The 53,918-nt window shown below is 65.0% G+C and carries 61 protein-coding genes, 1 riboswitch and 1 other annotated feature (1 of these 63 only partly in view); of the genes, 49 read left to right on the forward strand and 12 right to left on the reverse strand.

Annotation, left to right across the window (positions count from 1 at the left end; genetic code table 11):
• The first annotated feature begins 166 nt into the window (after positions 1-166).
• Genes L8F97_RS11785 through L8F97_RS11815 form a run of 7 tightly spaced genes read left to right on the forward strand, consistent with a single transcriptional unit; the run spans position 167 to position 8,003 of the window.
• Positions 167-1,693 carry an acyl-CoA carboxylase subunit beta gene (locus tag L8F97_RS11785; protein WP_242149920.1) on the forward strand — a complete coding sequence of 509 codons (1,527 nt, stop codon included), beginning with the start codon at positions 167-169 and terminating at the stop codon, positions 1,691-1,693.
• Positions 1,690-1,932 (forward strand): hypothetical protein, encoded by a 243-nt coding sequence (locus tag L8F97_RS11790; protein WP_242149923.1) that lies wholly within the window; start codon positions 1,690-1,692, stop codon positions 1,930-1,932. Before L8F97_RS11785 ends, L8F97_RS11790 begins: the two co-directional genes overlap by 4 nt.
• On the forward strand, positions 1,933-4,071 hold the full coding sequence (gene scpA / locus L8F97_RS11795; RefSeq protein WP_242149926.1) for a methylmalonyl-CoA mutase: 2,139 nt from the start codon (positions 1,933-1,935) through the stop codon (positions 4,069-4,071).
• The gene (bioB, locus tag L8F97_RS11800; RefSeq protein WP_277924909.1) at positions 4,071-5,177 is read left to right on the forward strand and encodes a biotin synthase BioB; all 1,107 of its coding nucleotides are present in this window, start codon (positions 4,071-4,073) and stop codon (positions 5,175-5,177) included. Before scpA ends, bioB begins: the two co-directional genes overlap by 1 nt.
• The gene (locus tag L8F97_RS11805; RefSeq protein WP_242149929.1) at positions 5,177-5,509 is read left to right on the forward strand and encodes a lysozyme inhibitor LprI family protein; all 333 of its coding nucleotides are present in this window, start codon (positions 5,177-5,179) and stop codon (positions 5,507-5,509) included. The genes bioB and L8F97_RS11805 overlap by 1 nt, the downstream gene beginning before the upstream one ends.
• Positions 5,510-5,537: 28 nt before the next feature.
• Positions 5,538-5,948 (forward strand): lysozyme inhibitor LprI family protein, encoded by a 411-nt coding sequence (locus L8F97_RS11810; protein ID WP_242149932.1) that lies wholly within the window; start codon positions 5,538-5,540, stop codon positions 5,946-5,948.
• A gap of 39 nt (positions 5,949-5,987) precedes the next feature.
• The gene (locus L8F97_RS11815) at positions 5,988-8,003 is read left to right on the forward strand and encodes an acetyl/propionyl/methylcrotonyl-CoA carboxylase subunit alpha (protein ID WP_242149934.1); all 2,016 of its coding nucleotides are present in this window, start codon (positions 5,988-5,990) and stop codon (positions 8,001-8,003) included.
• 79 nt (positions 8,004-8,082) lie between these two features.
• Here L8F97_RS11815 and L8F97_RS11820 read toward each other — a convergent pair whose 3' ends face one another.
• Positions 8,083-8,340 (reverse strand): hypothetical protein, encoded by a 258-nt coding sequence (locus L8F97_RS11820; protein ID WP_242149937.1) that lies wholly within the window; start codon positions 8,338-8,340, stop codon positions 8,083-8,085.
• Positions 8,337-8,513, reverse strand: coding sequence for a DUF4169 family protein (locus L8F97_RS11825; RefSeq protein ID WP_242149940.1), 177 nt, complete (start codon positions 8,511-8,513; stop codon positions 8,337-8,339). The genes L8F97_RS11820 and L8F97_RS11825 overlap by 4 nt, the downstream gene beginning before the upstream one ends.
• Before the next feature lie 76 nt (positions 8,514-8,589).
• On the opposite strand from L8F97_RS11825, the gene L8F97_RS11830 reads away from it, so the two are divergent.
• Positions 8,590-9,873, forward strand: coding sequence for an Hsp70 family protein (locus L8F97_RS11830; protein WP_242149943.1), 1,284 nt, complete (start codon positions 8,590-8,592; stop codon positions 9,871-9,873).
• Between the two features lie 3 nt (positions 9,874-9,876).
• Here the strand turns inward: L8F97_RS11830 and L8F97_RS11835 are convergent, their stop codons facing one another.
• Positions 9,877-11,346 carry an ATP-binding protein gene (locus L8F97_RS11835; protein ID WP_242149946.1) on the reverse strand — a complete coding sequence of 490 codons (1,470 nt, stop codon included), beginning with the start codon at positions 11,344-11,346 and terminating at the stop codon, positions 9,877-9,879.
• Positions 11,347-11,385: 39 nt separating this feature from the next.
• Positions 11,386-12,876 (reverse strand): SulP family inorganic anion transporter, encoded by a 1,491-nt coding sequence (locus L8F97_RS11840; RefSeq protein WP_242149949.1) that lies wholly within the window; start codon positions 12,874-12,876, stop codon positions 11,386-11,388.
• A 63-nt stretch (positions 12,877-12,939) separates the two neighbouring features.
• Positions 12,940-12,995: a sequence feature (sul1 is cis-regulatory element that is thought to sense ions involved in sulfur or methionine metabolism; They are found in Alphaproteobacteria), on the reverse strand.
• Between the two features lie 107 nt (positions 12,996-13,102).
• On the opposite strand from L8F97_RS11840, the gene L8F97_RS11845 reads away from it, so the two are divergent.
• Positions 13,103-13,888, forward strand: coding sequence for an SDR family NAD(P)-dependent oxidoreductase (locus tag L8F97_RS11845; protein ID WP_242149952.1), 786 nt, complete (start codon positions 13,103-13,105; stop codon positions 13,886-13,888).
• Positions 13,889-13,990: 102 nt separating this feature from the next.
• Positions 13,991-14,467 (forward strand): pyridoxamine 5'-phosphate oxidase family protein, encoded by a 477-nt coding sequence (locus L8F97_RS11850; protein WP_242149954.1) that lies wholly within the window; start codon positions 13,991-13,993, stop codon positions 14,465-14,467.
• 193 nt (positions 14,468-14,660) lie between these two features.
• On the opposite strand, the gene L8F97_RS11855 is transcribed toward L8F97_RS11850, so the two are convergent.
• Positions 14,661-15,875 carry a polyhydroxyalkanoate depolymerase gene (locus L8F97_RS11855; RefSeq protein WP_242149957.1) on the reverse strand — a complete coding sequence of 405 codons (1,215 nt, stop codon included), beginning with the start codon at positions 15,873-15,875 and terminating at the stop codon, positions 14,661-14,663.
• A 139-nt stretch (positions 15,876-16,014) separates the two neighbouring features.
• On the opposite strand from L8F97_RS11855, the gene L8F97_RS11860 reads away from it, so the two are divergent.
• From L8F97_RS11860 to L8F97_RS11875, 4 genes are all read left to right on the forward strand, one after another.
• Complete coding sequence (locus tag L8F97_RS11860) at positions 16,015-17,796, forward strand: ABC transporter transmembrane domain-containing protein (protein WP_242149959.1); 1,782 nt, start codon at positions 16,015-16,017, stop codon at positions 17,794-17,796.
• Positions 17,797-17,920: 124 nt separating this feature from the next.
• Positions 17,921-18,838, forward strand: coding sequence for a 4-hydroxybenzoate octaprenyltransferase (gene ubiA / locus L8F97_RS11865; RefSeq protein WP_242149962.1), 918 nt, complete (start codon positions 17,921-17,923; stop codon positions 18,836-18,838).
• Between the two features lie 31 nt (positions 18,839-18,869).
• Complete coding sequence (locus L8F97_RS11870; protein WP_242149966.1) at positions 18,870-20,216, forward strand: TldD/PmbA family protein; 1,347 nt, start codon at positions 18,870-18,872, stop codon at positions 20,214-20,216.
• Positions 20,209-20,988, forward strand: a complete 780-nt coding sequence (locus L8F97_RS11875) for an inositol monophosphatase family protein (protein ID WP_313931965.1) — start codon at positions 20,209-20,211, stop codon at positions 20,986-20,988. The genes L8F97_RS11870 and L8F97_RS11875 overlap by 8 nt, the downstream gene beginning before the upstream one ends.
• A gap of 111 nt (positions 20,989-21,099) precedes the next feature.
• Here L8F97_RS11875 and L8F97_RS11880 read toward each other — a convergent pair whose 3' ends face one another.
• From L8F97_RS11880 to ispH, 5 genes are all read right to left on the reverse strand, one after another.
• Positions 21,100-21,579: a hypothetical protein gene (locus L8F97_RS11880; RefSeq protein ID WP_242149969.1), complete on the reverse strand. Its 480-nt coding sequence runs from the start codon at positions 21,577-21,579 to the stop codon at positions 21,100-21,102.
• A gap of 173 nt (positions 21,580-21,752) precedes the next feature.
• Positions 21,753-23,984 (reverse strand): phosphoribosylformylglycinamidine synthase subunit PurL, encoded by a 2,232-nt coding sequence (purL, locus tag L8F97_RS11885; protein WP_242149972.1) that lies wholly within the window; start codon positions 23,982-23,984, stop codon positions 21,753-21,755.
• 66 nt (positions 23,985-24,050) lie between these two features.
• Entirely contained in the window at positions 24,051-24,503 is a 453-nt protein-coding gene (rnhA, locus tag L8F97_RS11890) for a ribonuclease HI (protein WP_242149975.1), read from the reverse strand.
• The gene (thrB, locus tag L8F97_RS11895) at positions 24,500-25,459 is read right to left on the reverse strand and encodes a homoserine kinase (RefSeq protein WP_242149979.1); all 960 of its coding nucleotides are present in this window, start codon (positions 25,457-25,459) and stop codon (positions 24,500-24,502) included. The genes rnhA and thrB overlap by 4 nt, the downstream gene beginning before the upstream one ends.
• Before the next feature lie 86 nt (positions 25,460-25,545).
• Entirely contained in the window at positions 25,546-26,502 is a 957-nt protein-coding gene (gene ispH / locus L8F97_RS11900; RefSeq protein WP_409929039.1) for a 4-hydroxy-3-methylbut-2-enyl diphosphate reductase, read from the reverse strand.
• Positions 26,503-26,617: 115 nt separating this feature from the next.
• On the opposite strand from ispH, the gene L8F97_RS11905 reads away from it, so the two are divergent.
• From L8F97_RS11905 to L8F97_RS11935, 7 genes are all read left to right on the forward strand, one after another.
• On the forward strand, positions 26,618-27,274 hold the full coding sequence (locus L8F97_RS11905) for a hypothetical protein (RefSeq protein ID WP_242149985.1): 657 nt from the start codon (positions 26,618-26,620) through the stop codon (positions 27,272-27,274).
• Between the two features lie 109 nt (positions 27,275-27,383).
• A riboswitch (glycine riboswitch) is annotated at positions 27,384-27,472 on the forward strand.
• A 173-nt stretch (positions 27,473-27,645) separates the two neighbouring features.
• A complete protein-coding gene (gene gcvT, locus L8F97_RS11910) occupies positions 27,646-28,806 on the forward strand; it encodes a glycine cleavage system aminomethyltransferase GcvT (protein WP_242149988.1) in 1,161 nt (386 codons plus the stop codon).
• Positions 28,807-28,821: 15 nt separating this feature from the next.
• Positions 28,822-29,193, forward strand: a complete 372-nt coding sequence (gcvH, locus tag L8F97_RS11915) for a glycine cleavage system protein GcvH (protein ID WP_242149992.1) — start codon at positions 28,822-28,824, stop codon at positions 29,191-29,193.
• 47 nt (positions 29,194-29,240) lie between these two features.
• Complete coding sequence (gcvPA, locus tag L8F97_RS11920; RefSeq protein WP_242149994.1) at positions 29,241-30,599, forward strand: aminomethyl-transferring glycine dehydrogenase subunit GcvPA; 1,359 nt, start codon at positions 29,241-29,243, stop codon at positions 30,597-30,599.
• Entirely contained in the window at positions 30,596-32,170 is a 1,575-nt protein-coding gene (gcvPB, locus tag L8F97_RS11925; protein ID WP_242149997.1) for an aminomethyl-transferring glycine dehydrogenase subunit GcvPB, read from the forward strand. Before gcvPA ends, gcvPB begins: the two co-directional genes overlap by 4 nt.
• A 229-nt stretch (positions 32,171-32,399) precedes the next feature.
• Positions 32,400-32,900: a CcdC protein domain-containing protein gene (locus tag L8F97_RS11930; RefSeq protein WP_242150000.1), complete on the forward strand. Its 501-nt coding sequence runs from the start codon at positions 32,400-32,402 to the stop codon at positions 32,898-32,900.
• 37 nt (positions 32,901-32,937) lie between these two features.
• The gene (locus L8F97_RS11935; protein WP_242150003.1) at positions 32,938-34,473 is read left to right on the forward strand and encodes an aminoacyl--tRNA ligase-related protein; all 1,536 of its coding nucleotides are present in this window, start codon (positions 32,938-32,940) and stop codon (positions 34,471-34,473) included.
• 100 nt (positions 34,474-34,573) lie between these two features.
• Here the strand turns inward: L8F97_RS11935 and L8F97_RS11940 are convergent, their stop codons facing one another.
• Positions 34,574-35,521 (reverse strand): rhodanese-related sulfurtransferase, encoded by a 948-nt coding sequence (locus L8F97_RS11940; RefSeq protein WP_242150006.1) that lies wholly within the window; start codon positions 35,519-35,521, stop codon positions 34,574-34,576.
• Positions 35,522-35,832: 311 nt separating this feature from the next.
• On the opposite strand from L8F97_RS11940, the gene rpsL reads away from it, so the two are divergent.
• From rpsL to L8F97_RS12080, 28 genes are all read left to right on the forward strand, one after another.
• A complete protein-coding gene (gene rpsL, locus L8F97_RS11945) occupies positions 35,833-36,204 on the forward strand; it encodes a 30S ribosomal protein S12 (RefSeq protein ID WP_093226361.1) in 372 nt (123 codons plus the stop codon).
• Between the two features lie 60 nt (positions 36,205-36,264).
• On the forward strand, positions 36,265-36,735 hold the full coding sequence (gene rpsG / locus L8F97_RS11950; RefSeq protein WP_242150009.1) for a 30S ribosomal protein S7: 471 nt from the start codon (positions 36,265-36,267) through the stop codon (positions 36,733-36,735).
• Between the two features lie 190 nt (positions 36,736-36,925).
• Positions 36,926-39,022, forward strand: coding sequence for an elongation factor G (gene fusA, locus L8F97_RS11955; RefSeq protein WP_242150012.1), 2,097 nt, complete (start codon positions 36,926-36,928; stop codon positions 39,020-39,022).
• 134 nt (positions 39,023-39,156) lie between these two features.
• A complete protein-coding gene (gene tuf / locus L8F97_RS11960; RefSeq protein WP_242150015.1) occupies positions 39,157-40,350 on the forward strand; it encodes an elongation factor Tu in 1,194 nt (397 codons plus the stop codon).
• Positions 40,351-40,552: 202 nt separating this feature from the next.
• Complete coding sequence (gene rpsJ, locus L8F97_RS11965; protein ID WP_007406109.1) at positions 40,553-40,861, forward strand: 30S ribosomal protein S10; 309 nt, start codon at positions 40,553-40,555, stop codon at positions 40,859-40,861.
• 211 nt (positions 40,862-41,072) lie between these two features.
• Positions 41,073-41,828 carry a 50S ribosomal protein L3 gene (gene rplC, locus L8F97_RS11970; protein ID WP_242150018.1) on the forward strand — a complete coding sequence of 252 codons (756 nt, stop codon included), beginning with the start codon at positions 41,073-41,075 and terminating at the stop codon, positions 41,826-41,828.
• A 2-nt stretch (positions 41,829-41,830) separates the two neighbouring features.
• Positions 41,831-42,457 (forward strand): 50S ribosomal protein L4, encoded by a 627-nt coding sequence (rplD, locus tag L8F97_RS11975; protein WP_242150021.1) that lies wholly within the window; start codon positions 41,831-41,833, stop codon positions 42,455-42,457.
• Positions 42,450-42,764, forward strand: a complete 315-nt coding sequence (locus tag L8F97_RS11980; protein WP_242150025.1) for a 50S ribosomal protein L23 — start codon at positions 42,450-42,452, stop codon at positions 42,762-42,764. Before rplD ends, L8F97_RS11980 begins: the two co-directional genes overlap by 8 nt.
• Positions 42,765-42,768: 4 nt before the next feature.
• On the forward strand, positions 42,769-43,623 hold the full coding sequence (gene rplB / locus L8F97_RS11985) for a 50S ribosomal protein L2 (RefSeq protein WP_242150028.1): 855 nt from the start codon (positions 42,769-42,771) through the stop codon (positions 43,621-43,623).
• A gap of 1 nt (position 43,624) precedes the next feature.
• Positions 43,625-43,900: a 30S ribosomal protein S19 gene (rpsS, locus tag L8F97_RS11990; protein WP_130156697.1), complete on the forward strand. Its 276-nt coding sequence runs from the start codon at positions 43,625-43,627 to the stop codon at positions 43,898-43,900.
• Positions 43,900-44,277: a 50S ribosomal protein L22 gene (gene rplV / locus L8F97_RS11995; RefSeq protein ID WP_242150032.1), complete on the forward strand. Its 378-nt coding sequence runs from the start codon at positions 43,900-43,902 to the stop codon at positions 44,275-44,277. The genes rpsS and rplV overlap by 1 nt, the downstream gene beginning before the upstream one ends.
• Entirely contained in the window at positions 44,277-44,984 is a 708-nt protein-coding gene (rpsC, locus tag L8F97_RS12000; RefSeq protein WP_242150035.1) for a 30S ribosomal protein S3, read from the forward strand. Before rplV ends, rpsC begins: the two co-directional genes overlap by 1 nt.
• Before the next feature lie 10 nt (positions 44,985-44,994).
• Positions 44,995-45,429 (forward strand): 50S ribosomal protein L16, encoded by a 435-nt coding sequence (gene rplP / locus L8F97_RS12005; protein ID WP_069206805.1) that lies wholly within the window; start codon positions 44,995-44,997, stop codon positions 45,427-45,429.
• A gap of 1 nt (position 45,430) precedes the next feature.
• A complete protein-coding gene (gene rpmC / locus L8F97_RS12010; RefSeq protein WP_069206804.1) occupies positions 45,431-45,637 on the forward strand; it encodes a 50S ribosomal protein L29 in 207 nt (68 codons plus the stop codon).
• Between the two features lie 10 nt (positions 45,638-45,647).
• Complete coding sequence (gene rpsQ, locus L8F97_RS12015) at positions 45,648-45,920, forward strand: 30S ribosomal protein S17 (RefSeq protein ID WP_242150038.1); 273 nt, start codon at positions 45,648-45,650, stop codon at positions 45,918-45,920.
• Positions 45,921-45,980: 60 nt separating this feature from the next.
• On the forward strand, positions 45,981-46,349 hold the full coding sequence (rplN, locus tag L8F97_RS12020) for a 50S ribosomal protein L14 (protein WP_093226344.1): 369 nt from the start codon (positions 45,981-45,983) through the stop codon (positions 46,347-46,349).
• Positions 46,349-46,666, forward strand: a complete 318-nt coding sequence (rplX, locus tag L8F97_RS12025; RefSeq protein WP_242150041.1) for a 50S ribosomal protein L24 — start codon at positions 46,349-46,351, stop codon at positions 46,664-46,666. The genes rplN and rplX overlap by 1 nt, the downstream gene beginning before the upstream one ends.
• A complete protein-coding gene (gene rplE, locus L8F97_RS12030; RefSeq protein ID WP_242150045.1) occupies positions 46,659-47,237 on the forward strand; it encodes a 50S ribosomal protein L5 in 579 nt (192 codons plus the stop codon). The genes rplX and rplE overlap by 8 nt, the downstream gene beginning before the upstream one ends.
• Before the next feature lies 1 nt (position 47,238).
• On the forward strand, positions 47,239-47,544 hold the full coding sequence (gene rpsN / locus L8F97_RS12035; RefSeq protein ID WP_242150048.1) for a 30S ribosomal protein S14: 306 nt from the start codon (positions 47,239-47,241) through the stop codon (positions 47,542-47,544).
• A gap of 10 nt (positions 47,545-47,554) precedes the next feature.
• Complete coding sequence (gene rpsH, locus L8F97_RS12040) at positions 47,555-47,950, forward strand: 30S ribosomal protein S8 (protein ID WP_069206798.1); 396 nt, start codon at positions 47,555-47,557, stop codon at positions 47,948-47,950.
• Complete coding sequence (gene rplF, locus L8F97_RS12045) at positions 47,950-48,483, forward strand: 50S ribosomal protein L6 (protein ID WP_242150051.1); 534 nt, start codon at positions 47,950-47,952, stop codon at positions 48,481-48,483. The genes rpsH and rplF overlap by 1 nt, the downstream gene beginning before the upstream one ends.
• Positions 48,483-48,842, forward strand: a complete 360-nt coding sequence (rplR, locus tag L8F97_RS12050; protein ID WP_276592997.1) for a 50S ribosomal protein L18 — start codon at positions 48,483-48,485, stop codon at positions 48,840-48,842. The genes rplF and rplR overlap by 1 nt, the downstream gene beginning before the upstream one ends.
• A 2-nt stretch (positions 48,843-48,844) precedes the next feature.
• Positions 48,845-49,582 carry a 30S ribosomal protein S5 gene (rpsE, locus tag L8F97_RS12055; RefSeq protein ID WP_242150054.1) on the forward strand — a complete coding sequence of 246 codons (738 nt, stop codon included), beginning with the start codon at positions 48,845-48,847 and terminating at the stop codon, positions 49,580-49,582.
• A 5-nt stretch (positions 49,583-49,587) separates the two neighbouring features.
• Positions 49,588-49,764: a 50S ribosomal protein L30 gene (gene rpmD / locus L8F97_RS12060; protein ID WP_069206795.1), complete on the forward strand. Its 177-nt coding sequence runs from the start codon at positions 49,588-49,590 to the stop codon at positions 49,762-49,764.
• A gap of 613 nt (positions 49,765-50,377) precedes the next feature.
• Positions 50,378-50,593 (forward strand): hypothetical protein, encoded by a 216-nt coding sequence (locus L8F97_RS12065; RefSeq protein ID WP_242150057.1) that lies wholly within the window; start codon positions 50,378-50,380, stop codon positions 50,591-50,593.
• A 52-nt stretch (positions 50,594-50,645) separates the two neighbouring features.
• Entirely contained in the window at positions 50,646-51,197 is a 552-nt protein-coding gene (rplO, locus tag L8F97_RS12070) for a 50S ribosomal protein L15 (protein WP_242150060.1), read from the forward strand.
• Between the two features lie 171 nt (positions 51,198-51,368).
• On the forward strand, positions 51,369-52,733 hold the full coding sequence (gene secY / locus L8F97_RS12075; protein ID WP_242150063.1) for a preprotein translocase subunit SecY: 1,365 nt from the start codon (positions 51,369-51,371) through the stop codon (positions 52,731-52,733).
• Positions 52,734-52,766: 33 nt separating this feature from the next.
• Positions 52,767-53,414, forward strand: coding sequence for an adenylate kinase (locus L8F97_RS12080; RefSeq protein ID WP_242150065.1), 648 nt, complete (start codon positions 52,767-52,769; stop codon positions 53,412-53,414).
• A 115-nt stretch (positions 53,415-53,529) separates the two neighbouring features.
• On the opposite strand, the gene L8F97_RS12085 is transcribed toward L8F97_RS12080, so the two are convergent.
• Positions 53,530-53,918, reverse strand: the end of a protein-coding gene (locus L8F97_RS12085) for a CAP domain-containing protein (RefSeq protein WP_242150068.1). Its footprint extends 658 nt past the window's final position; the window shows 389 of its 1,047 coding nt (coding positions 659-1,047); its start codon lies beyond the right edge, outside the window — the gene reads right to left on this strand; its stop codon occupies positions 53,530-53,532.

The raw sequence follows: 53,918 nt of genomic DNA on the forward strand, positions 1-53,918 counted from the left end.
GTCAAGGATTGCTGCGCATCATCTTGCCCGTTGCGCGCCAATACCAGTTTGGTCGCAAGGGTTGTACAGACGATCGCTGCAAGAGTATCCCCCCGCGCAATAGGTTGCGCGACCGCACGAGCAGCTTCATTGCGGGTGCGGAGCGGTGCGCCCGCAGGAGAGCACGATGTCGTCGACGATTACCGAACTCGAACGCAAGCGCGCCGCCGCCCGGGTCGGCGGTGGCGAGAAGCGCATTGCCGCGCAGCACGCCAAGGGCAAGCTGACCGCGCGCGAGCGGCTCGACGTGCTGCTCGACGAGGGGTCGTTCGAGGAATACGACATGTTCGTCGAACATAACTGCACCGATTTCGGAATGCAGGGCCAGATCGTGCCGGGCGACGGCGTGGTCACCGGATCGGGGACGATCAACGGGCGGCTGGTGTTCGTCTTCTCACAGGATTTCACCGTGTTCGGCGGTTCCCTGTCGGAACGGCACGCCACCAAGATCTGCAAGATCATGGACATGGCGATGAAGGTCGGTGCGCCCGTGATCGGCATCAACGATTCGGGCGGCGCGCGCATCCAGGAGGGCGTCGCCAGCCTCGCCGGTTACGCCGAGGTATTCCAGCGCAACGTGTTGGCATCGGGCGTGGTGCCGCAGCTTTCGCTCATCATGGGGCCATGCGCGGGCGGGGCGGTGTATTCGCCGGCGATGACCGACTTCATCTTTATGGTGAAGGATTCGAGCTATATGTTCGTCACCGGGCCGGACGTAGTGAAGACCGTCACCAACGAAGTCGTCACGCAGGAGGCGCTTGGCGGTGCGATTACACACACCACGAAGTCCTCGGTTGCCGATCTAGCGCTGGAGGATGACATCGAGACGCTGCTGGCCGCGCGCGACTTCATCGACTTCCTGCCCGCCTCCAACCAGTCGCCGCTGCCCGAGCGACCGACCTCGGACCCGTGGGACCGCATCGAGGACAGCCTCGACACGCTGATCCCCGCGTCGGCCAACCAGCCCTACGACATGCATGAGCTGATCCGCAAAACCGTGGATGAAGGCGATTTCTTCGAGGTGCAGCCGGCGCATGCGGGCAACATCATCACCGGCTTCGGGCGGATCGAGGGGCGCACGGTCGGCATCGTTGCCAACCAGCCGATGGTGCTGGCCGGCTGCCTCGACATCAACTCGTCCAAGAAGGCGGCGCGTTTCGTGCGGTTCTGCGACGCGTTCGAGATTCCGATTGTCACGTTCGTCGACGTGCCGGGCTTCCTGCCAGGGGTGGGGCAGGAGCATTCCGGCATCATCAAGCACGGCGCCAAGCTGCTGTTCGCCTATGCCGAGGCGACCGTGCCGAAGATCACCGTCATCACGCGCAAAGCCTATGGCGGCGCCTACGACGTGATGAGTTCCAAGCACTTGCGCGGTGACCTCAACTACGCCTGGCCGACCGCCGAGATCGCGGTGATGGGCGCGAAGGGTGCGGTCGAGATCATCTTCCGCGGCCTGAACGCGGAAGGCATCGCCGAAAAGACCGCGGAATACGAGGCACGCTTCGCCAACCCGTTCGTCGCGGCAAGCAAGGGCTTCATCGACGAGGTGATCCAGCCGCACTCGACGCGCCGTCGGATTGCGTTGGGGTTACGCAAGCTGAAGAACAAGGCGCTCGAGAACCCGTGGAAGAAGCACGATAATATTCCGCTGTGAGCCGGTTCGATGCCTTTGGGGTTTTCTGGTGCATCGGCGTCGCTCTCATCGGCTGCGTGAACGTTGCATGGGGTATCAATGACTTGAAGCGTGGCTCCGCGCGGATGTCCTGGTATGGAAATCGTGTCGATCGACACGAGGAACCGTTCGAGTTCTGGCTGGCCGTTGGGTCGAAACTTGCGGCGCTCCCGTTCTGCGGTTTCATGCTGTGGTTCGGTTCTGGAATCTTTGGAAAATAGATGACCGACAAACCGACACTCGACCAATGGTCCGCCGCCGCCGCCAAGGAGGTGAAGGGCAAGGACCTCACTTGGCAGACGCCCGAGGGGATCGCCGTCAAGCCGCTCTACACGGCGGAAGATGTGGCCGATCTCGACCCCGGCTTGCCCGGTTTCGCGCCGTTCACGCGCGGCGTGCGCGCGTCGATGTACGCCGGTCGCCCGTGGACGATCCGGCAGTACGCGGGCTTCTCGACCGCCGAGGCATCGAACGCCTTCTATCACCGTAACCTCAAGGCCGGGCAGAAAGGCCTGTCGGTGGCGTTCGATCTTGCCACGCATCGTGGGTACGACAGCGACCATCCGCGCGTCACCGGCGATGTCGGCAAGGCCGGCGTGGCGATCGACACGATCGACGACATGAAGATCCTGTTCGACGGCATCCCGCTCGATCAGATGTCGGTCTCGATGACGATGAACGGCGCGGTGATCCCGATCCTCGCCTTCTTCATCGTCGCGGGTGAGGAGCAGGGCGTGCCGCGCGCGCTGCTCGACGGGACCATCCAGAACGACATCCTCAAGGAGTTCATGGTCCGCAACACCTATATCTACCCGCCCGAACCGAGCATGCGGATCATCTCGGACATCTTCGGCTACACGTCGCGCGAGATGCCCAAGTTCAACAGCATCTCGATCAGCGGCTACCACATGCAGGAAGCCGGTGCGACGCAGGTGCAGGAGCTTGCCTTCACCATCGCCGACGGCATGGAATATGTGAAATACGGCGTCGCCTCCGGTCTCGACATCGACAAGTTCGCCGGCCGCCTGTCGTTCTTCTTCGCGATCGGCATGAACTTCTTCATGGAGATCGCCAAGCTGCGCGCCGCGCGCGTGCTGTGGCACCGCGCGATGACGCAACTGGGCGCGCAGGACGAACGCTCCAAGATGCTGCGCACGCATTGCCAGACCTCGGGCGTGTCGCTTACCGAGCAGGACCCGTACAACAACGTCATGCGCACCACCATCGAGGCGATGGCGGCGATGCTGGGCGGTACGCAGAGCCTCCACACCAACGCGCTCGACGAGGCGATCGCGCTGCCGACCGACTTCTCCGCGCGCATCGCCCGCAACACGCAGATCGTGCTGCAAGAGGAAACGGGGATGACCAAGGTGGTCGATCCGCTTGGCGGCAGTTATTACGTCGAGAGCCTGACGCAGCAACTGGTCGATGCCGCGTGGGAGATCATCGAGCGCGTGCAGGCCGAAGGCGGCATGGCCAAGGCGGTCGCCGCCGGCTGGCCGAAGAGCATGATCGAGGAGGCCAGCGCCGGCCGCGCCGCGCGGGTCGATCGCGGTGAGGACGTGATCGTTGGCGTCAACAAATACCGGCTCGCCGAGGAAGCGCCGATTGACATTCTCGACGTCGACAACGTCGCGGTGCGCGAGGCGCAGATCGCCCGCATCAACACGGTCAAGGCAGGGCGCGACGCGGCAGCCTGTCAGGCCGCGCTCAATGCTTTGCGAGAGGGCGCGCGGGGAAGTGCCAATTTGCTCGAACTCGCGGTCGAGTGCGCCCGCGCCCGCGCGACGTTGGGCGAGATCAGCACGGCGATGGAGGATGTGTTCGGCCGTTATGACACTAAGCCGACGCCGGTCTCCGGCATTTACGGCGGCGCGTACGGTGCGGACGCGCAGTGGCAGGGGCTGAAAGACGGCGTCGGCTCGATCACCCGCGCCAAGGGCCGTGCGCCGCGCATGCTCGTCGCCAAGATGGGGCAGGACGGGCATGATCGTGGCGCCAACCTCGTCTCCTCCGCATTCGGCGATCTGGGGTTCGAGGTGGTACCGGGGCCGCTGTTCCAGACGCCGAAGGAGGCGGCCGATCTCGCCATCGCCTCAGACGTCGACGTGGTCGGCGCGTCCAGCCTCGCCGCCGGCCACAAGACGCTGATCCCCGAGCTGATCGGCCACCTGCGCGAGGCGGGTCGCACCGACATAAAGGTGATCGCCGGCGGCGTGATCCCCGCGCAGGATTATCAGGTGTTGCGCGATGCCGGCGTGCAGGGGATTTTCGGCCCCGGCACGAATCTGGTGGACGCGGCCGGCGAGGTGTTGAAATTGCTGGGTCATAACATGCCCCCTGTCGAGGAAGTCGCGTAATGAGTTTGGACCTCATCCCCGGTGCCGCTGCCGACGCAGCCGCCCACAGCCATGACGATGGCGTGCATGCCGCCCCGTCGCCCGCTGGACGGCCTGGCGACGTGCGTACCGACTGGACGCGGGCGGAGATCGCCGAGCTGTTCGCGCTGCCGTTCGACGAACTAATGTTCCGCGCGCAGACCGTCCACCGCGCGCACCATACGCCCTCGCAAGTGCAGCTCTGCACGCTCCTGTCGATCAAGACCGGTGGCTGCCCGGAGGATTGCGGCTATTGCAACCAGTCCGCCAGTGCCGAGACCGAGCTAAAGGCGTCCAAGCTGATGGACGTGCGCGCCGTCCTGCAATCGGCAGCGCAGGCGAAGGACGCCGGTTCGCAGCGGTTCTGCATGGGGGCGGCGTGGCGCAATCCCAAGGACAAGGACATGCCCGCCATTATCGAGATGGTGCGCGGCGTGCGCCAGATGGGGATGGAGACGTGCATGACGCTCGGCATGCTGACCCCCACGCAGGCCGATCAGCTCGCGGAAGCCGGCCTCGATTACTACAACCACAATATCGACACCTCGCCGGAAAAGTATGGCGAGGTCATCACCACGCGCACCTTCCAGGACCGGCTCGATACGCTGGAGAACGTGCGCGAGGCGGGGATCAACGTGTGCTGCGGCGGTATCGTCGGCATGGGTGAGACGCGCGCCGACCGCGTCGGCTTCGTCCACGCGCTCGCCACGCTGCCGCGTCACCCGGAGAGCGTGCCGGTCAACGCGCTGGTGCCGGTGAAGGGCACCGTGCTCGGCGACATGCTCGCCGACACGCCGCTCGCCAAGATCGACGATATCGAGTTCGTCCGCACCGTCGCGGTCGCGCGCATCACCATGCCGCTGAGCATGGTGCGCCTGTCGGCCGGGCGCGAAAGCATGTCGGAAGCGACGCAGGCGTTGTGCTTCATGGCGGGCGCGAACTCGGTCTTCACGGGCGACCGGCTGCTCACCACCGGCAATCGCGGCGATAGCGCGGATGCGGCGTTGTTCGACAAGCTCGGCGTGACTGCGATGCAGGGCGAGGAGCCGGCCCGCGCCGGCAAATCGGAGGCTGCACGATGCTGCTGATGATGCTGGCCCTCGCCGCCGATCCGTGCGCCAGCGCGATGACGCAGACCGCGATGAACCAGTGCGCCGGCGCGAGCCACGCCCGCGCGGATGCGGCGATGAACCGGCAGTGGCAGGTCGCCTATGCCCGTGCCAAGCGTGGCGGGGCAGCCTATGCCGCGACCGTTCTCGCCGCGCAGCGTGCCTGGCTCAAGTTCCGTGATGCCGAATGCAAGGCGGAAGGTGACAAATACCAGGGCGGCTCGATGCAGCCGCTGGCGGTGCAGAACTGCCTCGCCAGCGTGACCGAGGCACGCACCAGGCAGCTCCAGATCGTGGCGTCGGAACAATGAGCGTGCGGATCGGATCGCGACGTCTGCCATGCTGATCGCGCTGCTGCTCGCCGCCGCGACGCCAGCGCCGCACGCCACGGCCACGCCGCATCCCAAAGCCTCGCCTGCGCCTAAGGCGACGCCGACACCCGGCCCGCTCACCAAGGCGGCGCTGGAGCAACTCGAGCACGCCGAGTCGGCGCTAGCCGGGCAGTGGAAGATCACCAACGCCTTCATGGCCGGCAAAGACGCGCAGGATCACGCGCGCAGCCACTTCGCCTACGCGGCGGCGCTGCTCGACAGTCAGAAGGCGTGGCGGACGTATCGTGCGGCCGCCTGCCGGGTCGAGGGCGGGGTGCACGCTGGTGATGTTCGGCAGCCGCTCATCGTCGCGCAGTGCAAGACCGCGCTGACCAACGCGCGGCGCCTGCAGCTCAAAGGGCTGATGGCGAGCGAATGAGACGCGGCGCTCACGAAACACAAGAATAGGCGAGGAACGATGTTCAAGAAAATTCTGGTCGCCAATCGTGGCGAGATCGCCTGCCGCGTCATGCGCACCGCCAAGGCGATGCGCATCGCCACCGTCGCGGTCTATTCCGATGCGGACGCCCGCGCGCCGCATGTGCTGATGGCGGACGAGGCGGTGCGCCTCGGGCCGGCGCCGGCGGCGGAGAGCTATCTCAAGGCCGAACTGATCCTGCTTGCCGCGCGCGAGACCGGCGCGGATTGCATCCACCCCGGCTACGGCTTCCTGTCCGAACGCGAGAGCTTCGCGCGCGCCTGTGCCGAGGCCGGCATCGCCTTCGTCGGGCCACCCCCGCAGGCGATCGCCGCGATGGGCGACAAGATCGAATCGAAGAAACTTGCCAAGGCCGCCGGCGTCAATGTCGTCCCCGGTTTCCTAGGGGAAATCGCCGATACCGACGATGCAGTGAAGATCGCCGGGGAGATCGGCTATCCGGTGATGATGAAGGCGAGCGCAGGCGGCGGCGGCAAGGGCATGCGCCTCGCTTATAGCGAGCAGGACGTCCGCGAGGGCTTCGAGGCGACCAAGCGCGAAGGGCTCGCCTCGTTCGGCGACGACCGTGTGTTCATCGAGAAGTTCATCGAATCGCCCCGCCACATCGAAATCCAGGTGATGGGCGATCAACACGGCAACATCGTCTATCTCGGCGAGCGGGAGTGCTCGATCCAGCGCCGCCACCAGAAGGTGGTAGAGGAAGCGCCATCGCCGTTCGTCACCCCGGCGATGCGCAAGGCGATGGGCGAGCAGGCGGTCGCACTCGCCCGCGCGGTCGGCTATTATTCGGCGGGTACGGTCGAGCTGATCGTGTCGGGCGCGGATACGACGGGGCAGGGCTTCTACTTCCTCGAAATGAACACCCGGCTCCAGGTTGAGCATCCCGTTACCGAGGCGGTGACCGGGCTCGATCTGGTCGAACTGATGATCCGCGTCGCCGCCGGTGAGGCGTTGCCGCTTACGCAGGACGAGGTGACGCTGACCGGATGGGCGATCGAGAACCGCGTCTATGCAGAGGACCCGTATCGCGGCTTCCTCCCCTCGATCGGGCGGCTGGTGCATTATGATCCGCCCGAGGATGCACGGCCCGAATACGGTTGGGTCGCAACCGGCGCGCCCTATGTCCGCGTCGACGACGGCGTATGCGAAGGTGGCGAGGTCAGCATGTTCTACGATCCGATGATCGCCAAGCTCATCACCCACGCCGACACCCGGATCGAGGCAATCGACCTGCAGATCGCCGCGCTCGACCGGTTCGAAATTGCCGGGCCGGGCAACAACCTCGATTTCCTGTCCGCGCTGATGCAGCACGATCGCTTCCGCAGCGGCAACATCACGACGGGCTTCATCGCCGAGGAATATCCGGACGGCTTTGCCGGCGCACCCGCCGCGCCCGAACTGCTCACCCAACTGGCGGCGGTGGCGGCGTTCGCAGCGACCGCCGAGGCGGACCGCGCGCGCCGTACCGACGGCCAGCTCGGCCGCCGGCTCGATCCGCCTGCCGATTGGGTGGTGCGGATCGCGGGCGAAGACCATGCCGTGTCGTTGTCGGAGGACAGCATCACCGTCGACGGCGCCGAAGTCGACATCGCGATGGAATATACCCCGGGTGACCGCGTGATCGATGCGGAGATCGACGGCACGCCGCTGTTCGTGAAGATCGCCCGCACGCGCACCGGCTTCCGCCTCAACGCGCGTGGCGCCATCCACATCGCGCGCGTGCTGCCCGCGCATGTCGCGCCTTATGCCGAGCACCTGCTGGTGAAGGTGCCGCCCGATCTCTCGAAGTTCCTGCTCTGCCCGATGCCGGGGCTGCTCCAGAAGCTCTATGTGGGTGAGGGCGATAAGGTCGAGGCCGGCCAGCCGCTCGCCGTGGTCGAGGCGATGAAGATGGAGAACATCCTGCGCGCCGAGAAGGCCGGGGTGGTAAAGTCGGTCAACGCCGCACCCGGCGAGAGCCTCGCGGTCGACGCGGTGATCCTGGAGATGGCGTAAACCAGACCGTTCGTACGAGCTAAGTCGAAACACCTCGCGCAACGTGCAAGGCCTTTCGCTCGGCACGAATGGATCTGTGTTATTCCTCCGCTCGCTCCTGCATCTCCATCAGCGTGCGCGCCGCGTCACGATCGGCGGGATCCTTGAACGCCACGTCGAGATCGGGCGCGACGCCGAGCATCTGCATCAGCGCCCACATGCCGAAGCGCCGTCCGCGATCCGTCTCCAACCCGAACTCGACACGCAACCGCTCCGCGCCGGCCTGCAACACAGCCGGCGATACCGCGCCGAGATCATCGGTGCCGAAATAGCGTACGAACAGATCGTCGAGCTTCATTCCTCGCGCCGCGCGCCGTCGAGGGTGCGTTGGCGCCGCTCCGCCTCGGCCTGATCCGCCGCCTTCTGGGCAAGGGTGCGGCCGTGCAGCGCGCGATTCTGATCGGCGGTGGCGGCGGCGCCCGCGCGCGCTTTCGCCTTGCGGACGGTGCGAAGGTTGATGATCTCGGCCATGTCCGTCTGTAACACCCTTGCGTTTCGCGCGCCAACCGGCTTAGCCCGCGCGCCGGCCCCGACGACGAGGAACCCCATGCACGACGCGATCGGCCTCGATTTCGGCACCACCAACAGCGTCGTCGCGCGCGTCGGCTCGGATGGGCAGCCGCACCTGATCGACTTCGCCGCGCCGGGCGAGACCAGCGCGGTGTTCCGCTCGGCGCTGTGTTTCTACGAGGACGACAGCGGGCGCGGCCTTGCCTGCGAGGCGGGGCCGTGGGCGATCGCGGAATATCTCGAATTTCCGCAAGGCAGCCGGTTTCTGCAATCGTTCAAATCGGTCGCAGCATCGGCGACGTTCGAACACGCCTCGATCTTCGACAAGCGCATGCGGTTCGAGGAACTCGGCCGGCTGTTCCTCGCCAAGCTGGCCAGCCACACCGGCGGCGCGCTTGCCAAACCGCCGCAGCGCGTGGTGGTCGGCCGCCCGGTGCACTACGCGGGTGGCCGCCCGGACGAGACGCTGGCGCGGCAACGCTATGACGCGATGTTCACCGGGTTCGGCGCGGAGATCCACTACGTCTACGAACCACTCGGCGCGGCGTTCAGCTATGCCGCCCGCGTTGAGGATGCCGCGACGATTCTCGTCGCGGATTTCGGCGGCGGCACCAGCGATTTCTCGGTGGTGCGGGTGGCGCCGCCGGGTGCGGCGAAACGCTGCACGCCGCTCGGGCACGCAGGTATCGGCATCGCCGGCGACCAGTTCGATTCGCGCATCGTCGACAAGCTGGTGCTGCCGATCCTCGGCTACGGCGGGCTGTACCGATCGTTCGACAAGCAGCTCGAAATCCCGCGCGGCTATTTCTCCGATTTCAACGACTGGTCGCGGCTCGCGTTGATGCGAAACCGCCGCACGCTGGAGGAACTGCACAAGCTGCAAAGGAACGCGCTCGACCCGGAAGCGATCGGCCGAATGATCGCGATCATCGATCAGGAGCAGGGTTACCGGTTGTACGATGCGGTTGGCCAGTTGAAGCGCGCGTTGTCGCAAGCCGATGCCGCCGAGTTCCACTTCGATGGCGAGGGGGTCAAGATCGACGCCACCGTCACGCGCGCGCAGTTCGAGCGCTGGATCGCCGACGATCTCGCGCGGATGGCGGCGACGGTGGACCGGGCGCTCGCGCAGGCCGGTGTGGACGAGGCCGGCATCGACCGCGTGTTCCTGACCGGCGGCACCTCGCTGATCCCGGCGGTACGCGCGCTGTTCACGCAGCGGTTCGGGGAGGACCGCATCGCATCGGGCGGCGAGCTTACCTCGATCGCCAACGGCCTCGCGCTGATCGGGCAGGAGGACGACGTCGCCGCCTGGGCGGTGTGATACTCAGGCCTCGGTCGATTCGGTCGTCCAGCCGAGGCCAGGGATCGTGATCGAACGCCGCCCGGACAGATCGACCCGCGTCACGAAGATGTTGCGCCCCTCGATGTAGCTCATCACTCGCCGCGCGCGGCCGAGCGAACTGGTGCCGTAGATCCGCGCGATATCCTCGTCGGTCGGGCAGGGGATGCCGTCGCGGGCGGCGCGTGCCACCAGCAGGAACGCGCCGAGCATATCGTCGGGCAACGTCGCCGCCATCGCCAGCGCAGGTGCCCATTCGGTATCGAGCCCCTCGAAGATGCCCGCCCGCGCCGCCGCCAGCCGCCGCGCGAACGCGGACGGATCGAGCGGCGCACGCCGAACCCCGACCATCCGGCAGCGCACCTGAAAATCCTGATACAGCACCGCCGAGGTACGCCCCGCCGACTCCGGGTCTTCGGCGATTGCCCGCAGCACATCGACGATGATCGCCTCCAGCGCCTCCGGCTCGATCTCCGGTTCCGGTTCGGCGCGCACCGGCTCCGGCCGCGCGATCACGCTGTCCATCAGATCGGCGGAGCCCGGCACGCGCGGCGGCGGCGGGTTGGCAGCGGCGTGCATGAACAGGGTCGGCTCGTCGACCTCGACCTCGGTCATCAGCAGCTCGCGCATGTCGGTGGTCTGAGATTGCGGCAGCGGGGTCAGCACCGGGCTGCCGCTGCGCGCGGAGGTGACGACCTGCCCGATCTTGACCATGATCGGCCGCCGCGCGATCGCCGGGCCCAGCCCCAGAAACGTGCCGCGCGTGAGATCGCGGATTTGTTCCGCTTGCCGCCGTTCCATGCCGAGCAGATCGGCGGCGCGCGCCATGTCGATATCAAGGAAGGTCCGCCCCATCAGGAAGTTCGACGCCTCCGCCGCAACGTTCTTCGACAATTTGGCGAGTCGCTGCGTGGCGATGATCCCGGCGAGGCCACGCTTGCGCCCGCGCGACATCAGGTTCGCCATCGCCGACAACGAGGCGCGGCGCACTTCCTCGACCACTTCGGCGCCGGCGGCGGGCGCGAAGATCTGCGCCTCGTCGATCACCACCAGCGCCGGATACCAGTGTTCGCGCGGCGCATCGAACAGCCCCATCAGGAAGGCGGCGGCGCAGCGCATCTGCCCCTCCATCTCCAGCCCTTCGAGGCTTAGCACCACCGAGGAACGATGCTCGCGCGCGCGCGCCGCGAAGCGGGTGATCTCGGGAAGCGAGTAATCCACCGCCTCGATCGCGACATGGCCGTACGGCCCGGCGAGCGTGACGAAATCGCCTTCGGGATCGATGATGATCTGCTGCACCTCGCGCGCGCTGCCTTCGAGCAGGCGGCGCAACAGGTACGATTTGCCCGACCCGGAATTGCCCTGCACCAGCAGCCGGGTGGCTAGCAGTTCCTCAAGGTCGATCGTCACCGTGCCGCCGTTTGCGTCGGTCCCCATGTCCACACGGAAAGTCATGGGCAGCGAATGGCGGAAAGGGGGCGGGGGGAGCAAGCGTTAATGCGGCACCACGCCCAGTTCGACGCCGGTCTTGTCGTGCAGCGCAAAGCGATCGACCAGATCGGCGCTGGCGGTATTGTAACCGATCACCGCTACGACACGTCCGCCCTGCCGCAGCCGCGCCACCACCTTGTCGAGCGCGCCGACCGCAGAAATGTCCCAGAAGTGCGCGGCCGTCACGTCGATCGTCACTGCCCGCGCCGGTTCGTTGCCTGCAAACGCGCGCGTGAAGCGATCGACCGAGGCGAAGAAGATTTGCCCCGTCACCCGGTAGGTCGCGCCTCCATCGTCGCCGGTGCGCTCGACCGCGAACATCCGCCGCACCTTGCTGGCGAAGAAGATGCCCGACAGCAGCACGCCGACCAGCACGCCGCGTGCGAGATCATGCGTCGCCACCACCGTCACCACCGTCGCCAGCATCACCACCGAGGAGGTCGGCGGATGCCGGCGCAGGTTGCCAATCGAGTTCCACGAGAAGGTGCCGATCGACACCATCACCATCACCGCGACCAGCGCGGGCATCGGGATGCGCCCGACCCACGGCCCCAGCACCGCGAGCAGGAACAGCAGGAACGCGCCCGCGATGAAGGTCGACAGCCGCTTGCGCCCGCCCGAGGTGACGTTGATGACCGACTGGCCGATCATCGCGCACCCGCCCATGCCGCCGACCAGCGCGGCGGCGATGTTGGCAGTGCCTTGCCCCACGCACTCGCGGCGCTTGTCGCTGTCGGTGTCGGTCATGTCGTCGACGATCTGCGCGGTCATCATCGATTCGAGCAGGCCGACCGCCGCCATCGTCAGCGCATAGGGCAGGATGACGCGCAGCGTCTCCAGCGTCAGCGGCACCTGCGGCCAGACGAGGCTCGGCAACCCTTCGGGCAGGCGGCCCATGTCGGACACAGTGCGCACCGGCAGGCCGAGCCAGATGCTCACCCCCGCCAGCACGAGGATCGCGACGAGCGGGGAGGGCACCGCCGTGGTGATGCGCGGGAACAGATAGATGATCGCTAGGCCACCTGCGACCATCGCATAGGTGTGCCAGCTGACCCCCATGAACTGCGGCAGTTGCGCCATGAAGATCAGGATGGCGAGCGCGTTGACGAAGCCGGTGATGACCGAGCGCGACACGAACTGCATCAGTAGATCGAGCCTGAGCGCGCCGGCGATCATCTGGAACACCCCCATCAAGATCGTCGCGGCGAGCAGATATTGCAGGCCGTACTGGTGGACGAGCGGCGTCACGACCACCGCGACGGCGGCGGTCGCGGCGGAGATCATCGCTGGCCGCCCGCCGACCACCGCCGTCACCATCGCGATCGCCACCGAGGCGTAGAGGCCGACACGCGGATCGACGCCGGAGATGATCGAGAAGCCGATCGCCTCCGGGATCAGCGCCAGCGCGACGACGATGCCGGCCAGCACGTCGCGTCGCGCTTCGGTGGCGTCGGCGAACCATTCGCGACGCAGGCGAGAGAAAGAATATGTCATCGGAAAAACCAATACGGGCACAGACCGGCCGGCGGAAAAGGGCGGGGCGCTGTCATCTGTGTGCGTGGTCCGGCGGATCGGCGGCCGGAATAGCCACCCGGGTTCGCACCGGGTCCATGTGAGTACCGCCCTAATAGCGGGAAAGGGCGCAGGTGCAAGGCCGCGCGCCTCCCAAGCGGCGTGCGGCGCCCCATATGCAGTGTTCGGACTATCAAGGAGCACGCGCATGGACCTGCAACTCAAAGGCAAGACCGCCCTCGTCACCGGCTCGACCGCCGGCATCGGCCTCGCCATCGCCGAGCGGCTCGCCGCCGAGGGTGCCGACGTGACGATCACCGGCCGCACGCAGGATAAGCTCGATGCAGCTGCCGCGAAGGTCGGCGCGGTCGGCCGGGTGCGCGCGGTACTCGCCGATCCCGGCACCGCCGAGGGGTGCGAGACGTTGATCGCGGCGGTCCCGCAGATCGACATCCTCGTCAACAATCTCGGCATCTACGAAGCCAAGCCTTTCAGCGACATCACCGATGCCGACTGGTTCCGCTTCTTCGAGATCAACGTGATGAGCGGCATCCGCCTGTCGCGCCATTATTTCCCCGGCATGCTGGAGCGGGACTGGGGCCGAGTCATCTTCATCGCCAGTGAAAGCGCGCAGTTGATCCCGGCGGAGATGGTCCACTACGGCATGACCAAGACCGCGCAACTCGCCATCTCGCGCGGCCTCGCCGAGCAGACGCGCGGCACGAACGTGACCGTCAACACCGTGCAACCCGGGCCGACGCGGTCTGAGGGGATCGTCGAGTTCATCCGCTCGACCGTCTCCAACAAGGACGCGCCCGAGGCCGAGCGTGAGGCGGAGTTCTTCGAGAAGATGCGGCCGCTCTCACTGATCCGCCGCCTGATCGAGGCAGAGGAGGTCGCGGCGATGACCGCGTTCCTCGCCAGCCCGCTAGCCGCCGTCACCAACGGTGCTGCGATCCGTGTCGAAGGCGGCATGGTGCCGACCATCGCCTGATCAAATGGGACCGCAGGCGGTGTGTCGCCTGCGGCTTTGGCACGCTTGCGCAACCAAGCGGGCTTTGTGTCGTTGGTCAGCCGAAATCCGAGGAGAATGACAATGGCCGACACGCACGAAATCAAGCAGGACATGTGGGACAAGATGGCGGCCAGCCCGTACCTGATGGTTGGGTTGGTCGATGGCGGGCATAGCGAGCCGATGACCGCGCAGCTCGACAAGGATCAGGTCGACACCCTGTTCTTCTTCGCAGGCAAGGACAACCGCCTCGCCGCCGGTGGCAAGGCGATGGCGCAGTTCGTTTCGAAGGGGCATGATTTCTTCGCCTGCCTCGCCGGCGACGTCCGCGTCGATAATGATCGCGCGATGATCGACAAGCTGTGGAATGAGCAGGTCTCGGCCTGGTTTCCGGGCGGCAAGGAAGACCCCAACCTGACGCTGCTGCGCCTCGATATCGCCAGCGCCGAACTGTGGGAGACCGACATGTCGATCTCCGGCCGGCTCAAGATGCTGTTCGGCGGCAAGATCAAGAGCGACGAGGACGGCAGCCACGCCTTCGTCGAAACGACCGCCGCCTGAGCGGATTTCCGAGTGGTTCCCCGGTGTAGGCCGGGGTTCCAGTTGGGAGGCCGCAGTTACGGCGCGCAACGCCAGCTTACGTATCGTTCGTAGCTAAAGCCCCGGCCTGCGCCGGAACGGCAGAATAGAAAAAGGCCGGATCGTCCCGCGACGATCCGGCCTTTTTCTCGTCCCGCCAAACGGCCACCCAAGATCAGGCGTTCGCCGCCATCCACTGCTCCAGCACCGGTGCAACCTGGTTGCGCCACTTGCTGCCGTTGAAGATGCCGTAATGTCCGGCATCCACCCGGAAGTAGCGCTTCTTGTCGTCCGACAATGCGGTCGCGATGTCGAGCGCCGCCTTGGTCTGGCCAAGCCCGGAGATATCGTCGCGCACGCCTTCGATCGCGAGGATGCCGATATCGGTGATCGCCGCCGGATCGACCTTGCGGCCCCGGTGCAGCATCTCGCCTTTGGGCAGCGCGTGCTTCTGGAAGACGAGGTCGATCGTCTCGAGGTAGAACTCCGCCGTCATGTCGCAGACCGAGCGATATTCCTCGTAGAACGCCTTGGTGGTATCCGCACTCTCGTCGTCGCCCTGCACGAGATGCTTGAACATCTCCCAATGCGACATGAGGTGGTTGCCGAGGTTCATCGACATGAAACCGGCAAGTTGCAGGAAACCCGGATAGACCTTCCGCCCGGCGCCGGGATAGGTGATCGGCACCTTGACGATGACGTTCTGCTCGAACCAGCTATGCGGGCGTTCGGTGGCGAGCGTGTTGACCGCGGTCGGCGCCTCGCGCGTGTCGATCGGGCCGCCCATCAGCGCAATGGTCTTCGGACGGCACGGATTGTTGTCCGCGCTCATCACGCAGGCGGCGGCATAGACCGGCACCGATGGCTGGCACACCGCCAGCACGTTGGTGCCCGGACCCGTAGCCTCCAGGAACGCGATCACGTAGTCGACGTAATCCTCGAACCCGAACGCACCGTCGGACATCGGCGCGAGCTTGGCGTCACGCCAGTCGGTGATGTAGACGTCCGCGCTCGGCAGCATCCGCTCCACCGTGCCGCGCAGCAGCGTGGCGAAATGGCCGGACATCGGCGCGACGATCAGCAGCTTCGGCCCGCCCTCGATTCCCTCGCGGCGGAACCGCTTGAGCTGGCCGAACGGCATGCGCAGCACGATTTCTTCGGTGACGGCGACGGGCTTGCCGTCGATTACCGTGTGGGTCAGCCCGAAATGCGGCTTGCCGCGCGGGGCGGCGGCATGCGCGAACACCTCGAGCGCGGAGGCGATCACCGGCCCGCCACCGAAATAGGCGAACGGGTTGGCCGGGTTCTGGAGCAGTTCCGCACTGAAGTCGGCCATTGCGCTTGCGCCGGCCAGAAACGAGCGTTGCAGTTCATAGGCGTTATACAGCATGCGAGCCCCTTATATGATTCCGCACTGCAATAACATCCGTGAGGACGCGGAGGGTGCAAACTCATTTTTGATCGCGCTGATCGAGCCAATCGATCCATCTGCGGTGGCGTGCGCGCGGGTCCCCTGCTAATCGGCCGCGATGGCAGACATGGATCCGGTGGAGCCGCGCGGTTCCCGCAAATTGCGCAACCTCGGCATGGTCTGGCACCATGCCACGCGCTACCCCTTACAAATTGCGCTCGCGCTGATCGCCTTGGTGGTGGCGGCGGGGGCGACGCTGTTCTTCCCGGCGACGTTCAAGCAGATCGTTGACAATGGTTTCGCACAGCACGCCTCGACCACGGCGGTCGCGCCGTATTTCCACCACCTCATCATCGTCGTGCTGGTGCTCGCGCTGGCGACTGCGACGCGGTTCTACTGCGTGTCGTGGCTGGGCGAGCGCACCGTCGCCGACATTCGCGTGGCGGTGCACCGCAACCTGCTCACACTGTCGCCGGCATGGTTTGAGGAAAACCGCCCGTCCGAAATCGCCTCGCGGCTGACCTCGGACACCGCGCAGATCGAGAATGCGGTGGGCAGCACGATCTCGGTCGCGCTGCGCAGTCTGGTGATAGGGGTGGGGGGTATCCTCTATCTGTTCGCGCTCGCGCCCAAACTCGCGCTGTCGCTCATCATTGGTATTCCGATCATCATCACGCCGATTTTTCTGCTCGGGCGGCGGGTGCGGCAATATTCGCGATCGAGCCAGGATCGGGTGGCGGAAATCGGCGCGGTCGCGGTCGAGACGCTGGGCGCGATGAAGATTGTCCAGGCGTTCGGCCAGCAGGCGCGCGAGGGCGACCGTTTCCGTCAGACGGTGGACGAGAGCTTCGCTTCCGCCGAGCGCCGCTTCCGCCTGCGCGCGATCATGACCGCGCTGGTAATGGGGCTGCTGTTCGGCGCGGTGACGCTGCTGATGTGGGATACCGTCAACGACGTCGCGTCGGGCCGCTTGTCGAGCGGGTCGCTCGCCGCGTTCGTGCTGACCGCGGGGATCGTCACCGGCTCGTTCGGGTCGCTCACCGAAGTCTATGGCGACCTGTTGCGCGCATCGGGCGCAGCCGGGCGCTTATCCGAACTGCTCGCCGAACGGCCGACCATCGCCGCGCCGCCCGCGCCGGCCGCATTGCCCGAGCCGGCGCGCGGTACGGTCGAGTTTTCGCATGTCGAGTTCCGTTACCCCACCCGGCGCGACGTGGCGGCGCTGCACGACTTCACGCTGAGCGTTGCGCCGGGCGAGACGGTGGCGATCGTCGGGCCGTCCGGCGCGGGCAAGTCGACCCTGTTCCAGTTGCTCCAGCGCTTCTACGATCCCGACGCGGGCGAAGTGCGCATCGACGGCGTGGCATTGCCGGACGCCGACCCCGAGGAAATCCGCCGCCGCATCGCGATGGTGCCGCAGGATACGGTGATCTTCGGCGCGTCGGCGCGCGATAATTTGCGCTACGGCCGCTGGGACGCGAGCGACGATCAGGTGTGGGCGGCGTGCGAAGCCGCCAACGCTGCCGAGTTCCTCCGCAAGCTGCCGGACGGGCTGGACACCTTCCTTGGCGAGGGCGGCGCGCGGCTGTCCGGCGGTCAGCGCCAGCGCGTCGCAATCGCGCGCGCGCTGCTCCGCGATGCGCCGATCCTGCTGCTCGACGAGGCGACCAGCGCGCTGGATGCGGAGAGCGAGCAGCTCGTGCAGCAGGCGCTCGAACGGCTGATGGCGAACCGCACCACATTGGTGATCGCGCACCGCCTCGCCACGGTCCGCGCGGCGCAGCGCATAATTGTAATGAACGAAGGCCGCATCGTCGAGAGCGGCAGCCACGCCGAACTGATCGCCACCGGTGGCCTCTATGCGCGGCTCGCCAGCCTCCAGTTCAGCGAGGCGGCGTGAGCGCGTCCGACCTGCGTCGTTTTCCGGCGAAGGCCGGGACCCGGTCATGGGGAGGAGACAAATTGGCGCTGTGTGCCGTTATCCGTAGCCTCTTCGCACCGGGGGAGGGCCAATGGAAAAGGGCATGACTGAGGCGCAACTCACCCCCGACACCGAACATCGCGGCTTTGTCGGCATCCTCCCCGCCGCCGCCCGTCCGTTCGCGCTGCTCGCCCGCTTCGACCGTCCGATCGGCTGGTGGCTGTTGTTCTGGCCAGGTGCCTGGGGCGTCGCGCTCGCCGGTGGTGCGGTGCGGCGCTGGGACCTGATCCTGTGGCTGCTGCTCGGCAGCATCGTCATGCGTGGCGCCGGGTGTGTCTATAACGACATCGTCGATCGCGATCTCGATCGGCAGGTCGCGCGCACCCGCAGCCGCCCGCTGGCGAGCGGCGCGGTCACAGTGCGCGGGGCGTGGCTGTGGCTGGTCGCACTTTGCCTGATCGGGCTGATGGTTTGGCTGCGACTTGGCCTCTACGCGAAGATCGTAGCCTTGCTTAGCCTTGCGCTGGTGGCCGGATATCCGTTCATGAAACGCATTACCTGGTGGCCGCAGGCGTGGCTCGGCATGGTGTTCTCCTGGGCCTGCCTGGTTGGTTGGAGCGAGATCGCCGGCCGCCTCACGGCGCCTGGATTGCTGCTTTATGCGGGCTCTATCGCATGGGTGATAGGCTACGACACGATCTACGCGTTGCAGGATCGCGAGGATGATGCGTTGATCGGCGTGCGCTCGTCGGCGCTCCGCATGGGCAAGCGGGTGCGGCTTGGCGTCGGCCTGTTCTACGCTGCGGCGCTGCTGCTGTGGGCGGCGGCGCTATGGCTAATCCGCCCCGATCCACTTGCGATTGCGACCCTTTTGCCTGTGGCCATGCACTTTGCCTGGCAGGTCGGCACGCTCTCGCCCGACGACGGGGCGGGCGCGCTCGCCCGGTTCCGCTCCAACCGGTTCGCGGGATTGCTGGTGTTCTGCGCGTGTTTTGTCGTCGGAACCGTCGCGACGCTTTGACCTTCGGCACCACCGCACCTAAATCGGCCCCATGTTGACCACCGATCAGGCGCGAGACCGCGCCGCCGCCATCGTAGACCGTGCGAAAGCCGCCGGCGCCGACGCCGCCGACGCCGTGTTCGCTTCCGACACCGCGCTTGACGTATCGGTTCGGCTCGGCGCCCTTGAGGACGTTGGCCGCAGCGAAAGCGCGGAACTCGGCCTTCGGGTTTTTGCTGGCAAGCGCTCGGCCAGCGTCTCCACGTCCAATTTTACCGATGCTTCGATCGCCGCGCTGGTCGAGCGTGCCGTCGCGATGGCACGTGAGGCGCCTGAGGACGCTTGGGCCGGCCTCGCTCCGGAGGAGCGTCTGATGCACGGCGCGCCGCCGCAGCTCGATCTCGACGATGGCGGCGAGGCGTCGCCGGAGTCGCTCCGCGAAGCCGCACTCGTGGCGGAAGATGCCGCGCGCGCCGTTGCGGGCGTCACCAATAGCGAAGGCGGCTCGGCCAGTGCGTCGCGCTCCATCTGGGCGCTCGCCACCAGCCACGGTTTCGCGGCGTCCTATGCCACGACCAGCTACGGCCTGTCGGCAAGCGTGCTGGCGGGAGCGGGCGGGGAAATGGTGCGCGACTACGCGTATCACTCGACGCGCCGGCGCCGCGATCTCGAAAGCGCCGAAGCGATCGGCGTCCGCGCCGGTGAGCGCGCGGTCGCGCGTGCCAATCCGGGTAGGATCGAGAGCGGCGCGATGCCGGTCCTGTTCGACCCGCGGGTCGGTTCGAGTCTGCTCGGTCATTTCCTGGGCGCGATCAGCGGGCAGGCGATCACGCGGCGAACCAGTTTCCTGCTCGACGCGCTCGGTAGCGCGGTGTTCGCGCCGGGCGTAGAGATCGCGGACGATCCGCACCGCCCGCGCGGGCTCCGCTCGCGGCCGTTCGACGGTGAGGGGCTGCCGGTATCACCGATGGCGATCGTGCAGGACGGCATTCTCGAAACCTGGCTGCTCGACAGCGCCTCGGCACGCCAACTCGGGTTGGAGCCGACCGGTCATGCCGCGCGCGGTATCGGCGGTGCGCCGGGCGTCTCGACCAGCAATCTGCACATGGCGGCGGGGCATCAGTCGGTGCAGGCGCTGCTCGGCGGCATCACGCGCGGCATCTACGTAACTGAGCTGATCGGCATGGGGGTGAACGGCGTAACGGGTGATTACAGCCGTGGCGCCGCCGGTTTCCTGATCGAGAATGGCGAGATTACCACGCCCGTCGCGGAATTGACGATCGCGGGCAATCTCAAGGACATGTACCGGGAACTTACCCCTGCCAACGATCTTGAATTCCGATATGCCACCAACGTGCCGACGATCCGCATCGACGGGATGACGGTCGCGAGTGGTTGAATCGCTTGCCGACGCCATCGCCGCGATCGCGGCTGAGGCTGGCGCGCTGGCGATGGCGCGCTGGAAGACGGATTTTGGGCGGTGGGAGAAATCACCCGGCGATCCGGTAAGCGACGTTGATCTTGAAGTGGACGCGTTGCTCCATGCCCGCCTCTCCGAACTCGATCCGGTAGCGGGCTGGTTGTCCGAAGAGACTGCAGACAGTGGCGCGCGATTGTCATGCCAGCGCTTATGGGTGGTCGATCCGATCGATGGCACCCGTGATTATCTGCGCGGTCGGGTCGGCTGGGCCGTCTCGGTAGCGTTGGTTGACGGCAATATACCGGTGGTGGGCGTGCTCGACGCCCCTGCCCGTAGCGAAGTGTGGCGTGCTGTGCGCGGCGAAGGGGCAACGCGCAACGGTGTACCGTTACGCGCGAGCGCCCGCCTGGATATCGCCGGTGCGCGTGTGCCGACCGACGCACTGCCTAAGGCGGACCGCGATCTTGTTATCGTTGAGAAGCCGAATTCGATTGCGCTCCGGATTGCGATGGTTGCAGCGGACGAAGCCGATCTTGTCGCCACCGCCCGCTGGGGCCACGAGTGGGACATTGCTGCCGCCGCGCTGATCGCGACTGAGGCAGGCGCCGTCGTTACCGACGCGCTGGGCGGTCTGCTTGCCTTCAACACCGCGCGGGCCGAGGCGTTTGGCATCCTTGCTGCCGCACCCGGCATCCACGCCGCCGCAACAACCCGCCTTCGCGAGAGGGCGCTAGCAGCAAGCGCCACCTGACAGGGTTCGGTACCTCGTGCCCGGCGCGCTTACGCGGCTAGGATTGCGTCGGCCGGCTAACTCCTACATGTCGCCAGTAAGTTCGGCCAAGTGCGACGATTTCGCGCTCGATCAGCGTTTCCAGCGTGACGCCCAACGCGTGAGCAGTGCAACCGGCAGGCCGAGTAGCGCGACATGCAGGGGGATCTGCACCGCCATTTCACGTGCCGTCAGATCGAGAAATGCCGGAGGCCAATCGCGTGGTGCGGCAAGCGTGCTGCGTACCATCCACGCAAGCGTGCCGAACGCGGCTCCGCTGATACGCCAGTGGCGATTGAGCCCGGTCATACGAATGGACGCGACGACATACAGATCAACCAACACCGCGATCACACTGAAATGCACCAGCAGGCCAAGCACCGGCCCCATCACCGGCCCCTGCCAGGCGGCATCTCCGATCACGCCGCTAGCGATGCCGGTCAGCATCGCTGCCGGGCTTCCGCCCGACCAGATCGCGCCGGCGAAGCCAGCGAGCAGCAGCAGTGTGCCGGTCAGCGCCGTCGCCAGTACAAGGCCCCGCAGCGTGCCCGATCGGGTATAAGGTGTCGTCATGCCAGACCTCACTCGGTGCCTGGCGCGAACGATACGATCCGCCGCGATGGGCGTAAATGGCGCAGCGTACGGTGTGAGCGCCTGAAGAGTATCAAAGCGGAGCAGTCCACGAACAGACGGCTGATCCTTAGGCCGCTCCCGCATCTGCCGCGGCAGCTTCAGGTGCCACCGGATCAGGCGATCACGTCTCCCATAAACGCGGGGAAGAAGCCTTCGTGCGCTGCACGCAGATCGGCGAGCGTCACCACGTGATCATCATCGGGTAGTTCGAAGATGATGCGGTCGGCGATGGTGCGGCCGATCCGCTCGATCTCGACGCCCGCCGCATAACCCCGCTTCAACGTCTCCATCAGCAGGTGGTCGGCAACCGTTGCTACATACAGCCCCTGATCCTCGCCGAACAACGCGCACGCGACTCCGCACGGCAGGGGCGCGTTGAGCATGGCGCCGACACCGCCGGCCAGCGCCATCTCCGCAATCGTGACCGCAACGCCGCCATCCGACACATCGTGCACCGCCGTCAGTGCGCCGGCACGGATGCCCGCCCGTACGAAGTCGCCGGCGGCACGCTCGGCATCGAGATCGACCGGGGGCGGTGCGCCATCCTCGCGCCCGTGAATTTCACGCAGCCACAGCGACTGGCCAAGGTGGCCGGTGCGGCTGCCGATCAGCACGATCACATCGCCAGTGCTCTTGAACGCAACGGTCGCGGACTTGGACCAGTCGGCCAGCAGGCCGATGCCGCCGATCGCCGGGGTCGGCAGAATCGCCGAGCCGCCGCCGGTCGCCTTCGATTCGTTGTAGAGCGAAACGTTGCCGCTCACGATCGGGAAGTCTAGCGCACGGCAGGCATCGCCCATGCCGTCAAGGCAACCGGTAAGCTGCGCCATGATTTCGGGACGCTGCGGGTTGGCGAAGTTGAGGCAATTGGTCACCGCGAGCGGCTTCGCGCCGACCGCCGACAGGTTACGGTAGCATTCGGCGATCGCCTGCTTGCCGCCCTCATAGGGGTCGGCATAACAATAGCGCGGGGTGCAATCGGTGCTGATCGCAATGCCTTTTTGCGTGCCATGGACGCGCACCACCGCCGCATCGCCGCCGGGGCGCTGCACGGTATCGCCGCCGACCTGCGTGTCGTACTGCTCCCAAATCCACCGCCGCGACGCGATGTCGGGGGAGCCCATCAGCTTGAGCAGGTCGCCGCAGATGTCCGTGGTGGTCGGCAGATCGTCGAGCGGCTTGACGCCGGCCCAAGCCTTGTACTCATCCCGGCTGACCGAGGGGCGGTCATACAGCGGGGCCTCGTCGGCAAGCGGTGCGAGCGGGATGTCGCACACCGTGTCGCCGTTCCATGTAAGCACCATGCGGCCGGTGTCGGTCACGGTGCCGATCACCGCGAAATCCAGCTCCCACTTGCGGAAGATCGCTTCGGCGAAGTCCTCACGGCCGGGCTTGAGCACCATGAGCATTCGCTCCTGGCTTTCGCTCAGCATCATCTCGTATGGGGTCATGCCGGTTTCTCGCTGCGGCACCGCGTTCATGTCGAGTTCGATGCCCACGCCGCCCTTCGACGCCATTTCCACCGAGGAGGAGGTGAGGCCGGCCGCGCCCATGTCCTGAATGGCGACAATCGCGTCGCTCGCCATCAGTTCAAGGCACGCCTCGATCAGCAGCTTTTCGGTGAAGGGATCGCCGACTTGCACGGTCGGTCGCTTGGCATCAGAATCCTCGCCGAAATCGGCCGATGCCATCGTCGCACCATGAATGCCGTCGCGGCCGGTCTTGGAGCCGACATAGACGATCGGATTGCCGATGCCCGAGGCGGCCGAATAGAAGATCTTGTCGGTATCGGCGATGCCGACCGTCATCGCGTTGACGAGGATGTTGCCGTCATACGCCTTGTGGAAGTTCACTTCGCCGCCGACGGTCGGTACGCCGACGCAGTTGCCGTAGCCGCCGATGCCGTGGACGACGCCCGCAATCAGGTGGCGCATCTTGGGATGATCGGGCGAGCCGAAGCGCAAAGCGTTCATGTTGGCGATCGGCCGCGCGCCCATCGTGAACACATCGCGCAGGATGCCGCCCACGCCGGTCGCGGCGCCCTGATACGGCTCGATGTACGAGGGGTGGTTGTGCGACTCCATCTTGAAGATCGCCGCCTGCCCGTCGCCGATGTCGACCACGCCGGCATTCTCGCCCGGGCCGCAGATCACCTGTGGTCCGGTGGTGGGGAGCTTCTTGAGGTGGATGCGGCTCGATTTGTAGCTGCAATGCTCCGACCACATCACCGAAAAGATGCCGAGTTCGGTCAGGTTCGGCTCGCGGCCGAGCGCCTTCAGCACGCGGGCATATTCGTCTTCGGACAGCCCGTGCTGGGCGACGATCTCGGGGGTGATCTGGCTCATGTCTGCGCCATAGCGAGGTGATGCGCGTTCGTCACCACCCGCCGAGCGGTTGCGTGAACGCGAGGTTCAGCCGCGCCGCCCGGCTGCCACCGCCGCATCGCTGGCGAGTCGGTCGGCGCGCTCGTTCTCCGGGTGGCCGGCATGGCCCTTAACCCATTTCCATTCGATACGGTGCGGCTTGGCGGCGGCGAGCAGCGCTTGCCACAGTTCCGCGTTCTTGACCGGCTTCTTGTCGGCGGTTTTCCAGCCGTTCTTTTGCCAGCCCTTGATCCACTTGGTGAGGCCGTCCATCACGTAACGGCTGTCGGTGGAAAGCGTGACCTGGCAGGGGCGGGAGAGGGCGGTCAGTCCCTCGATCGCCGCTGTCATCTCCATGCGGTTGTTGGTGGTCAGCGCCTCGCCACCGGACAGCTCCTTTTCGGCAGCGCCCATGCGCAGCACCACGCCCCAGCCGCCTGGGCCGGGATTGCCCTTGCAGGCACCGTCGGTGAAGATTTCTACCTTGTCGAGTTCGTTCATGTCAGGTGTTTCACCAAATCAGGATTGTAGTGCGAGAGCCGCCGCAGATAGGCGAGCGGGTCTTTCCGCGTCACCAGCGCATCGGCAGGTGTATTGAGCCAGTCCCACGCGCGCGACAGTGCGAAGCGAATGCACGCGCCGCTGGCGAGCAACGGGAACGCTGCCGTCTCATGCGGTTGCAGCGCGAAACCGCTCGTATAGCCGCGGATCAGCGCCTCGCCCGTGGCGGCATGATAGGTCGCGCCGCTCGCATCGAAGCTCCACGCGCTGTGCATGATGGCAAGATCATAGACGCGCAGGTCGGTGCAGGCGAAGTAGAAGTCGATCAGGCCAGAAACGTGATCGCCGAGCATCAGCACGTTGTCCGGAAACAGATCAGCGTGGATGGGAATGCGATCGAACCCATCATCGGGCCAAGCAGCAGTCACCACGTCCAAGGCGTGACCGAGATCGTCGTACAGGCCGGGCGCGATCTCGTCGAGGCTGCGGCCGCAGCGCTCGAACAGCGGGCGCCAACTCGGCATCCCCATCGAATTTTCACGCGCGCCGCCAAAATCGGCGACAGCAGCGTGCATCTCCGCCATCGCGCGTCCCGCCGCCTCCGCCTGGGCAGGCGTCGGGTGAGAGACTGACACGCCCGACAAGAACTTGATGAGGCAGGCGGGGCGGCCTTCCAGGTCCTGTATCGCTACGCCGCGCCGGTCCTTGATCGCTGGCGGTACGTTCAGCCCCTTGGCGGCGAGGTGTTCGAGCAGCGCCATGAAGAACGGCAGATCATCCGCAGCGACTCGTTTCTCGTAAAGCGTCAGGATGAAGCGGCCGATCCTCGTGTCGACGAGGTAATTGGTGTTCTCCACCCCCTCTGCGATACCCTTGGCGGAGATCAGTTCGCCGCAATCGTAGCGCGCGAGGAAGGTGGACAGCGCCTCGGCTGACACGTGCGTGTAAACGGCCATGCAATCGGGGTTCCGGGAATGAGCGAGCGTTCAGACCTAAGCGCCGCTCCACATGCGGGAAACGGGCAAAAGCGGCAGCGCCGGACTTAGGCCACAGCCTCAAGCCCGCGCGGCAGCTTGAACGAGATCGTCTCACGCGTCGTCTCCACCTCGCGCTCGACGATGTCGAAGCGTTCGGCCAGCTTGGCGACGAGATCGCGCACCAGCACCTCGGGCGCCGACGCGCCCGCGCTGATGCCGAGCGTCTTCACGCCGTTCAGAAACGCGAAATCGAGCTCTGCCGCGCAGGGAATAAGTTGCGCCGGTGTGCCCTCGCGCCGTGACACCTCCACCAGCCGCACCGAATTGGACGAATTATGCGCGCCGATCACCAGCATCGCGTCGCAATCCTGCGCGATTGCCTTGACCGCTTCCTGCCGGTTGGAGGTAGCGTAGCAAATGTCTTCGCCGCGCGGCCCCTCGATGGTGGGGAACTTGGCTTTCAAAGCCGCGACGATCTCGGCCGTGTCGTCGACCGAGAGGGTGGTCTGCGTCAGAAAGGCTAGGTTGTCCGGGTCGACCGGCGCGAACGCGGCCACATCCGCGCAAGTCTCCAGCAGCGTCATCGCCCCCGGCGGCACCTGGCCGAGCGTACCGATCACCTCCGGGTGGCCGGCATGGCCGATAAAGACGATGTGGCGACCGTTCTGAACGTGGCGCTCGGCCTGACGGTGGACTTTCGACACCAAAGGGCAGGTCGCATCCAGCCACGAAAGGCCACGTACCGTCGCTTCGGCCGGCACCGATTTGGGCACGCCGTGCGCAGAAAATACCACCGGTGCCTCGTCCGGCACCTCGTCGAGTTCCTCGACGAAAACCGCGCCCTTCGCCTTTAGCGCGTCGACGACGTGCTTGTTGTGGACGATCTCGTGGCGGACATAGACCGGGGCGCCATGTTTCGCGATCGCGAGTTCGACGATCTGGATGGCGCGGTCAACGCCGGCGCAGAAGCCGCGAGGGGCGGCGATCAGCAGATCGAGCCGCGGTTTGCTGGACATCATCATTGCCATGACCCTCTACGCGATTGCTTGCACGGGCGGAAGCCGGTTCCTATGGTGCAATGCCATCGGGGCCGGGCGATCACAAGCTGCGGCCCCTTCCTTCGTGACTAAGGTGCGTATGTTTCCCACAGGCCGCAAGATCGCCGTTCCCGCGCTGCTCACCATTCTCGCGACGGGACTCGCCGGATGTTCCTCGGTCGGTGAGTTCGACGAGACAGGCGGCATCTCCGCGATCCGCTCGGCCTGCCCGACGGTGGAGGTCGCGGCGGCAACGGGCAACGTGACTTTGTTCAACCCACCGACGAGCCGCGATGCGCGTGCGATCGACGTCGAGGCGTCGCTCACCAACGTGCGGTCGACCTGCAACGACCAGAGCGACGACATCGCGACCAACATCACCTTCGAAGTGCGCGCGCGTCGCGCATCTGCGGCAGGCGCGCGCGACGTCACGCTACCGTATTTTATCGCGGTCATGCAGGGCGGCAGCGCAGTCGTCGCCAAGCGCGTCGGCCATGTCTCGCTCCACTTCGATGCCGGCCAGTCGCGCGCCAGCGCCACCGCGACCGGCGATGCCAGTGTCTCCAAGGCGGCCGCGACATTGTCAAAGGAGGTCCGTGACAAGCTGACCGAGAAGCGCAAGGCAGGCGATGCCGACGCCGCGACCGATCCGCTGACCCGGCCCGACATCCGTCAGGCGGTAGCACGCGCCACGTTCGAGGCGCTTGTCGGCTTCCAGCTCACCGACGATCAGTTGAAGTATAACGCCACGCGTTGAAACCGGGTCTGCGTGTGTTGCGCGAGTGGCGGAGGGCTGCGCGCCATTCGCGATTGACTCGTCTGCTGCACCGCGTCAGACCGAAATCGTCGATGCCGGGCAACCGGCATGGGCAGGCACGGGAGAGTGCGGGGAGACTCGCCGCCGAAGGAGCAACCGCCCCGGAATCTCTCAGGCAAAGTGGACCGTGCCGGCCGAATCGACACTCTGGAAAGCGGCTACGCTCGTTTTGCGCAGCCCACCGAAGGGGTAAACCGTCCGGTCTCGCCGGTGGTGAAAGCTCTCAGGTTCCGTGACAGAGGGGGCGGCGGATCATGGCGCAAGGCGCGCGCTGTGCTACGCCGTCAGACCTATTGTTCACGGAGACCGGCATGAGCGACGCAGACCTGATCGACGAAACCGGTGAAGAACCTGCAATCCTGACGTTGCCGCTCGATGCGTGGCACCGCGCGCAGGGTGGCCGCATGGTCGAATTCGCCGGATATTACATGCCGGTCCAGTACGACGGCATCATGGCCGAGCATCTGTGGGTGCGCGAGTCGGCCGGCTTGTTCGACGTCAGCCACATGGGCCAGTTGCTGTTCCGCACCGAGGATGGTGCCGACCTCGACGGCGCGCTCGAAGCCGTGCTGCCGGGCGATATCGCCAACCTCAAGCCCGGCCGTCAGCGGTATTCGCTGCTGCTTGCCGAAGACGGCGGCATCCTCGACGATCTGATGGTGACGCGCCTGCCGGAGGCCAATCCGTTCGATGTGACCGGCCTCTACATGGTCGTCAACGGCGCGACCAAGTACGACGACATCTCGTATTTCCTCGATCGATTGCCCGAGGACGTGCTCATCAACCACATGGAAGATCAGGCGCTGCTCGCGCTGCAAGGCCCCAAGGCGGTCGACGCGCTGGCACGGCTGGTGCCGGGCGTGCGCGATCTGGTGTTCATGTCGGCAGCGCCGTTCGAATGGGACGGCAAGCCGCTGTGGATCGGCCGCTCGGGCTACACCGGCGAGGACGGTTTCGAGATTTCGATCGACGGCGAACATGCCGAGGCGCTCGCCACCGCTTTGTGCGCCGAGCCCGAGGTTAAGCCGATCGGCCTGGGCGCGCGCGATTCGCTGCGGCTTGAAGCTGGCTTGCCGCTGTACGGCCACGATCTCGATGAGACGATAACGCCGGTGATGGCCGATCTCGGCTTCGCACTGTCCAAACGCCGCCGCGAGGAGGCGAACTTCCTCGGAGCGACCCGTATTCTTGCCGAGCGCGAGGCGGGTGCCGCCGTCAAGCGTGTCGGTCTGCTTGTCGAGGGTCGCCAGCCGGTGCGCGAGGGCGCCGCGGTGCTCGACGCGAACGGCGGCGAAGTCGGCCGCGTCACCTCGGGCGGGTTCGCGCCGTCGGTCAATGCGCCGATCGCGATGGCGTTCGTACCCGCCGCGATGGCTGCGCCCGGCACCCGTATCCAGTTGCAGCAGCGCGGCAAGGTCCACAGCGCGACCGTCGCCGCGATGCCATTCGTTTCCCACCGCTACGTCCGCTAAACAGGAGGCCCGCACATGAGCCGGTATTTCACGCAAGATCACGAATGGGTCGATGTCGAAGGCGATACCGGCACGGTCGGCATCACCGAGTTTGCACAAGGGCAGCTCGGCGACATCGTATTCGTCGACGTTCCCGAGGCGGGCAAGACGCTGACCAAAGGCGGTGACGCCGCCGTGGTGGAGAGCGTCAAGGCTGCGTCCGACGTCTACGCGCCGGTGTCCGGCACGGTAACCGAAGGCAACGCCGCGCTCACCGATTCGCCAGCACTGGTGAACGAGGATGCCGAAGGGCAGGGGTGGTTCTTCAAGCTGACGCTGTCCGATCCGTCGGAGCTGTCCGGCCTGATGGACGAAGCCGCCTACGCCGCGTTCGTCGCCAAGCAGTAACCCGAACACGCCTCTCTCGCCTGCGTGCGGGAGGGGAGGAGACCTTGATGCGTTACCTGCCGCTAACCGATACCGACCGCCAGGCGATGCTCGCCACCGTCGGCGCTGCCACGATCGACGATCTGTTCGTCGACGTGCCGGAGGCCGCGCGCCTCTCCGGGCCGATCGCCGGTCTGCCGATGCACGCCAGCGAAATGGCGGTCGAACGCCACATGAGCGCGCTTGCCGGCAAGAACGTGGCAGCGGGATCGGTGCCGTTCTTCCTCGGCTGCGGTGCGTACAAACATCATGTGCCCGCCAGCGTCGATCACATCATCCAGCGCGGCGAGTTTCTCACCGCCTACACGCCGTACCAGCCCGAAATCGCGCAGGGTACGTTGCAGGTGATGTTCGAGTTCCAGACGCAGGTAGCCCGGCTGCTCGGCACCGATGTGGCGAATGCGTCGATGTACGACGGTTCGACCGCATGCTGGGAAGCGATCGGCATGGCGCGGCGCATCACCAAGCGTGCCAAAGCGATCCTGTCGCCGGGGCTTCACCCGCATTACGTTTCCGTCGCAAAGACGATGGCGAAATACACTGGCGATGCACTCGACACGGCAGCGCCCACGCTGAACGACGATGCCGGCATCGACGCGCTGATCGCCAAGATCGACGGTGATACCTCCTGCGTGGTGGTGCAATATCCCGACATCCTCGGCCGCATCGCCGATCTGACCGCGCTCGCCGACGCTTGCCACGCCAACAAGGCACTGTTGATCGCCGTCGTCACCGAACCCGTTGCGTTGGGCGCGATCCGTTCGCCGGGCGAGATGGATGCCGATATCGTGGTGGGCGAAGGCCAGTCGCTCGGCGTGGGTCTCCAGTTCGGCGGGCCGTACGTCGGGCTGTTCGGTTGCAAGGACAAATATGTCCGCCAGATGCCTGGCCGGCTGTGCGGCGAAACCGTCGATGCCGAGGGCAAGCGCGGCTTCGTACTGACGCTCTCGACGCGTGAGCAGCATATTCGTCGCGAGAAGGCGACCTCGAACATCTGCACATCCTCGGTACTGTGCGCGCTGGCGATGTCGGCGCACATGACGTTGCTGGGTGAGGCGGGTTTGCGTCGGCTGGCGGAGATCAACCATCTCGGTGCCTCGGCGGCGGCCGATCGCTTGGCGCAGGTGCCGGGTGTCGAAGTGGTCAACGGCGCGTTTTTCAACGAATTCACACTGAAGCTTTCCAAGGAAGCGCGGCCGATCGTCCGCGCGCTTGCCGATCGTGGGATCCTGGCGGGCGTGTCGCTGGGACGGCTCTATCCGGGCGAGGGAGATCTGGCGAACGGCCTCGTCGTGGCCGTGACCGAAACCACCACCCAAGACGATGTCGAAGCGCTTGCTCAGGCGCTCGCGGAGGAACTGGCATGACGATCAATGCAAGCGGCTGGCGTCCTGAGCGCCCCGAGACGAGCGCCGACACCGCACCCGCCACCTTCACCGGCAACCGAGCGCTGATGCTGGACGAGCCGCTGATCTTCGAGGTCGGCTCGACCGAGACGACGGGCGTCGATCTTGCCGAAGTGCCGACTGGCACGTTGCGGCTGGGCGGGCTGGAGCGCGCGCGTGAGATCGGTCTTCCCGGCCTGTCCGAGCCGGAAACGATGCGGCACTACACTCGGCTAAGCCGGCAGAATTACGCGATCGACCTCGGTCTATTCCCGCTCGGGTCGTGCACGATGAAGCACAACCCGCGTCTCAACGAGAAGATGGCGCGGCTGCCAGGCTTCGCGGACGTCCACCCGTTGCAGCCGGTCGATACCGTGCAGGGCGCGTTCGGGGTGATCCACGAACTCGCTGAATGGCTGATCACGCTGACCGGCATGCATTCGGTCGCGATGAGCCCCAAGGCGGGCGCGCACGGTGAACTCTGCGGCATCCTCGCGATCAAGGCCGCGCTCGACGCCAAGGGCGAGGGCGCACGCAAGGTGATCCTCGTGCCGGAAAGCGCGCACGGCACCAACCCGGCGACGGCGGCATTCGCGGGCTATACGGTGGAGAACATCCCGGCGAGCGATGCCGGGCGGATCGACACCGACGCGCTGCTCGCGCGGCTCGCACCGGACGTGGCGGCGGTGATGATCACCAATCCCAACACCTGCGGTTTGTTCGAACGCGACATGAAGACCATCTCCGACGCGGTCCACGCGGTCGGCGGGTTCGTCTATTGTGACGGCGCCAATTTCAACGCGATCGTCGGCAAGGTGCGGCCGGGCGATCTCGGCATCGATGCGATGCACATCAACCTGCACAAGACCTTCTCGACCCCGCATGGCGGTGGTGGTCCGGGCTCCGGGCCGGTGGTGCTGTCGGAGGCGCTGTCGCCGTTCGCGCCGCTGCCGTTCGTGGCGCGTCAGGCCGACGGCAAGTTCGCGCTGATCGAGGAAGAGAGTGCGGGCGACGATCATCCGCACAGCTTTGGCCGGATGGTCGCGTTCCACGGCCAGATGGGCATGTTCACCCGTGCGCTGACCTACATTCTTAGCCACGGCGCGGACGGTCTGCGGCAGGTGGCGGAGGATGCGGTGCTCAACGCCAATTACATCCTACGCAGCCTAGAGGGCACGCTGCACGCGCCGTTCGCCGCTTCCGGTCCGTGCATGCACGAGGCACTGTTCTCCGACGACGGATTGGCCGATGGCTTCTCGACGCTCGACGTGGCCAAGGGTCTGATCGATGAGGGTTTCCACCCGATGACGGTGTACTTCCCGCTCGTCGTGCACGGTGCGATGCTGGTCGAGCCGACCGAGACCGAGAGCAAGGCGGGTATCGACCAGTTCATCGGCGCGCTGCGCTCGGTGGCGGAGCGTGCCAAGGCGGGTGACGCCACCCTCAAGACCGCGCCGCATTTCGCGCCGCGCAGCCGACTCGACGAGACGCAGGCGGCGCGCAAGCCCGTGCTGGTATGGCGCGAACCGGTGCTGGCGGCGGCGGCAGAGTAACGCTTCCCGGAACGGAGAGAAGCATGCGCGGATGGAGGCTGGCTGCGGGATGCCAGCCTCTTACGCCTTGCTTCGACGTGGCTGACGTTTTCTGCGGGCGTGTTCGAATCCGCTTGAGGCATCGCTCACCCGTAGATCGGGCCTCTATTGAGCTTCCGGCGTTCCGCTGGCACACCAACGCATCGTAGCGCCAGCGATCTTTCGGCACAGCGCAACGAAGGGGGTCGCGATGCAGGTTCAGCCCGGTCACGTCGTGCAATATCTCATTCCGGCAGCGATCTTCCTTGTTGCGATGGCGCTGCGGGCGCGGCGTATGTCGCAAGTCCGCCCGCTTCAGGTCGAACGGTTGTGGATTTTCCCTGCGCTCTACGCGGCGGTGTGCGTGTATTTGCTGGTCGAGTTCCCGCCGACGCTGATCGGCTGGCTGTGGTGCGCCGTGGCGTTGGCGGGCGGCAGTGTGCTCGGGTGGCAACGTGGCAAGACAATGCGGATCACCGTCGATCCCGCTACACATCAGCTCAACCAGAAGGCGTCGCTCGCGGGCATGGCGTTCCTGTTCGTGCTGGTCGCGATTCGCGCCGGCGCGCGCATGGAAGGGCGGGCGATGCACCTCGACCTGAATACGATCACGGTCGTCCTCGCGCTGTTCGCGCTCGGCCTGTTTGCGGTGCAGCGTGTTGAAATGTACCTGCGCGCCAAGCGTCTGCTCGCCGCCGCACGCGCGGGCTGATTGCGGCGGCGGTGCTTCCCCGCTATCGCCGCGCCCCATGATAAAGCACGCCCTGTCCGTCACGCGCGAAGCCGATTTCGCCGCCTGGTATCAAAACGTCATCACCGAGGCCGATATGGCCGAGGAATCGGGGGTGCGCGGCTGCATGGTGATCCGGCCGTGGGGGTACGGCATCTGGGAGCGGATGCAGCGCCTGCTCGACGATCGCATCAAGGCGACCGGGCATGAGAATTGCTATTTCCCGCTGTTCATCCCGCTCTCGTACTTCGAGAAGGAGGCCGAGCATGTCGACGGTTTCGCCAAGGAAATGGCTGTTGTCACGCACCACCGGCTGATCTCCGATGGCAAGGGCGGACTGGTGCCCGACCCTTCCGCCAAGCTGGAGGAGCCGCTGGTGGTCCGCCCGACTTCGGAGACGGTGATCGGCACGGCGTTCGCGCGCTGGGTGCAGTCGTGGCGCGATCTGCCTGTGCTCATCAACCAATGGGCGAACGTGGTGCGCTGGGAGATGCGCACCCGCATGTTCCTGCGCACCGCCGAGTTCCTCTGGCAGGAGGGCCACACCGCGCACGCCAGCGAGGCCGAGGCGCGTGAGGAAACGTTCAAAATGCTCGAAGTGTACCGCGAGTTCGCGGAGAACTGCGTCGCGCTGCCGGTGATCGCGGGCGAGAAGCCGGAGAACGAGCGCTTCCCCGGTGCGGTCGCGACGTTCAGCATCGAAGCGATGATGCAGGACGGCAAGGCGCTTCAGGCCGGTACCTCGCATTTCCTCGGCACCAACTTCGCCAAGGCGCAGAACATCACCTTCCAGAATGCGGCCGGTCAGGTCGAACTCGCGCAGACGACGAGCTGGGGCATGTCGACTCGGATGATCGGCGGGCTCATCATGACGCACGGTGACGATGATGGCCTGCGCGTGCCGCCGCGGATCGCGCCGTGGCAGGTGGTGATCGTGCCGATGCTGCGCGACGTGCCCGAGGATGCGGCAATCGTCGACTATTGCAAGGCGCTGCGGGCCGAGATCGGCGCGCTGAGCGCGTTCGGCGAGCCGGTGCGCGCGCTGCTCGACCTCAAGCAGGTCAAGGCGGCGACGAAGCGCTGGGGGTGGGTGAAGAAGGGCGCGCCGATCGTGATCGAAGTTGGCGGGCGCGACGTGGCAGGCGGCAACGTGTCGGTGATCCGCCGCGATCGGCTTCACCGTGAAGACGGCAAGCTCGACAGTGCGATCGTCGCCAAGGCTGACTTCGTGGCGCAGGCTGCTGATATGCTTAGCCAAATCCAGCTCGCGTTGTTCACGCAGGCGAAGGCGCGGCTCGACGCGGGCATCGTTCGCGACGTGGTGGATTTCGCGGGCGTGCAGGCGTTTTTCGCGGAAGGGGTGAAGAACCCGGGCTTCCTTGAAGTGCAATGGGCCAAGCCGAGTGGGGCCGCATTGGACACGGTGATCGAGCAGTTGAAGACGCTGAAGCTGACGCTGCGCAACGTGCCGATGGACGCTGCGCCCGTGGATGGCGTGTGCGTGTTCACCGGCGCGCCCGCGGTCGAGCGGGTGATCGTCGGGCGCTCCTACTAAGCGCGGACGTGCGTAGTTCGGCTGACCAGCGCGAGGGCTATGGCTGTGCTACGGTGTCGGGCGTTGCGTTTTTGGTGGGCAAACCGCGTTTGGCGAGAGCCTAGCCAGCGGGATCGGAGCGGTCGATCTGGACCGCGCCGACATGGCGGGTGCCACGCGCTTCGGCAAGTTTGACCTGACGGTGGCGTTCGGCGAGCGCGGCGCGCTTTTCGGAGTCGCGGGTGCCGTGGCAGGCGGGGCAGCTTACCCCTACTTCGAAGAGCGGCGAGGCCTGGTCTTCGGCGCTGACCGGCATGCGGCAGGCGCGGCACAGAGCATGGCTTCCGGCGGCAAGGCCGTGGCCGACCGCGACGCGTTCATCGAACACGAAACATTCGCCTTGCCAGCGACTTTCCGCTTCCGGGACTTCCTCGAGATATTTGAGGATGCCGCCGTGCAGGTGGAACACCGAGTCGAACCCCTCCGCCCTGACGAACGCGGTCGCCTTTTCGCAGCGGATCCCGCCGGTGCAGAACATCGCGATCGTCTTGCCTTCGAGTTCGGCGTGGTGGTCGCGAAACCATGCCGGGAAGTCGCTGAACGTGTCCGTCCCCGGATCAACCGCGCCGGCGAAGGTGCCGACCCGCACCTCGTACGCGTTGCGCGTATCGATCACCACCGTATCGGGCCGCGCGATCAGCGCATTCCAATCGGATGGCGCGACATAGGTGCCGACATCTTCCAGTGGGTCCACCTCAGGCTGACCCATCGTGACGATCTCGCGCTTCACGCGCACCTTCATGCGGTGGAACGGCATCTCGGTGGCGGTAGAGAATTTGATCTCTGCCTCCGCGCAGCCCGGCAGCGCACGGATATGACCGATGATCTCCGCGATCGCCGGTTCATTTCCCGCAATTGTGCCGTTGATCCCCTCGGCTGCGAGCAGCAAGGTGCCTTTCACACCGTGGCGCGTACACAGTTCAAGCAGTGGGCCTCTAAGCGCGGCGGGATCGGTAAAGCGGGCGAAGCGGTACAACGCGGCGACGTGAACGGGGTGGGGGGTATCCATCGCATCGCCGCTAGGACGAAACCTCGCCCCCAGTCAAAAGATGATGGTGGCGATGAGCGACCGCATCGCGCGACAGATCGTCCGCCGACGCACGGTGCCGGTGTGGTTGACCGTTTCCGACCCGCGCTGTATAGGCGCCGCTGCTCTACCGCAGACTCACGTGTGCGGACGGGTGCTTGAACATTGCTGGATGCATTCAGGGCCAGGGGGAATCGCCATGATTCCCGAAGGCCCTTTTGTATTCCCCATATTGTTCCGGGGGGGCGTGATGGCTCCAGCAAAGTAACCAAAACTCCAAGGTGAAGAGATTCATGCCGACGATCAACCAGCTGGTCCGCAAGGGCCGCGATCCGCAGAAGGCCAAGTCCAAGGTTCCTGCGATGGAAGCGAACCCGCAAAAGCGTGGCGTTTGCACCCGCGTCTACACGACGACCCCGAAGAAGCCGAACTCGGCGCTGCGCAAGGTGGCCAAGGTCCGCCTGACCAACAGCCGCGAAGTCATCAGCTACATTCCGGGCGAAGGCCACAACCTGCAGGAGCACTCGGTCGTGCTGATCCGCGGCGGGCGTGTGCGCGATCTTCCCGGCGTTCGCTACCACGTCCTGCGCGGCGTGCTCGATACGCAGGGTGTGAAGGACCGCAAGCAGTCGCGTTCGAAGTACGGCGCCAAGCGTCCCAAGTAATCTGCCAGAGTAAGCCCCGAACAGGTTTCGGACCGGCTGAAGCACAAGAAGGAATTTGAAATGGCACGTCGTCGTCGTCCCGAAAAGCGGGTCATCCTGCCTGATCCCCAGTACGGGGATGAGGTTCTCTCCAAGTTCATGAACAGCGTCATGCTCGACGGCAAGAAGTCGGTCGCGGAAGGCATCGTCTACACCGCGCTCGCCACGGTCGAGCAGCGTGCGAAGAAGGACCCGATCGGGGTCTTCCACGACGCGCTCCAGAACGTGAAGCCGGGCATCGAGGTCCGCAGCCGCCGCGTTGGTGGTGCGACCTATCAGGTTCCGGTCGAAGTCCGTCCGGAGCGTGCGCAGGCGCTGGCGATCCGCTGGCTGATCACGGCTGCGCGTTCGCGCAGCGAGAACACCATGTCGGCGCGTCTGTCGGGCGAACTGCTCGATGCGTCGAACAACCGTGGCAATGCGGTGAAGAAGCGCGAAGATACGCACCGCATGGCGGAAGCGAACCGCGCGTTCTCGCACTACCGCTGGTAAGCATGTCCATCATGGCGGGTTTGTAAGACCCGCCATGATGACCTATATGGGTGGCGGAGCCGAGAGGCTTCGCCACCACATTTTTATTTCATCATCTGCGCCGAGCGGCTATCGCGCGGCACGGCACGATTGGTGAACACTTTCCGCCGCCCGTTTTTACCGCCGTCCAGGCACCCAGGAGTGACGCATCATGGCCCGCAGCCATCCGCTCGACCGCTATCGCAACATCGGCATCATGGCGCACATCGACGCCGGCAAGACGACGACGACCGAGCGCATCCTTTACTACACCGGCAAGTCCTACAAGATCGGCGAAGTGCATGAAGGCACGGCGACGATGGACTGGATGGTCCAGGAGCAGGAGCGCGGGATCACGATCACGTCGGCTGCCACCACCTGCAAGTGGAAGGGCGAGGATGGCAAGGGCGAAGAGCACCTGATCAACATCATCGACACGCCGGGCCACGTCGACTTCACGATCGAGGTCGAGCGTTCGCTGCGCGTGCTCGACGGTGCGGTAGCCTGTTTCGACGGCGTCGCCGGCGTGGAGCCGCAGTCGGAGACGGTGTGGCGTCAGGCCGACAAGTACGGCGTGCCGCGCATGTGCTTCATCAACAAGCTCGACCGCACCGGCGCGAACTTTGATTTCTGCGTCAACTCGATCATCGAGCGCCTCGGCGCGAAGCCGGCGGTGCTGTATCTCCCGATCGGCATGGAAGGCGACTTCAAGGGTCTGGTCGATCTGGTCAACAACCGCGCGATCGTCTGGCTCGAGGAGAGCCTCGGCGCGAAGTTCGAATATCAGGACATCCCGGCGGAGCTGGCCGACAAGGCGGCTGCGGCGCGCGAGGCGTTGATCGAGCTGGTCGTCGACCAGGACGATGCGGCGATGGAAGCCTATCTCGAAGGCGATCTGCCCGACGTCGCGACGCTCAAGAGCCTGATCCGCAAGGGCACGCTCAACATGTCGTTCGTGCCGGTCGTTTGCGGTTCGGCGTTCAAGAACAAGGGTGTTCAGCCGCTGCTCGATGCCGTCGTCGACTACCTGCCGAGCCCGCTCGACGTTCCGGCGATCAAGGGCGTCAAGCTCGACGGCGAGACGCCGGACGAGCGTCCCTCGTCGGACGACGCGCCGTTCTCGGCGCTGGCGTTCAAGGTGATGAACGATCCGTTCGTCGGCACGCTGACCTTCGCGCGCATCTACTCGGGGAAGCTCGAGACCTCGTCGCAGGTCACGAACACCGTGAAGGACAAGAAGGAGAAGGTCGGTCGTATGCTGCTGATGCATGCGAACGACCGTGAGGACATCCAGGCAGCCTATGCCGGTGACATCGTTGCTCTGGCAGGTCTCAAGGATACGACGACGGGCGACACGCTCTGCGCGATCTCGTCGCCGATCATCCTCGAGCGGATGGAATTCCCGGAGCCGGTGATCGAGCTGTCGGTGGAGCCGAAGACCAAGGCCGATCAGGAGAAGATGGGCGTCGCGCTCAATCGCCTGGCACGCGAGGACCCGTCGTTCCGCGTCTCGTCGGATGCGGAAAGCGGCCAGACGATCATCAAGGGCATGGGCGAGCTCCATCTCGAGATCATCGTCGATCGCATGAAGCGCGAGTTCAAGGTCGAGGCCAACGTCGGCGCGCCGCAGGTGGCCTACCGCGAATATCTCGGCAAGCCGGTCGACATCGACTACACGCACAAGAAGCAGTCGGGCGGCACCGGCCAGTTCGGTCGCGTCAAGGTGAAGCTGACGCCGGGCGAGCGCGGTTCGGGCATCATCTTCAAGGACGAGATCAAGGGCGGTAACATTCCGAAGGAATATATCCCCGCGATCGAAAAGGGCTTCCGCGAGACGGCGGCCACGGGCTCGCTGGTCGGCTTCCCGATCATCGACTTCGAGATCCTGCTGTACGACGGTGCCTACCACGACGTCGACTCGTCGGCGCTGGCGTTCGAAATCACCGGCCGCGCAGCGATGCGCGAGGCGGCGCAGAAGTCGGGCATCAAGCTGCTCGAGCCGATCATGAAGGTCGAGGTCGTCACCCCCGAGGATTATCTCGGCGACGTCATCGGCGACATGAACAGCCGTCGTGGCCAGATCCAGGGCACCGACAGCCGCGGCAACGCACAGTCGGTCGAGGCGATGGTGCCGCTGGCCAACATGTTCGGCTACGTCAACTCGCTGCGTTCGTTCACGCAGGGGCGCGCGCAGTACAGCATGCAGTTCTCGCACTATGACGAAGTCCCGGCGAACGTCGCAGACGAAGTCAAGGCAAAGCTGGCCTGACGCATTTGAAGCTCGCGCGGCGGTTTGCGGCGTGCGGGCTTCAACGCAGGGCTGGTGTTCTTCATTTGGAGCCGCTATGGGGCCGCTTTCGCGCGGCATCCCCGGCACGGAAACGATCAATAAGGTAGGGAATCATGGCTAAAGCAAAGTTCGAGCGGACTAAGCCGCATCTCAACATCGGCACCATCGGTCACGTCGACCATGGTAAGACCTCGCTGACCGCAGCGATCACCAAGGTTCTCGCCGAGACCGGTGGCGCGACGTTCGTCGACTATGCCAACATCGACAAGGCTCCTGAGGAGCGCGAGCGCGGCATCACCATCTCGACCGCACACGTCGAGTACGAGACCACGGCGCGTCACTATGCACACGTCGACTGCCCGGGCCACGCTGACTATGTGAAGAACATGATCACCGGTGCGGCGCAGATGGACGGCGCGATCCTCGTCGTCTCGGCGACCGACGGCCCGATGCCGCAGACCCGCGAGCACATCCTGCTCGCCCGTCAGGTCGGCGTGCCGACGATGGTCGTGTTCATGAACAAGGTCGATCTGGTCGACGACGCCGAGATCCTCGAGCTCGTTGAACTCGAAATCCGCGAGCTGCTGTCGTCGTACGACTTCGACGGCGACAACATCCCGGTTATCCCGGGCTCGGCCGTGAAGGCTCTGGACGGCAGCAACGACGAGATCGGCAAGAATGCCGTTCTCAAGCTCATGGAAGCAGTCGACACGTACCTGCCGCAGCCTGAGCGTCCGCTCGACAAGCCGTTCATGATGCCGATCGAAGACGTGTTCTCGATCTCGGGTCGCGGTACGGTCGTCACCGGCCGCGTCGAGACCGGCGTTGTGAAGGTTGGCGAGGAAGTCGAGATCGTCGGTATCCACCCGGCGGTTCGCAAGACCACCGTCACCGGCGTTGAAATGTTCCGCAAGCTGCTCGATCAGGGTCAGGCCGGCGACAACATCGGCGCGCTGATCCGCGGCGTCGGCCGTGAAGAGGTCGAGCGTGGCCAGGTGCTCTGCAAGCCCGGCTCGATCAAGCCGCACACCGACTTCGCTTCTGAAGTGTACGTGCTGTCGAAGGACGAAGGTGGCCGTCACACGCCGTTCTTCGCCAACTATCGTCCGCAGTTCTACTTCCGGACCACGGACGTGACCGGCACCGTCGAGCTGCCCGAGGGCACCGAGATGGTCATGCCGGGCGATAACATCGCACTCGGCGTGAAGTTGATCGCGCCGATCGCTATGGACGTTGGCCAGCGCTTCACGATCCGTGAGGGTGGCCGCACCGTGGGTTCGGGCATCGTTTCGGGCATCACGAAGTAAGCGTTCCGCTTCTTCGCTGAAAAAGTTTACCGCCCGCGTCTCGAAAGAGGCGCGGGCGGTTGCTTTTTGTAGGAGCTCCCGCTAAGGGCGCTCCTCCGGTTTTAAACTGAACAATCAGCGGTGGCTTCTCGGACCGACCTTTGGCATTTTGCCGGGGATCAACCGAGGGAGGTCACCCCGCTCTTTCGCATTGGTAGGGTACATGGACAGCAACATCCGCATTCGCCTTAAGGCGTTCGATCATCGCGTGCTCGATCAGGCGACCGGCGACATCGCCGACACCGCCCGCCGCACCGGCGCACTCATCCGTGGCCCGATCCCTTTGCCTACGCGCATTGAGAAGTTCACGGTCAACCGTGGCCCGCACATCGACAAGAAGTCGCGCGAGCAGTTCGAGGTCCGTACCTACAAGCGCATGCTCGACATCGTTCAGCCGACCCCGCAGACGGTCGACGCGCTGATGAAGCTCGACCTCGCTGCTGGTGTTGACGTCGAGATCAAGCTCGCGTAAACGCGCCGCTTCACAAGAGATTCGGCCCTGTTCGCAGGGCAGTTTACGGGATACCGCCGAGTTCGCTCGGGTCTGCGTCCCCCGACACGCTTCCTGCTATAAGGAAGCACCAGCCCGGGTCGGGGCCGACGCAGTATAAAATGTTTCGGGTTGAGCACGCACGCTACGGAATTCCCCGTGGCGTGCCTCTGTTATGGAAAGGGATCAGATCATGCGCACTGGCGTGATCGCGAAGAAGTTGGGGATGACCCGTCTGTTCCAGGACGACGGCCGGCACGTGCCGGTTACCGTTCTGCAGCTTGACGCTCTCCAGGTCGTGGCCGTTCGCGAGGCCGATCGTGATGGATATGTCGCTGTCCAGTTGGGCGCCGGCGTCGCGAAGACCAAGAATGTTTCCAAGCCGCAGCGCGGCCACTTCGGCAAGGCCGAGGTTGAGCCCAAGGCGATCGTCCGCGAATTCCGCGTGTCCGACGATGCGGTCCTCGAAGTTGGCGCAGAGATCGCTGCCGACCATTACGTCGCCGGCCAGATCGTTGATGTGCAGGGCTACACGCAGGGCAAGGGCTTCCAGGGCGGCATGAAGCGCTGGGGCTTCGGCGGTCTGCGTGCGACCCACGGCGTGTCGGTGTCGCACCGTTCGCTCGGTTCGACCGGTCAGCGCCAGGATCCGGGCAAGGTCTTCAAGAACAAGAAGATGGCCGGCCACATGGGCGACGCGCAGCGTACCCAGCAGAACCTTGAGATCGTGTCGACCGACGTCGAGCGCGGCCTGATCTTCATCAAGGGCTCGGTGCCCGGATCGAAGGGCGGCTGGCTGCTCGTCAAGGATGCGGTCAAGGTCGACCGTCACAAGGACGCGCCGTACCCCGCCGGCCTCAAGGCCGCCCAGAACAACAACGATGCGCCTGCTGAGACGCCCGCCGATACGGCGAACGACGCAGCGGCCACCGACGGCCAGGAGGGCTGATCGTGAAGGTTACGCTTCAATCCTTCGCCGATAACGCCGCTGGCGATATCGAGCTGAACGACGAGGTCTTTGGCCTCGATCCTCGCGCAGACATTCTGCACCGTGTCGTCACCTGGCAGCTTGAAAAGCGCCGCGCGACTGCAAGCGGCACGCGCGAGCGCGCTGACGTTGCACGCACCGGCAAGAAGTTCGGTCGCCAGAAGGGCGGCGGTACCGCACGTCACGGCGATCGCCGCGCGCCGATTTTCGTCGGTGGTGGTAAGGCGCACGGTCAGCGCACCCGCGATTTTAATCCGGGCCTGAACAAGAAGATCCGCGCGCTCGGCCTCAAGATGGCGCTGAGCAGCCATGCCAAGGCAGGCACGCTGGTCGTCATGGACAGCCTGACCGTCGCCGAAAGCAAGACCAAGACGCTGATTGCGGATTGGGCGAAGCTCGGCACCGGCAAGACTGCTCTGGTCATCGACGGTGACATGGTCGAGAACACCTTCGCGCTCGCCGCGGGCAACCTGTCGACGATCAACGTGCTGCCGGCTGCCGGCGCCAACGTTTACGACATCCTGAAGCACGACACGCTGGTCCTGACCCGCGCTGCCGTTGAAAAGCTGGAGGCGCGCTTCAATGGCTAAGAAGCAGACTGGCGATATCGCGGTCCGTCATTACGACGTGATCGTAGCGCCGCACATCACCGAAAAGGCGACGATGCTTTCCGAGCATAACGCTGTGGTCTTCAAGGTTTCGCACGACGCGACCAAGCCGGAAATCAAGGCTGCGGTCGAGGCGCTGTTCGGGGTGGACGTCACTGGCGTCAACACCATCGTCCAGAAGGGCAAGACCAAGAAGTGGAAGGGCGCGCCCTACACGCGCTCGGACGTCAAGAAGGCGATCGTGACGTTGAAGGACGGTCAGTCCATCGACGTGACGACGGGGATCTGATCCGATGGCATTGAAGCATTATAATCCGACGAGCCCGGCACGCCGTGGTCTCATCCTGGTCGACCGCAGCGGCCTGCACAAGGGCGGCCCCGTCAAGGCGCTGACCGAAGGCAAGCGCAAGACCGGCGGCCGGAACAACAAGGGTCATGTCACCTCGCGCGGCATCGCCGGCGGTCACAAGCAGCGCTATCGTATCATCGATTTCAAGCGCCGCCTGTGGGATGTCGAGGGTACGGTCGAGCGGATCGAATATGATCCCAACCGTACCGCGTTCATCGCGCTCATCAATTATGGTGACACCGCTGAAGGCAAGTCGAACGTCGCGTACATCATCGCGCCGCAGCGCCTCGCCGTTGGCGACAAGGTCATCGCGAGCAAGAAGACCGACGTGAAGCCGGGCAACGCGATGGAATTGGGCCAGATGCCGGTCGGCACGATCGTCCACAACGTCGAGATGAAGCCGGGCAAGGGTGGTCAGCTCGCACGGTCTGCCGGCACGTACGTGCAGGTCGTCGGTCGCGACAAGGGCATGGTGATGATCCGCCTCAACTCGGGCGAGCAGCGCTACATCCACGCCGCGTGCATGGCGACGGTTGGTGCGGTGTCCAACCCGGACAACGGTAACACCAACCTTGCCAAGGCTGGTCGCAACCGCTGGCTCGGCATTCGCCCGCTCACGCGCGGCGTCGCCAAGAACCCGGTCGACCATCCGCACGGCGGTGGTGAAGGCCGGACCTCGGGCGGCCGTCATCCGGTCACGCCGTGGGGCAAGCCGACGAAGGGTGCGCGCACCCGTCACAACAAGTCGACGGACAAGATGATTATCCGTTCGCGTCATTCGACGAAGAGGAAGGGCTAAGATGGCTCGCTCAGTTTGGAAGGGTCCTTTTGTGGACCTCCATCTGCTGAAGAAGGCAGAAACCGCGCAGGACACCAACGCGCGTGGTGCGATCAAGACCTGGTCGCGTCGCTCGACGATCCTGCCGCAGTTCGTCGGCCTGACGTTCAGCGTGTACAACGGCCGCAAGTTCGTGCCGGTTTCCGTCAACGAGGACATGGTGGGCATGAAGCTCGGCGAGTTCGCGCCGACGCGGTATTTCCCCGGTCACGCTGCTGACAAGAAGGGCAAGCGCTGATGTCTAAGGCGAAATCCCCCCGCAAGGTCGGTGAGAAGGAAGCTCTCTCGGTCGGCACGCAGATCCGCGGATCGGCGCAGAAGCTTGGTCTGGTTGCCGCGCTCATCCGCGGCAAGAAGGTCGGCGATGCGATGAACATCCTGCAGTTCTCGACCAAGGGCATGGCGATCGACGCGCGCAAGGTGCTGGCCTCGGCCATCGCCAACGCCGAGAACAACCACAACCTTGATGTCGACGCGCTGGTCGTGTCCGAGGCTTCGGTCGGCAAGTCGATCGTGATGAAGCGGTTCGCCACGCGCGGTCGCGGCAAGTCGACCCGCATCCTCAAGCCGTTCAGCCGTCTGCGCATCGTCGTGCGCGAGCAGGAAGAAGCATAATGGGTCAAAAATCGAACCCGATCGGTCTGCGCCTGCAGATCAACCGCACCTGGGACAGCCGCTGGTATGCGGAAGGCGCCGACTATGGTCGTCTCCTTCTCGAAGACCTCAAGATGCGCCAGTACATCATGAAGACGCTGCCGCAGGCGGCGATCTCGAAGGTCGTAATCGAGCGTCCTGCCAAGCTGTGCCGCGTGTCGATCTATGCCGCCCGTCCGGGTGTCATCATCGGCAAGAAGGGTGCGGACATCGAGAAGCTTCGCAAGAAGCTTGGTGCGATGACCACGTCTGACGTGTCGCTAAACATCGTCGAGATCCGCAAGCCGGAAGTCGACTCGAAGCTCGTCGCGCAGGGTATCGCCGATCAGCTCGAGCGTCGTATCGCCTTCCGCCGCGCCATGAAGCGTGCGGTGCAGTCGGCGATGCGTCTCGGCGCCGAGGGTATTCGGATCAACTGCGGTGGCCGTCTTGGCGGCGCCGAGATCGCACGGACCGAATGGTATCGTGAGGGCCGGGTGCCGCTTCACACGCTGCGCGCGAACGTCGACTATGCGGAAGCGCAGGCGCACACCGCCTACGGCGTTTGCGGCGTCAAGGTCTGGATCTTCAAGGGTGAGATCCTCGGCCACGACCCGCTCGCGCAAGAGCGCATCATGATGGAGGCTCAGACCTCCGGCGTGCGCCCGGCGCGCGACGACCGTCGCTAAGGACTGAATCATGCTGCAACCAAAAAAGACCAAGTTTCGCAAGGCCTTCAAGGGCCGCATTCATGGTGATGCCAAGGGTGGCACCACGCTCAACTTCGGCTCGTACGGGCTGAAGGCGATGGAGCCGGATCGTTTGACCGCACGCCAGATCGAGGCGGCTCGCCGCGCGATCACGCGTCACATCAAGCGTCAGGGCCGTTTGTGGATCCGCGTGTTCCCGGACGTTCCGGTTTCGGGCAAGCCTGCCGAAGTCCGCATGGGCTCGGGTAAGGGTTCGCCGGAGTTCTGGGCGGCACGGGTCAAGCCAGGCCGCATCCTGTTCGAACTGGACGGCGTGCCCGGCGATATCGCTGCAGTCGCGTTCAGCCGCGCAGCGATGAAGCTGCCGATCAAGGTTAAGGTTGTCGCCCGCCTTGGCGACACCTCGCATCTGGGAGTCGTGTAATATGGCACGGATCGACGATCTGAAGGCGAAGTCCGAGGACCAGTTGTCCGAGGAACTCGGCAACCTGAAGCGCGAGGCGTTCAACCTCCGGTTCCAGGCCGCGACCAACCAGCTCGAAAAGCCGAGCCGGGTTCGCGAAGTCCGCCGCGACATCGCCCGTATCAAGACGCTGCAGACCGCTCGCTCGCGCGACGCGGCTGCCAAGTAAGGAAGTAGACATGCCGAAGCGCGTGCTCACGGGACTGATCGTCTCGGACAAGGGCGACAAGACGGTGGTCGTGAACGTGGAGCGCAAGGTCAAGCACGCGCTCTACGGCAAGATCATCCGCCGCTCGAAGAAGTATCATGCTCACGACGAGAGCAACGAGTATAAGCAGGGTGAAACGGTGCGTATCGAAGAGACCGCGCCGATCTCCAAGCTGAAGACCTGGAAGGTGATCGATCGGGTTAACACCCACGCGACGCCGGAGCGGGTCGACGTCGACGCGTAAGCGTCACATTGCAGTCGGGGTCCGGTCGGTATCGGCCCCATATGAGAAGGAAGCGGATCTATGATCCAGATGCAGTCCAATCTCGACGTCGCTGACAACAGCGGCGCGAAGCGGGTCATGTGCATCAAGGTGCTTGGGGGCTCCAAGCGCCGTACTGCCAGCGTCGGCGACATCATCGTCGTCAGCGTCAAGGAAGCGGCCCCACGCGGCCGCGTGAAGAAGGGTGACGTGCACCGCGCCGTTATCGTGCGCACCGCGAAGGACATTCGCCGCGCCGACGGTTCGGTCATCCGCTTCGACGGCAACGCCGCCGTTCTGGTCAACAAGAACGAGGAGCCGATCGGCACCCGTATCTTCGGACCGGTCGTGCGCGAGCTGCGTGGCAAGAAGCACATGAAGATCATCAGCCTTGCGCCGGAGGTGCTGTAATGGCCGCCGCAAAGATCAAGAAGGGTGACCGCGTCATCGTTCTGTCCGGCAAGGACAAGGGCAAGACCGGCGAAGTGACCCAGGCGTTCCCGAAGGACGGCAAGGTCGTCGTCGCGGGTGTCAACGTCCACGTCCGTCACACCAAGCCGACCCAGGGTGACCCGCAGGGCGGCCTGAAGCGTTCGGAAGCACCGCTCGACGCGTCGAACGTGGCGCACGTCACCGCCGACGGCAAGCCGACGCGCGTCCGCTTCGAAATGCAGGACGGCAAGAAGGTCCGCGTCGCGGTCAAGACCGGGGAGAAGATCAGTGGCTGACGCCTACAAGCCCCGGATGAAGGGCATTTACGACGATCGCATCGTCAAGGCGATGACCGAAAAGTTCGGTTATAAGAACCCGATGGAGGTTCCGCGCATCGACAAGATCGTCCTCAACATGGGCGTCGGTGAAGCGACCCAGGACAAGAAGAAGGTCGACAAGGCGGCTACCGAAATGGAGCTGATCGCCGGCCAGAAGCCTGTCATCACCAAGGCGAAGAAGTCGATCGCGCAGTTCAAGCTGCGTGAGGGTATGCCGATCGGCGTCAAGGTCACGCTGCGCCGCGAGCGCATGTACGAGTTCCTCGACCGCTTCATCACGATCGCGCTGCCGCGCGTCCGCGATTTCCGTGGCCTGAACGACAAGAGCTTCGACGGGCGCGGCAACTATGCCTGCGGCCTCAAGGAGCAGCTGATCTTCCCGGAAATCAGCTACGATCAGGTCGATCAGATCCGCGGCATGGACGTGATCGTCGCGACGACCGCGAAGACCGATGATGAAGCGCGTGAGCTGCTCCGTCTGTTCGGCTTCCCGTTCCCGATTGAAGCCGAAGAAAAGAAGGCGGCATAAGATGGCAAAGCTGAGTTCGATCAACAAGAACGAGCGCCGCAAAGCGCTGGTCAAGAAATATGCGCCGAAATATGCCGCGCTGAAGGCGATTGCCGCCGACGCGACGCTGGATGATGGCGAGCGCATGATCGCGCGCCTGAAGATGGCCGAGCTGCCGCGCAACGGCAACCCGACGCGCATTCGCAACCGGTGCGAGCTGACGGGTCGTCCCCGCGCTTACTACCGCAAGTTCCGCCTCTGCCGCGTGCAGCTTCGCGATCTCGCCAACAAGGGCATGATCCCGGGCGTCACGAAGTCGAGCTGGTAAGGATCACGAGATGGCATTGACCGATCCCCTGGGTGATATGCTCACCCGCATCCGCAACGGCCAGCGCGCACGTAAGGACTCTGTCCTGACGCCGGGCTCCAAGCTGCGGGTTCGCGTTCTCGACGTGCTCCAGCGCGAAGGCTACATTCGTGGCTATAGCGAAGAGCAGATGGGCCCGGCTGCGGGTATCCGCATCGAGCTGAAGTATTTCGAGGGCCAGCCTGCGATTAAGCACGTTGCCCGCGTGTCCAAGCCTGGCCGCCGCGTATATTCGGGTTCGACCGAACTGCCGCGCGTCATGAACGGCCTCGGCATCACGATCGTTTCGACGCCGAAGGGCGTTCTCTCCGACGCAGAAGCGCGCGAGCAGAACGTCGGCGGCGAAGTGCTGGCGGAGGTATTCTGATGAGCCGCATCGGTAAAAAGCCGGTCGCGATCCCGAGCGGTGTCACCGCCACGATCGACGGCGGCAAGCTGAACGTGAAAGGGCCGAAGGGCACCTTGAGCCTGACGCTGCGCGAAGAGATCACCTACGCGCTCGAGGACGGCGGCATTTCGGTGCAGCCGGCCAACGACAGCAAGGCGGCACGCGCATTCTGGGGCATGCAGCGCACGATGGTGCAGAACCTCGTCACCGGCGTGACCGAGGGCTTCACCAAGAAGCTGCTGATCAACGGCGTGGGCTACCGCGCCGCCGCACAGGGCAAGGTGCTGAACCTGAAGCTTGGCTACAGCCATGACGTCAACATCGACGTGCCGGAAGGTCTTGAGGTCAAGACCCCCGACAACACGACGGTCGAGATTTCGGGCGCCGACAAGCAGAAGGTCGGCCAGCTCGCCGCAGAGGTTCGTCGTTGGCGTAAGCCCGAGCCGTACAAGGGCAAGGGCATCAAGTACGACGGCGAGTTCATCTTCCGCAAGGAAGGGAAGAAGAAGTAATGTCGACCAAGGGTATGTCTCTCTTCGAGAAGCGGCGTCGCCGCAACCGCTCCGCGCTGCGTGCGCGAGGTTCGGGCCGTCCGCGCCTTTCGGTGCATCGTTCGGGCAAGCACATCTACGCGCAGGTGATCGACGATGCGAATGGCCGCACCGTCGCCTCTGCATCGACGTTGGAGAAGGATGTGCGTGGCACGTCCGGCGCCAACATCGATGCGGCCACGTCGGTGGGCACGCGCATCGCGGAAGCGGCGAAGGCCGCTGGCGTGACGCAGGTCGTGTTCGATCGTGGTGGCTTCCTGTTCCACGGCCGCGTCAAGGCGTTGGCTGCTGCCGCGCGTGAAGCCGGATTGGAGTTTTAACAATGGCCGACACCAACGAAATCCAGTCGCAGGAAGGCGCTCCGGCAGAAGCCGGTACCGCCGAAGCGCCGGCGAACCCCAACAACCGTGGTCCGCGTGGCGGCCGTGGTCGCGGTGGTCCTCCGGGCGGCGGCAACAACCGTGGCGGTCGCGACAATCGCGGCGGTCGTGACAACCGCGGCCGTGGCGGCCCTGGCGCCGATGACGGCGGCGAGGAGCTGATCGAGAAGCTGGTTCACATCAACCGCGTCTCAAAGACGGTCAAGGGCGGCAAGCGCTTTGGCTTCGCTGCGCTCGTCGTCGTCGGCGACGGCAAGGGCCGAGTCGGCTTCGGTCATGGCAAGGCACGCGAAGTGCCGGAGGCCATTTCCAAGGCGACGGCCGCTGCCAAGAAGGCAATGGTCCGCGTTCCGCTCAAGGAAGGTCGCACGCTGCATCATGACGGCAACGGCCACTTCGGTGCCGGTCTCGTCACGCTTCGTTCGGCACCGCAGGGCACCGGCATCATCGCGGGCGGCCCGATGCGCGCCGTCTTCGAATCGCTCGGCGTTGCCGACGTGGTGACGAAATCGGTCGGCACGTCCAACCCGTACAACATGATCCGCGCAACCTTCGAAGCGCTGACGTCGCAGACCAGCCCCAAGGCTGTTGCGCAGCGTCGTGGCAAGAAGATCGCCGACCTGATCGGCCGTGGCGGCTCGCAGACTGCCGAGGCTGATGCCGCGGCCGTGACGGAGTAACTGACATGGCAACCATCAAGATCACGCAGACCGGTTCGCCGATCCGCCGCGAGAAGGACCAGCGCGCGACGCTGATCGGTCTCGGCCTCAACAAGATGCACAAGACGCGCGAACTGGAAGACACCCCGGAGGTTCGGGGCATGATCCGCAAGGTCGCGCACATGGTGAAGATCGAGGCTTAAACGCCGCGGTAAACGCCGGATTTGAGAGGGGTCGTCATGCACATGACGGCCCCTTTTTCATTTTCGCAGCGGCCGGTACGCCGCGGAGCCGGGGCCGGGCTCGACAATCATCTACGTCTAGGCGCTGCATAAGCTGGCATTCTCGTCGGTGGTGTGAGTCCACTTGGCGACATTCAGCGCGAAGCTCGGCTGGACCCATCATGAGCCGCACGATGCCCGCCGCGACGTTCTTCCTGAACCGGGTTTTCCGGATTGTTCCGTTACACTGGCGGGCGACGAGCGTGCGGTTCGCTATAGCAGTTACCGCGCGAGCCTTGCTCGATTGCACTCGCGCTGATTGGCGGAATCTTTTTCCGTCAGCGCCGTACCATTTGATCGTGGCGGTCGATCGATTGCGGGGGTGCTCTTCTTGGGCGGGATGCTGAGTCACGACATCTTCTTCTATGCCCGTTACGCGCCAACGCTGTGGATCGCGCGCGGTTGGCCCACTTTGACGGTGTTGACCTACAGCGCGCTGATCTCGCAGCTGGACGATAAAGCCGACCGGCGTCGCCTCGCAGATTTAGATCGATGACATCATGCGGAAGCGGTGTTCGGCATGGCGCCTGCGTGCGTGATCGCTGGTGCCGCCGCCGCCCTCACCATTGCGGCGCCGCTGGTCCTAGCCGGCGTGGCCGCGGCGATCGCGGTAGCGTTGGTGGCGAACCGCCTGATCGTGCCGCCAATCACGAACGCGCTGCACCGCGCACGGGGCGGGTGTTGGGCTGTTGTTGAATGTGTCGATCCGCTCGCGACAAAAGGGCGTGACAAGATCGCCGGGACTCAGTAGGCGCACCGCCTTCCAATCATCAGCGCGTAACAAGCGAAAGCGAGTGCATCCCATGAAGTTGAACGAAATCCGCGATAACGCGGGCGCCCGTAAGTCCAAGATCCGCGTCGGCCGTGGTATCGGTTCCGGCAAGGGCAAGACCGGCGGTCGCGGCCAGAAGGGCCAGAAGAGCCGCGAGGGCGTCAGCATCGCCGGCTTCGAAGGTGGCCAGATGCCGCTCCACATGCGGTTGCCGAAGCGTGGCTTCAACAACATCTTCGCCAAGGATTATGCCGAAGTGAACCTCGGTGCGATCCAGAAGGCGGTCGACGCCGGCAAGATCGAGGCGGGCGCAACGCTCGGCCATGCCGCGCTGAAGGCGGCGAACCTGGCGCGTGGCGGCAAGGACGGCGTGCGTCTGCTCGGCAAGGGCGAACTGACCGCAAAGCTCAGCTTCACCGTTGCCGGCGCGTCGAAGGGTGCGATCGAGGCGGTCGAGAAGGCTGGTGGTTCGGTTTCGGTGATCGAAGTCGTCGCAGCGGCCGACAAGGCTGCCGCCAAGAAGGGCGTCAAGTACGCCGAGCGCAAGGCCGCCAAGGCTGAGAAGAACGCCGCCAAGGCGTGATCTTCCCGCCCCGCTGCTTTGAAAAGCGGCGGGGTGAGGGTGGCCCGGATCGATTCGGGTTCACAATCGCGCTAGGCAACCCCAAACGCATGACTATATGAGCGGCGGGGCGTCCAAACGCTTTCCGCCGCTTTTGTTTCCTAGACCGTTTGATTCGGGACGACTTCCAGCATGGCATCCGCAGCCGACCAGATGGCCTCCGGCCTCAGCATGTCGAAATTCGCGCAGGCGACCGATCTCAAGAAGCGCCTCTGGTTTACGATCGGCGCGCTGATCGTGTTCCGGTTGCTCAGCTACGTGCCGCTGCCGGGTATCGACCCGACCGCGCTCAGCCAGCTCTCGCAATCGACGAGCGGCGGCGTGCTCGATTTCTTCAACGCGTTTTCGGGCGGTTCGCTCAAGCGCATGAGCCTGACCGCGCTCGGCGTGATGCCGTACATCACCGCCTCGATCGTCATTCAGCTCGCCACTTCGCTGTCGCCGACCCTGGCGGCGATCAAGAAGGAAGGCGAGAGCGGGCGCAAGCGCCTCAACCAGTATACCCGCTATGGCACGGTTGGGCTAACGGCGGTGCAGGGCTATTTCATTGCGGTCGGCCTGGAGACGCTCGGTGCCAACCAGGGCGTGCAGGCGGTGGTCGATCCCGGCATGATGTTCCGCGTCGCGGCGGTCATCTCGCTGATCGGCGGGACGATGTTCCTGATGTGGATCGGCGAGCAGATTACCAGCCGCGGCATCGGCAACGGCATGTCGCTCATCATCATGGCCGGTATCGTCGCGAACCTGCCTACGACATTGTACAATCTGTTCGAGGGTGGTCGGTCGGGCAATCTCGATGCGTTCCGTATCATCGGGATCATCATCGCGGTGGTTGGGCTGGTGTTGTTCATCTGCTTTATGGAGCGCGCCCAGCGTCGCATCCTGATCCAATATCCCAAGCGCCAGACCCAGCGCGGCATGCAGGCGGATCGCAGCCATCTCCCGCTCAAGATCAACACGGCCGGTGTGATCCCGCCGATCTTCGCGTCGTCGTTGCTGCTGATGCCGCTGACGATCATGCAGTTCGCGGGTAAGCGCGTGGAGAGCAACAGCTGGTGGAGCGACGTGATCCTGACGCTCAACCAGTATCTCCAGCACGGCTCACCGGTGTATATGCTGCTCTACGGCGCGGGCATCATCTTCTTCTCGTTCTTTTACACGGCGGTGGTGTTCAACCCCGAGGAGACAGCCGATAATCTGAAGCGCTACGGCGGTTTCATCCCCGGCATCCGTCCCGGCAAGAACACCGAGATGTATTTCGATTACGTGCTGACGCGCATCACCGTGATCGGCGCGGGGTATCTGGCGATCATCTGCCTGTTGCCTGAAGAACTGGTGTCGATGCTCCAGATCCCATTCTATCTGGGCGGAACCAGCCTGCTGATCGTCGTCAACGTGACGATGGATACGGTGACGCAGATCCAGAGCCACTTGCTCGCACATCAATATGGCGATTTAATCAAAAAGTCGAAGTTGAAGGGCGGCCGCCTGCGCTAAGCATGGCGGCTTGCATTAGGGGGACGCGGACTCGTGAACATCATTCTGCTTGGGCCGCCGGGGGCGGGCAAGGGCACGCAGGCGAGCCGGCTCGAGATTGAACGCGGCATGGTTCAGCTGTCCACCGGCGACATGCTGCGCGCCGCGCGCAAGGCCGACACGCCGCTGGGGGCGAAGGTCGCCGCAGTCATGGATTCGGGCGCTTTGGTGTCGGACGAGATCGTCTCCGCCTTGATCGACGACAGGCTGGCGGCGCTCTCGGCCGAGCAGGGTACGATCTTCGACGGCTACCCGCGTACGGCCGCGCAGGCGGAATCGCTCGACGAGATTCTTGCCGCGCATGGTCGCAAGCTCGACAGGGTGATCGAGCTAGAGGTGAACGAGGATGCCCTCGTCGAGCGGATCGTCGGGCGCTATACCTGCGCCAAGTGCGGTGCCGGCTATCACGATCATTTCAAGCAACCGGCTGTTGCCGGCGTTTGCGACGTATGCGGGTCCACCGAGTTCAAGCGTCGCGCTGACGACAACGAGGAAACGGTGCGCACGCGCATGGCCGAATATCGCGCGAAGACAGTTCCGATCCTGCCGCTGTACGAGGCGCGTGGTCTGGTCGTTCGGGTCGATGGCATGGCGGATATCGAGCAGGTCAGCACCCAGATCGCGGCGATCGTCAACCGGTAAAAGCCTCCGCGCCAAGCTCGGCACAACCGAACAAGGCGCGGTCCGTGCGCGGCTTGGGTGAGGCGCGACGACGCGAAATCGCGCATGCCGCTGCGACCGCGGAGGACAGCAGAGGTTACGGAACGATCCTGAACTGGTAGCTGTAGCTTTTCATCGCACCGTTCACACTGACGTTGGCGATGGTGACATCATAGCTCGTGCCGTTGGTGACGCCGGCAACGGCGAACTGGAGGTTGTTGGGTAAGCCATAACCGGCTGTATCCGAGCTGATGTTCGAAACCGTGAGCTCCGCACCTCCGTGTACCGCCACCCGCACGGTCGCGCCAGCGTAGTTCACCGAAGTGTTGGCGTAGCGGCTGGCAGCGTTGGCGATCACTCCGAACGAGAAAAGCGAGCCTCCCTTGAAATAGCGGGTCGGATAGTCGCCGTAAGGATACGCTACGAACGCCGGCAGCATACCACCGGCCGGAGCGGCGCCGCTGTTATTGAACACCTTCAGGGCCG

The organism is Sphingomonas sp. BAUL-RG-20F-R05-02, from assembly GCF_022662305.1.
GTDB lineage: Bacteria > Pseudomonadota > Alphaproteobacteria > Sphingomonadales > Sphingomonadaceae > Sphingomonas.

Excerpts from the sequence above, each read along its gene's own strand:
- L8F97_RS11785 (WP_242149920.1), top strand. The coding sequence starts at position 167 with ATGTCGTCGACGATTACCGAACTCGAACGCAAGCGCGCCGCCGCCCGG.
- scpA (WP_242149926.1), top strand. The coding sequence starts at position 1,933 with ATGACCGACAAACCGACACTCGACCAATGGTCCGCCGCCGCCGCCAAG.
- bioB (WP_277924909.1), top strand. The coding sequence starts at position 4,071 with ATGAGTTTGGACCTCATCCCCGGTGCCGCTGCCGACGCAGCCGCCCAC.
- L8F97_RS11805 (WP_242149929.1), top strand. The coding sequence starts at position 5,177 with ATGATGCTGGCCCTCGCCGCCGATCCGTGCGCCAGCGCGATGACGCAG.
- L8F97_RS11810 (WP_242149932.1), top strand. The coding sequence starts at position 5,538 with ATGCTGATCGCGCTGCTGCTCGCCGCCGCGACGCCAGCGCCGCACGCC.
- L8F97_RS11815 (WP_242149934.1), top strand. The coding sequence starts at position 5,988 with ATGTTCAAGAAAATTCTGGTCGCCAATCGTGGCGAGATCGCCTGCCGC.
- L8F97_RS11820 (WP_242149937.1), bottom strand. The coding sequence starts at position 8,340 with ATGAAGCTCGACGATCTGTTCGTACGCTATTTCGGCACCGATGATCTC.
- L8F97_RS11825 (WP_242149940.1), bottom strand. The coding sequence starts at position 8,513 with ATGGCCGAGATCATCAACCTTCGCACCGTCCGCAAGGCGAAAGCGCGC.
- L8F97_RS11830 (WP_242149943.1), top strand. The coding sequence starts at position 8,590 with ATGCACGACGCGATCGGCCTCGATTTCGGCACCACCAACAGCGTCGTC.
- L8F97_RS11835 (WP_242149946.1), bottom strand. The coding sequence starts at position 11,346 with ATGACTTTCCGTGTGGACATGGGGACCGACGCAAACGGCGGCACGGTG.
- L8F97_RS11840 (WP_242149949.1), bottom strand. The coding sequence starts at position 12,876 with ATGACATATTCTTTCTCTCGCCTGCGTCGCGAATGGTTCGCCGACGCC.
- L8F97_RS11845 (WP_242149952.1), top strand. The coding sequence starts at position 13,103 with ATGGACCTGCAACTCAAAGGCAAGACCGCCCTCGTCACCGGCTCGACC.
- L8F97_RS11850 (WP_242149954.1), top strand. The coding sequence starts at position 13,991 with ATGGCCGACACGCACGAAATCAAGCAGGACATGTGGGACAAGATGGCG.
- L8F97_RS11855 (WP_242149957.1), bottom strand. The coding sequence starts at position 15,875 with ATGCTGTATAACGCCTATGAACTGCAACGCTCGTTTCTGGCCGGCGCA.
- L8F97_RS11860 (WP_242149959.1), top strand. The coding sequence starts at position 16,015 with ATGGCAGACATGGATCCGGTGGAGCCGCGCGGTTCCCGCAAATTGCGC.
- ubiA (WP_242149962.1), top strand. The coding sequence starts at position 17,921 with ATGACTGAGGCGCAACTCACCCCCGACACCGAACATCGCGGCTTTGTC.
- L8F97_RS11870 (WP_242149966.1), top strand. The coding sequence starts at position 18,870 with ATGTTGACCACCGATCAGGCGCGAGACCGCGCCGCCGCCATCGTAGAC.
- L8F97_RS11880 (WP_242149969.1), bottom strand. The coding sequence starts at position 21,579 with ATGACGACACCTTATACCCGATCGGGCACGCTGCGGGGCCTTGTACTG.
- purL (WP_242149972.1), bottom strand. The coding sequence starts at position 23,984 with ATGAGCCAGATCACCCCCGAGATCGTCGCCCAGCACGGGCTGTCCGAA.
- rnhA (WP_242149975.1), bottom strand. The coding sequence starts at position 24,503 with ATGAACGAACTCGACAAGGTAGAAATCTTCACCGACGGTGCCTGCAAG.
- thrB (WP_242149979.1), bottom strand. The coding sequence starts at position 25,459 with ATGGCCGTTTACACGCACGTGTCAGCCGAGGCGCTGTCCACCTTCCTC.
- ispH (WP_409929039.1), bottom strand. The coding sequence starts at position 26,502 with ATGATGATGTCCAGCAAACCGCGGCTCGATCTGCTGATCGCCGCCCCT.
- L8F97_RS11905 (WP_242149985.1), top strand. The coding sequence starts at position 26,618 with ATGTTTCCCACAGGCCGCAAGATCGCCGTTCCCGCGCTGCTCACCATT.
- gcvT (WP_242149988.1), top strand. The coding sequence starts at position 27,646 with ATGAGCGACGCAGACCTGATCGACGAAACCGGTGAAGAACCTGCAATC.
- gcvH (WP_242149992.1), top strand. The coding sequence starts at position 28,822 with ATGAGCCGGTATTTCACGCAAGATCACGAATGGGTCGATGTCGAAGGC.
- gcvPA (WP_242149994.1), top strand. The coding sequence starts at position 29,241 with ATGCGTTACCTGCCGCTAACCGATACCGACCGCCAGGCGATGCTCGCC.
- gcvPB (WP_242149997.1), top strand. The coding sequence starts at position 30,596 with ATGACGATCAATGCAAGCGGCTGGCGTCCTGAGCGCCCCGAGACGAGC.
- L8F97_RS11930 (WP_242150000.1), top strand. The coding sequence starts at position 32,400 with ATGCAGGTTCAGCCCGGTCACGTCGTGCAATATCTCATTCCGGCAGCG.
- L8F97_RS11935 (WP_242150003.1), top strand. The coding sequence starts at position 32,938 with ATGATAAAGCACGCCCTGTCCGTCACGCGCGAAGCCGATTTCGCCGCC.
- L8F97_RS11940 (WP_242150006.1), bottom strand. The coding sequence starts at position 35,521 with ATGGATACCCCCCACCCCGTTCACGTCGCCGCGTTGTACCGCTTCGCC.
- rpsL (WP_093226361.1), top strand. The coding sequence starts at position 35,833 with ATGCCGACGATCAACCAGCTGGTCCGCAAGGGCCGCGATCCGCAGAAG.
- rpsG (WP_242150009.1), top strand. The coding sequence starts at position 36,265 with ATGGCACGTCGTCGTCGTCCCGAAAAGCGGGTCATCCTGCCTGATCCC.
- fusA (WP_242150012.1), top strand. The coding sequence starts at position 36,926 with ATGGCCCGCAGCCATCCGCTCGACCGCTATCGCAACATCGGCATCATG.
- tuf (WP_242150015.1), top strand. The coding sequence starts at position 39,157 with ATGGCTAAAGCAAAGTTCGAGCGGACTAAGCCGCATCTCAACATCGGC.
- rpsJ (WP_007406109.1), top strand. The coding sequence starts at position 40,553 with ATGGACAGCAACATCCGCATTCGCCTTAAGGCGTTCGATCATCGCGTG.
- rplC (WP_242150018.1), top strand. The coding sequence starts at position 41,073 with ATGCGCACTGGCGTGATCGCGAAGAAGTTGGGGATGACCCGTCTGTTC.
- L8F97_RS11980 (WP_242150025.1), top strand. The coding sequence starts at position 42,450 with ATGGCTAAGAAGCAGACTGGCGATATCGCGGTCCGTCATTACGACGTG.
- rplB (WP_242150028.1), top strand. The coding sequence starts at position 42,769 with ATGGCATTGAAGCATTATAATCCGACGAGCCCGGCACGCCGTGGTCTC.
- rpsS (WP_130156697.1), top strand. The coding sequence starts at position 43,625 with ATGGCTCGCTCAGTTTGGAAGGGTCCTTTTGTGGACCTCCATCTGCTG.
- rplV (WP_242150032.1), top strand. The coding sequence starts at position 43,900 with ATGTCTAAGGCGAAATCCCCCCGCAAGGTCGGTGAGAAGGAAGCTCTC.
- rpsC (WP_242150035.1), top strand. The coding sequence starts at position 44,277 with ATGGGTCAAAAATCGAACCCGATCGGTCTGCGCCTGCAGATCAACCGC.
- rplP (WP_069206805.1), top strand. The coding sequence starts at position 44,995 with ATGCTGCAACCAAAAAAGACCAAGTTTCGCAAGGCCTTCAAGGGCCGC.
- rpmC (WP_069206804.1), top strand. The coding sequence starts at position 45,431 with ATGGCACGGATCGACGATCTGAAGGCGAAGTCCGAGGACCAGTTGTCC.
- rpsQ (WP_242150038.1), top strand. The coding sequence starts at position 45,648 with ATGCCGAAGCGCGTGCTCACGGGACTGATCGTCTCGGACAAGGGCGAC.
- rplN (WP_093226344.1), top strand. The coding sequence starts at position 45,981 with ATGATCCAGATGCAGTCCAATCTCGACGTCGCTGACAACAGCGGCGCG.
- rplX (WP_242150041.1), top strand. The coding sequence starts at position 46,349 with ATGGCCGCCGCAAAGATCAAGAAGGGTGACCGCGTCATCGTTCTGTCC.
- rpsN (WP_242150048.1), top strand. The coding sequence starts at position 47,239 with ATGGCAAAGCTGAGTTCGATCAACAAGAACGAGCGCCGCAAAGCGCTG.
- rpsH (WP_069206798.1), top strand. The coding sequence starts at position 47,555 with ATGGCATTGACCGATCCCCTGGGTGATATGCTCACCCGCATCCGCAAC.
- rplF (WP_242150051.1), top strand. The coding sequence starts at position 47,950 with ATGAGCCGCATCGGTAAAAAGCCGGTCGCGATCCCGAGCGGTGTCACC.
- rplR (WP_276592997.1), top strand. The coding sequence starts at position 48,483 with ATGTCGACCAAGGGTATGTCTCTCTTCGAGAAGCGGCGTCGCCGCAAC.
- rpsE (WP_242150054.1), top strand. The coding sequence starts at position 48,845 with ATGGCCGACACCAACGAAATCCAGTCGCAGGAAGGCGCTCCGGCAGAA.
- rpmD (WP_069206795.1), top strand. The coding sequence starts at position 49,588 with ATGGCAACCATCAAGATCACGCAGACCGGTTCGCCGATCCGCCGCGAG.
- rplO (WP_242150060.1), top strand. The coding sequence starts at position 50,646 with ATGAAGTTGAACGAAATCCGCGATAACGCGGGCGCCCGTAAGTCCAAG.
- secY (WP_242150063.1), top strand. The coding sequence starts at position 51,369 with ATGGCATCCGCAGCCGACCAGATGGCCTCCGGCCTCAGCATGTCGAAA.